Here is a 57,671-nt window from a genome sequence, read left to right as displayed (position 1 = left end):
GAAGAAGAGAACAAAAAGTAGGTGAAAACTGTAACAAAAGTGAGATTACCGTTCGTCTAAAGGCACAGGTTTATTTGTTCGAGTCTTCTAAGCCTTTGACCAGCGCTCCCGACCGAGTCTGATTTGCTTTTTGATAGGCATCAAAGCCATCTTCGCGTTTACCTCCGAACAAACAAAGAAACGAGTTGATGACGAATGAAAAAAATGAGATGACGACAACAAAGAGAGGAAATAGCCCCGACACCCCGGCATCTAAGGCAAGAACGCCAACAGCGAAGGACAACATCGACACCAATGTATATAGTTTAGATCTACTCACATGACTCATGAACAACACTCCTTGTATTCATTCAATGTTTAGATTAGACAAATTATCTTGCACACAATTTGAACTCATCGACAATATCAATAGATCAGGAAAAGTTATCCTTAATAAGGTTCATTAATATTTCAAACTCGGTTTCTGTATCCCTAAGAACACGAGTCCGCCTATTCAGCTGCCTTGTCCATCTTCAACTATCTTTTCCATCACGTAATTGGTCAGCTTTACGCCACGCATTTCGACTTCCTGTTCATTTACTACCTTAAAGCCAAGGTGCTCATAAAAAGGCCTTGCGGTAATACTTACTTCAGAGAAATATCTCGATATACCACGAACTCGACCCACAGTGAAAACATGTTCCATCAACGCTTTCCCTACCCCCTTCCCTTGATATTCGTGGTGACAGAAAAAGTGATCAATCAAGCCACTTGGTTGCAGGTCAGTATAGCCAACTACGCAACCATCGAGTTCAGCCACAAAGGGTTGTAACCCATTCATACGCTTTTGCCATAACGCAAAGTCAAAGCTACTGGGTGCCCAAGCTTCGACTTGCTGTTGAGAATAATCTCGAACATTCACGTTACGTACGGTATGAAAGAAGATCTCCCACAGTGCTTTGTCATCATTCGCTTGATAGTTTCGAATTCTAATCACAACATACTCCTTTTTGTCTTAAGTCCTTTCTGAGGTGAAAATAAACAGCTGAATCAGCAAGCTTTATAACCTAACAGCCTCAGCTTTAGAGCAAGATATCAACGATAAAACACAGCGAGCCAGATCGTCACCGCATCTTTATCCGTCCTCAGCACCTTGTGTTTTTCACCTGCGGAAATATTGAGATAATCCCCTTTAGACAAGGTAACAATGCGACCATCTTCAAACTCAATCACCCCTTGCCCATCGATCACCATTACCCATTCATTCTCATCTTGATCATACCAACCCTCGTCTGGTGAACTGTGACCATATGAGAGTATTCTCTCGATTCGAATGTTGTCGTTGGCAATCAGGTCATTGAATATTTCATTGGGTATTGATGAAGGAACATCATTGTAAATGTTTGGCATCAAGCTCTCCTAGCTAGCATTGAATTGATTAACAACTTGGGCCTTAGCTGTACTGTAAACCTAAGCAGCGGCACTCTTTTTGAAGTAAAAACGGTAATAGCCCACCAAGTTACTGCAGATAAACAGCGCCTCCATAACAACCGCTGTTGGCGAACCAACTAAATAATTGTGAACCAACCAAAAGCTGGTTCCGATGATCATCAATTCTCTTAATCGACGGTCATCTTTATTGAAGGCTGCAAAGGTCTGAAATACGGAGGCAAAGCAACTCAATATGCTGGTCAGCCCTGAGTAAGTCACTGCGGTTGCGACCACCGACATCGAACAGAACAAATATTTAAACTTAGACGAGGTAGAAAATACGCTCGTCAAATAGCGAATCGTGGCAATCGTCATTAAGCTCGCCGCTGTCCATTGTTCAAGAAGGATAAAGTGACTCGAAATAAGAACGCCAGCAAAGAACAGACAAGTGACGATTTTCTTCCTTTCCTTGAATTGGAATGACAGAAGATCAAAACAAATGGCTATCGCGACTAATACTTGGGAAAGATAAAAGGCAGACACGGTGATTCCTTCAATAATAACATTCCGCCCTAGCCGCCTCTTTTAACTGTGAACAGTCGAATAAAACGTACTAGGCGGTTCCAACAAAACAAAGCAAACAGCGCTCTAAAGCTTCTATAGATACCTAAAGCTTCAACACGCCAGCAATCACAGTGGTCGCAGAGCCGATTAACTTTATTCGCCCATTAGCCAATAATTCAGTCGACATATAGCCACCACGACGAGACGCCTGATAAGCACTGAAACTGCTTTTGTTGAGCTTTTCTGCCCAGTGTTGCGTCAATGCGCAATGTGCCGAGCCAGTCACAGGATCTTCATTAACCCCAACCCAAGGTGCAAAGTAGCGAGAAACAAAATCAAGTTCCGTATTTGCTGCCAATGCTGTCACCACTACACCTCGCCCTTGAATACCTTTTAACGCATCAAAGTTTGGTGAAAGCTCCAATAACACTTGTTCGTTGGAAACTTCGATTAACTGCTTAGAGTCAAATTCTCTGAATGAAACTACTTGATGCGGATCTAAACCTAGGTGTTCAAGCAGCGTGAGGTTGGGTTCAGAACGCAATGATAGCTGTGTACTAGGAAAATCAAGCTCGATAGACGATTCACAAACGGCGGCAGATAATTCCCCAGATAAGGTGTTAAACACGACCTTATCACCTGTCTCAAGCAGTCCTTGTTCTTTCATCACATGAACCGTTGCCAGTGTGCCATGTCCACACAGCTTCACTTCGACTTCGGGAGTGAACCATTTAAGCGTCATAGTGTTAAGCGCGAGAAAAGCCGTTTCAGATACCGCCATCTCTTCAGCGATTGAAAACATTAACGACTCATCCAACGGCTCTTTGGAGATACAGACCCCGGCAGGGTTCCCTTTAAACGCTTGAGTTGTAAACGAATCTACTTGATATATCTCTAAATCCACAATGGCTCCTAAATGCACAACATTTCCCAAACCGGCAATCATGGCTCGTTGGGACATAACCTAGATATTGCTGCCCACAATAAGCACAATCACCTTGTGCTACAAGTCTTTAGCAACAACTTTATCGATACTTATTGAGAAACGAAACAAATGATAAACAAAACGTTATAGAAGTGTTTTTAGGGATAAAAGAACATTGAACATAAGAGTAAATCGCGATGGCAAAACAAAGGAATAACGACGATTAATACGAGCGAAAACCCGAAAAAGGTAATCACCGCATCATTATTTAATGCTTAATATTTGCATAATAACTTGTAAGAATGGATATTATGATGAATATTAATTTAAATAATCCATTCACGGACAATAAACTGGAATACGTACTTGTGTTGAATACGATACGACGGAGTCATCCTTGCCTCACACGATAAAGGTTCGGTATCAAGTAGGAGTAGCAAGTTGCTATTTGCATGAAATGCATGAAGTTGAATTGCAAGAAATGCATGAAGTTGAAGTTAAATTAAGTGCCTAAATTTGAATCATATCGCAAATTTTGGGCTACGATTTAGTTATCACGTACGAAAGGGAATCCGTCAGTGAAAGCGTTTTGCGTATCAATACTTGCGTCAACATCCTTTTTGGCTAGCCCTGTATTTGGCCAGCAGCATGATATTTATCTCTACAATTGGGATGAATTTTTATCTGACAGCGTCGTTACCCAGTTGAGTGATACCTACGGCATCTCACTAAAGCAGCAATATTTTTCTGACGAGTCCATTCGTGATGAAGTGCTATTGAGTGAACGACGAGGTGCGTTTGAATTGGTTGTCATTGAAAGTATGAAACTGAAAGCGCTGGCTAAACAGAACTTATTCCACAACCTGAGCGACTTGCAGCAATCCCTTTCAAGCAACTTTGACTCAAGATGGGTGGATGGGTGTGGCGAATATGGAATCCCCTACGCTTGGGGGACATCCGGCATCTTATACCGAAGCGGAAAAGTTGAGACTCCCAAGTCTTGGGGCGCTCTTCTAGACCCTGAAACCAAAACCAGCGGCCGAATCAGCATGTATTATGAGCCTACGGATTTGGTGAGTGCTGCGCTTCTGATGAATCAATTTGAGCCGTTTACCAACAACGAACAAGAACTTCGAGTCGCTTACAAAACGCTACAAGCACAGAAGCCTCACCTTGAAAGTAATGAATACGTTGTCGATTATATTCGTCATCCCGAACACTTAGCCAACATCGACCTCGCCTACGGATACTCAGGTGACAGCTATGTGCTTAATGATGCCGAACCTGAGGCATCTTGGGCCTACACAGTGCCTCTAGAAGGAACAACCTTATGGTTAGAGTGTATGGCTGCAATTAACAACGGAGAGCGATCTCCACAGGCAACCACGATTCTCTCCTTCTTATCGCAACCCGAAATCGCCGCTCAAAACGCAATGGATTCATGGTTTGCAACGCCAAGTTCAAAAGCAAAAGCACTCACTTCTCAGGAGTATCAAAACGATCCCGAGCTTTTCCCGAATAAAGAAGTATTAGATCGCAGCTACCTTTATCAGCCGTTAGAACCGAGTAGCATTCAAATTCGCAATCGTATTGTCGACAGTTTGAGATAACTCATGCCAGTATTGAAGAAGCTCTATTTTGTACTTTTACCAACGCTGACATTTGTGCTCCTGATAGCAGGAATCGTGATGTACAACTTCGCATCAAATCATGCTAAGCACATGTATTTGGACAAGGTGCAATCTGATGTGAACACCGCTTTAGTCGCGGCGGAATACGAGCAGCTCGGCTTGTCCTTACTAGTTAAAGATATCGGTTCTTCGTTGCAGTTCCTCCGCTACATTCAAAATCCTGGCGACTACACGACTCTATCGCTATTGGAAAAACGAGTACTCCGAGTCTTAAGCCAGAATCACGTCAATCAATTTGGGCAACGCAATGTTTATATCGTGGACCCTAAGTTCAAATTAACGCTTTCGACTCTCAGAGCCGATCCTTTCGAGGGGCTAAAGATCCCTGACAAGATTTACGAAAGAGTCTTCGATATATACACCTCGTTAATAAGCAAAAATGAACTCTCCTACGAAGGCTTCTCTTATATCTCGATCAGTGGAGAGCTCAGATACTCGTATGTTGCAGCAATTGACCCTTACCTCCTTCCTCAAGACAAACGTGCAAGTAACAGTTTAAATCGCTACATCTTGATTGCTGACGGGCCTCTGATGCAACTCTCTAGCCTGCTAATCAAATACAATGACGATGACAATATTCAGTTCTTAATCGAGCCATCCTCAGACGCTGCCAACATTGAAAATACCCAATTCGTTATCAAATCAATTGAGCAAACCCAAGATAATATCAATGTGCAGATGACCAGCCGACATCTCATCGCGCAAGTAAATATTCGAGAACAAAAGTTCAACCATGAGAAAGCCATCATCGCTAAACAAACCTTGTTAGGTGGCTTTGGTACTCTCTTTACGATCATGTTGATCGTACATTTAGTGGTACGTTACCAACTCGTGCGACCGCTTAAAGACTTACTTCAAGAGATATCGATCGGCGGGCTCAAACTTAGATACTTCAAACGCTCATCAGGGCAAAGTGAAATTGATGGTTTAAAGAACGCGTACATAGACTCATTAACAGAGTTGAAGTTCGAAGCCGAATTCGACCAACTCACCAAGCTAGCTAACCGACGCTCTTTCATCAGACACCTTGATGTACGACTAAAAAGCTCGATGAGCCCACACTGCTATGTGGTTTGTTGGGACATCATCGATTTTCGTAAAATTAACGATCTCTACGGGGCAAAAGTTGGTGATAATGTACTGATAAGCTTAGCTAAAGCACTGAAAGAGACACTACAAAACCAACAAGCCTCTTTGGGCTTTAGTTGCAGTGATTACTCTTTAGCCAGACTGGGAGGGAATCAGTTTATCGCGATCTTGGAGATGGGTAAGAACCAAGTGATAAACGAAGAAATTGAGAACATCAACAATACGCTGACCGGCACCACCTTCCTTGACTACTATGGGTTTCGATTATCACTCGCAACAGGTGTTTTACCGCTCGACACGCCAAAGTTCGATGAGATTTGGCACCGATGCATCGATGAAATGTTAGCTAATGCGAAGTCTCATAGTGATGGCGAAAGTCGTATTGTTTATGGCGAAGAGTTGTTACATACCTTGGAACGCCATGACGTTGTAGAGAAAAGACTCTTAGAGTGCTGCGAAAGTGACAACTTTGAACTTCGCTTTATGCCTATTTTTAACGCCAAGACACTTCAGATAGATGGCGCGGAGTGCCTGATTCGTTGCCCAGCCTTATTCGATATCGATGCGGGACCAGAAGAATTTATCCCAGTTGCAGAAAAGAGTAACCTTATTGCCAGGCTCGACATGTGGGTCATTGGCACCGCGATCAAAAGCTATAAAGAGCTTTCAGAACTTCATAAATACAAGGGCACTCTGTCAATTAATATCTCGGCGATGGAGCTCTACAACCGTAATTTTGCCGACAACATCCGTAAAGTACTCGAACGTTATCAAGTGCCACCTGGCAACATTATTATAGAGATTACCGAGACCAGTTACGTGAAAAGTACCAAGCTTACGGTGCAGACTATCGAGAGCCTCAGAAGCTTAGGTTTAAAGGTCTCCCTTGACGATTTTGGTACGGGCTACACAGCGTTTAACCAACTTCTCCACTACCCTGTGGATGAGCTCAAAATTGATAAGAGCTTTATCGATAACATGGTAGACGACAAGGCCGACCGCAAGATGGTCGAATCTATGGTTAACTTAGGCCACTCTTGTGACACGCTAGTCGTCGGAGAAGGTGTTGAGTCGATAGAACAGTATCATTACCTCAGAAAAGCCAACTGTAACCTAATACAAGGCTACTTCTTCAGTCAGCCACTCACTTATCTGGAATTCATCGAGTTTGTTCGAAACCATAACCCGCAAGCAATTTTAAACCCGCAGTCTGTTAGCAGTTCGAGATCTAACGAGCGAATCGTTGCACTCACTCAAAAGCAGTAACCTTAAACCTAAACCTAAACCTCAAAGCCTCTCTTCCTATTCAAGCGCGGAAAGCCACTATAGCTATAACTAGTAGTAGAACTATCTTCATCAGAGCAGGAGCTCTCTATTGGCTGCACATTGAATGAGGAGGCAAATAAAGAATGGCAAAAGCCATGATAGTGAAGCGGGAGAATGGTGAGCGTACAGTCAACAAAACCTAATGATCTAACTTATCGCTGATGCGGGGATTAACTCTGCATCGTCGTTAGTAGCTCCATCATATCTTTAGAGCTGATGTTCTTCTTATGCCTGACTACAGCGTCAATCATCAATTCTAAATTCCCCGCAGAGATATAATCCTTAAGCACGTCATTGAATTTTTCCTGTATCTCATCACTTGTGTACAATTGCTCAGGAATGAAGAATAGAAACTGACTGCCACTACTACGAAACGAGATAGTACTTTCCGGTACCTTTGCCGTCAGGGACTTAGCAGCTGAACTCACCACCAAGTCTCCATATTCAAGTCCATACTTTTGGTTTATCTCACTAAGGTTTCTGATTCTTACAAAGTAAAGGTCGAAATTACCGTTTGTTGGATAGCTGTTCTTAACAAACTGCATGAGCGAGACTCGATTGCGAAAGCCAGTAATGAAGTCGGTAGAATGAAGTTTTCGTTTGATTGCAAAGTCGACGTAAAAAATCGCTCCTGTCACAAGCAGTAGCAACACCAGAAATACGCTGCTTATCTGATGCATCATCACCAACTTGTCGACCATTGTGGTGTTTTCTTCAATAACCGGGCTTTGAAGTCGAAACTTTTCGTTAATAAATTCGACCAGCGTGTTGTAACAAATATCAATTTTCTTCTGCAGTGATTCCTTAGGCAAAGCGCCTTGATTCACCAACTTAATTGAGGATTCTAACGACTTAAACTTTTCAAACTCTGCGGTAAAGTACGGTTTAAAGTTTGCTGAGCGAATAAAATTGGACGATTCAGTGCTGTTGATCAGAATATCAAAACGACTCCAAGTAATGTCATATGCCAACCAAAGTTCATCATAATCGATCGTCTTTGCGTGGCTAACCATCAAGAAGTTTGCATACTCTTTGACGAGTTGAAAAACAAACCAAGTGGCCTCATTTTGGCGGTTAGAAAAGCTCTTGTTGATGTCATTAATTCGAGTGACACTGTAGATATTGACGGATAGAACAACCACGGCCAAAGACAAAACAACGACTTTGATTGCGGCCATAGACAACAGCTTCTTCATAATTAGCCTCTACAGGTGAATATCACGAATCTGCCAAATCATCTTGGCATGGAAATCAGGGGTATTGGTTTCAGGGTTCGCAGAGATTGGGTAAATCAACCAAAACGGGCCTTTCTCTCTCACAGACATAAACTCCCCATTCTTTTTAATCGCAATGATGGGTTCATAGGTATCAAAATCTTCTTTGGGCACCGCAATTTTATAGTCATTCAATGCTACGAAAGTGACTTGTGATGATATCGGTAGATCCATATTTTCAAGCACCGTTTGTAACGTCACACCACTATAAACGGTCAGACCCTCGACCCAAGGCAAGGTGGTAGTAATTTCTTTTTGAGGAAGTGACAGGAGTTGCTCTCTACTAAAACCATGCTTTTGCCCGGAGTGGTCGAAAACCGTTAACTCTGAGGCTGCAAAAATCGAAAACGAGCAAAGCCAAAGCATCAACAAGAATACAGTTCTCATTCTAAACTCCATTTAAAAAGGTCACTAATTTGAGTCTAGTATAAATTGACCATTTAACTTGTACCGATACCACTCAGATTGATTGGTATCGCTTTATCCCTAATGCCCCTACACCTCGCTGTTTTTCAATAACTTCGCCGTTTCTCTGTCTCTTCCATCACCGCTCTCGTTCAGCACTCCCTACCCGCTTGACGTATTCCTTCTCAACCGTCTAGTAACAAAAACTCGTATTTTACTCTGCGTAAGTAAACCAATAAGCCCTATGAATACGTATGAAACAACAAAATTAACAATAAATATGAGCAAGTCAGTAGCGAGAATGCTGGTTGCTGCATAACCTTTAATCGAACGTAAGCAGCTTTAAGAGACTTAATAACGAGTTCCAGTCGTTTCTACTTCACCAGTTGATCTCGTGTATTGATCTTAGAAAGCTTACTCATTTCATAATCAAGGGAATCGAGAATGAGTTTGAATATAAAAAAATTTAACCCCATGGCGACACTTTCTACCCTAGTAATGACGCTGGTCATGTTTCCTGTTTCTGCTGAAGTTAATCAAGAACAATTCGAATTAGGTAAACAAAAAGCTAAAGTGTGTATGACCTGTCATGGCGCTGATGGCATCTCAACACAAGATCCCTACCCGAACCTTCGCGGTCAAAAAGTGGGTTATCTCATCTCTTCATTGAAAGATTACCAGACTCGAGAAAGAACCAGTGGCTTAGCGATTCTCATGCAACAACAAGCCGACACGCTCTCAGACCAAGACATCCGTGACATTTCCTATTTCTATTCTGTGCTCGGCAACGAAGCAGGCTCGCTCAGCGATTCAAATTAAGTCAGCGATTCAAAACCTCTAGGCAAGGAGCCTTGTTATGGAACAAGTGACAACGCAATACAGCATTAAGGTCGTGAAGTACTTCATCATTGCATCCTTAGTGTGGGCGATTGTAGGTATGATCATCGGCGTGATTCTCGCCGCGCAATTATATTGGCCAGTCTTAAACTTTGATTCTCAGTATTTCCAATTTGGTCGACTGCGTCCGCTACATACCTCTGGAGTAATTTACGGCTTCGTCGTGAATATCTTGATGGGGACGTCTTTGTACATTGCCCAGCGAACAGGCCATTGTGACTTGTTCAACAAAAGCCTTTCATGGATGGTATTTTGGGGCTGGCAATTCATCCTGTTACTTGCGGTCATTTCCTTACCCGCAGGCCACACGACCTCAAAAGAGTATGCGGAGCTTGAATGGCCAATCGACTTGATGATTGTGTTGGTTTGGGTGCTGTACGCGGTGTTGTTCTTTGGCACCCTTGCTAAACGAAAGGTCAGCCATATCTTTGTGGCTAACTGGTTCTTTGCTGCATTCATTATCGTCGTTGCAATGATTTTCATCGTGAACAACCTCGCGATGCCTGTGTTGGCGATGAAGTCCTACTCTGTGTTTGCAGGCGCTCAAGATGCGATTGTTCAATGGTGGTGGGGACATAATGCCGTCGGTTTCTTGCTGACCGCTGGTGTGATTGGTATGAACTACTATTTCATACCCAAAGCGGCGGATCGACCTATCTACTCGTACCGTTTGTCTGTGATCCATTTCTGGGGCTTGGTCGGCTTTTACACGTGGGCCGGAACGCACCATTTGGTTTATTCTTCTGTTCCCATCTGGATTCAGAACATCGGCATCGTTATGTCTTTGATCCTGTGGCTCCCTTCTTGGGCAGGCGCGTTCAATAGCGCAATGACCCTCCTACAAAATAAAGAAAAGCTGAAGTCCGACTACATTCTTTTATTCTTTTTCTCAGCGATTCTTTACTACTGCTTGGCAACATTCGAAGGTCCGCTACTCGCTATTCGCTGGTTCAACATGGTGGCACACAACACCGAATGGATCATCGGGCACGTACATTCCGCGGCTCTCGGATGGGTTGGGATGTCAGGGATAGCGGTTTTTTACTACTTCATTCCACGCTTATGGGGCCAAACCGATCTATGGTCACGACGACTGATTAAATGGCACTTTTGGCTTGCTCATGCTGGCGTCGCCATCTATGCAATAGCACTTTGGATCGCAGGCATCGGCGAGGGATATATGTGGCTCGCTCAAAATGAAAATGGCGAACTGATTTACAGTTTTGTAGAAGCTATGGACTTTAAAGCACCTTGGCTATTCATGCGTTTCTTTGGTGGCGCGCTGTTTGTACTTGGATTGTTCTTAATGGCTTTCAACTTGTACAAAACGGTTCGTATGCCCGTAACAAATGATGCTAAACACACTGTTAATGAAGGAGCTTAAATGATGAGTAAAGACTTTACACATTCAATCGTCATTTTAATTTTGACCACTGTTGTCGTGGCCTCCTTCTCTTTATTGGTCTGGGTAGTGCCAAGCATTGTCCGTGGCGATGATATTGCCAAAGGCAGCTTAGCGATGCCTCTCACACCGATTGAGTTAGCAGGCCGAGACATATACATCAGTGAAGGCTGCCATGTTTGTCACACACAAATGGTTCGCCCTCTAGAGCCAGAAGTGAAGCGTAATGGTCGCCCGAACCAAGAAGCAGACGATATCTATGAGTTTCCTAACTTGTGGGGCTCTAAACGTACTGGTCCTGACCTCACTAACTTAGGTAGAAAGTATTCTGACCAATGGCATGCTATTCACTTAATTGACCCTCGAAAAGTCGTACCGACCTCGATCATGCCCTCTTACCCGTGGCTATTTGAGCAGACTCTGACTGGCGATGATATTAGCGCCAAAATGGAAGTGTTACGTACCTTAGGTGTGCCTTATACCGATAAAGAAATTGGTGATGCCCGTTTGCAAGTTAGAGGCAAAACCAAAGGTGAAGCTCTGATTCGCTATTTACAAAGCCTGGGTAAAGATACGTCACAGGAGGTATTACAATGAGCACATTCTGGAATCTATGGGCGGTACTCTTAACCTTAATATTCTTTGTTCTGATGGTGTCTGTTGTCGTTAAATACTGGCGTAGCAATCACAAGGCCGATCACGACCACACCATTGGCACCTTTGATGGTATTGAAGAGAAAGATGCGCCTCCACCTAAGCTGTTATTTATCAGTTATGCAGTGGCATTTCTTTTGTCTGCGGGTTATTTGGTGCTCTACCCCGGGCTTGGAGAATGGGAAGGCTTAGTCGATTGGGAACAAAGCGACGATAAGCTCAGTTCACCATCCACCACTCTCAATGAGCAATTTGCACAAACCAGCGAAACCACGTTAGAGGGATTAGCTGCTGTCCCAGAGATCGTGAACAGCGGTAGGATTCTATTCCAAACTCACTGTGCCGCTTGTCACCGAGATAATGCACAAGGTCAGAAACACTTCCCTAATCTTATCGACCAAGAATGGTTATACGGCGGCAGTGATGAAGCTGTGATCCATTCGATTGCCAAAGGGCGAAATGGAGCGATGCCGGGTTGGAGTGAAATCATGCGCCCAGACGAGGTGGCAAAAGTCTCCTACTATCTAGCCTCCCTCAACCAACGTCATACCGATGTGCCGGAGATTAAAGTCGAGCTCGGTAAAACCTTGTTCGTCCAATACTGTTCGTCTTGTCATGCCGATGGTGCTGTCGCTAACCCAGCGATTGGCGTACCTGATCTTTCCGATGATATCTGGCTTCACGGAGGGAGTATTGAAGAGATTCAGCACACCATCAATTACGGTTTGAACAACCTAATGCCTGCGTTTGATGAGCAGCTCAGTGAGAACGAGATACTCGCGCTTGGGGCTTATATCCGACACGCTGGTGACGTAGAGCAACAACGGCTCGCGAGTTTGAAAGCATCATCTGTTGAGCGCGGAGAATATCTCGCTTATGCCGGTGACTGTGTGGCTTGTCATAGTGCAGAAGGTGGCGAACCCTTTGCTGGCGGCCTACCCTTTGTCACCCCCTTCGGCACCGTGTATTCAACCAACATAACGCCACACACTACCGAAGGTATTGGGACTTATGACTTCGATGATTTCCGAGCGGCGTTAGTCGCAGGTAAAGGCAAGAATGGTTACCTGTACCCTGCAATGCCTTACACCTCCTATCAATACCTCACCGACCAAGACATGGTGGATTTATGGGAATACATGCAGTCAATCACCGCCGTGCCGCGACGCAATGATGACAACAGCATGATGTTTCCATCCAATATTCGCTTAGGTTTGCTTGGCTGGAACATCGTATTCATGGATACCGACCCTATTGATTATGAAGTGCCAGAGGAACTCAAAGGAGAAATTGAGAATGTCGATAAGTGGCAACAAGGCAAATATTGGGTCGCAGGACTTGGTCACTGTTCGGAGTGCCATACACCTCGAAATATTGCCCAAGCACTGATACCAGAACGTATTTTCCAAGGTAACTTGATCGACGGTTGGAACGCGCCTGATATTACAGCCAATGAGCTCTATATCGATGGTTGGGATGAAGCAACACTCACAGACTTTTTACACACAGGACATTCAGACAAAGGCACCGCTTTTGCGGGTATGGCTGATGTAGTGAAAAACAGCCTAAGCTTGATGACGCGTGAAGATATTGAGTCGATGTCCTATTACCTACTCAGTGGGGACATCAACAACACCATTGCCAGTGATGCCGTTCAGTTACAGCCTAAAGGGTTTGATGAAGCTGCGTATGCCAGTGAAATCTACACCACGTATCGTCAAACCTGTGGGGCCTGTCATGGTGACGATGGTAAAGGTCGCGATCCAATCGCCCCTACTCTGTTGAACAACGGTATTATCATGCACAGCGACCCATTCAATACCATTGCGGTAACGGTGCGCGGCTTGCAACCCACCTATCTCGACAAAGACAGAAATTTCATGCCAATGGCAAGTTTTGAGGATGTACTGTCGGATCAACGCTTAGCTGAGTTAATCACGTTTGTGCGTTTAAACCTTGGCGACAGAAATGAACCGGTCACGGCTGAGCATGTTCGAGAGGTAAGAGAAACACTTGAAGCAGCAGGCTATGCAGGTGGATTACACACCACACCTGAAATGTACGAAAATCGAGATAAGAACATTAACATACGATAGGCGCTGTAGCTGTGCGTAGCCGATTGGCTCAATAAACAGCGAACAGCACGTAACTTTTATCTTTGCTAACAAGCCAAAAGGAGACCACTGTGTCTCCTTTTCTTTTGCCCAAACCCGAGTTCCGACACTTTGCCGTACAACACAATTGTAACTAACTGATTACACAATTAAGCAGAGCTGCACATAATGCGATCAATCTCGCAGAACAAAGATGATACCAAGTGCATAATATGCAAAATTTTCTAAAGATGTACTAAGGACAGTTATGGATACAACTACACTCATCTACGATACGTTGGAAGGCCTATCGAGCGCAAAGCCACAGCAACACGCTCAAATCCGCCAAAATCTATATAACCAATTAGATTTATCATTTGAGAAGCAGTTGGCTTTGTATTCATCAGTTCTTGGTCCAGCAAGTGCTGGTAGATTGACCGATTTGGATAGTGCAGTGATGTCTGCACGCAAGATTGTTGGCTTAGAAAACAGCTAAGCAACCTTTAACCTATCTCAACTTTAACGCTGCCATTGTGCAGCGTTTTTTTATGGACGCTATTTACGATAAGTAAGGTTGGTTACAATAAATGCTGTTAGTTGCGATAAATACGGTTAGTTGCGATAAACGCGGTTAAGAAGATAAGTGCAGTTAGGTCTGTTTTTCAAGTTACACGCATTCTCATTTGGTTAATCTTATGTTCCATTTTTAACAGGTGTGTAACCACAATAATGGCGCTAATGTTAGTAGCACGTTAACCACACATCGGATGGAAGAATCATGAGAGTACTTATTGAATATACACAAACAGGCAAATACCGTGATCATGCGTGGGAAGCATTAACGATTCGTTCAAAAGGCGAAATTCAAGCTGTAACTCCCTCTTATGCGGCTCAGCTTATCGAACAGAACCGCGCCAGCTTATTGACCACTGAAAATCAAGATATCGTCATCCAACCTTAATGGCTTCAAGGGCTACCCCTCCTAGTTCCTTAAATCGAATAGTTCGATGACATAAAAAAACGCTGCATGGGTGCAGCGTTTTCTTGTTTCTGGCGTATCGTATTTCTAACGTAGATAGTTTCTAAAGTAGAAAGCTTCTAACGCATCTTGTTTCTAGTGCAAATAGCTTGATTACTTTGGCAGATTTTCTAACGCTTCAACCATCGTCATCAATTTATCGACAATCCTTTCGCCGTCTACTCGCAAGCCATTGTGTTCATATTCATTGGTGATCCACGCTTTCGAGTTAGGAATGTTCGCCAATGTTTCACGGCTGTAATCCAACTCAACGTACATGTCATCGGCGTAAACGGCACACGCCATTGGCACTGTATTCTTGCTCAACTGCTCTGCGTTGTACAAAGTGCCCCAGTCCGACTTTTCAGCCAACATGTTCGCGGCTTCACGCAGTGGCTTCAGCGTTTCAAGTTGGTCGAACATCCATGGGTACACCATTTCACCAGTAAACCAGAACTCACTGCCCGATTGGTAGTTGAAGTGTGGGTACTGCTCACGAACACGATGTGCAGACCAGTTAGACGCTGTACCTTGACAGTAAATCGATTCATGCAAGATTGCGTAAATTGGGTTAGTTAAGTAACCCTGCTCTTGCTGCATTTGATTTAGGAAGCTGTAGCTCAGCTGTCTGTTACCGTTCACTTCAACAAACGCACTCTCCAGTGTGAAATACATTGGAAGGTTTGCTTCGCCGCCACCAAGATTAATACCTATTAGCTGGAACTGTTCAACTGTGAACACCTGACCGTTTGGCAGTCTCACATCGTTGTTGAGCAGGTAATCAGAGATCTCGCGACACATAGCTTGTGCTTGTGGGAACTGAGCAAAGAAAGCTCTGTTTTTGTCTTCTACACGCTTGTAAGTCGCACGATAAACATCGTCAGCTTCTCGTTCAATAGAAGGAATGCCGCCCGTCACATAACAACGCTGCAAGCTCTGTGGGAACAGTGACAAATAGCTCAGTGTACAGAAGCCACCAAAGCTTTGACCAATCGTCGACCATTGCTTAATACCAAACTGTTCACGAATCGCTTCAGCGTCACGAACGATGTTATCCGCTCTGAAATGCGTTAAGTATTCGACTTGTTGTTCTGGAGACAAATGCGCCAAAGTTTCATGGCTGATAACCGTGCTGTTGCCAGTACCACGTTGGTCTAGAAGCAGAACACGGTAGTTTTGTAATGCACGCTTTAGCCAACCCGATTGACCACTCACCCGTGGAGAAGGAAAACCTGGGCCGCCTTGAAAGTAGATCAACCACGGCAGCTCTTGCTCATCTTTAGCGAGATCAACCAGCTCACGTGCGAAGACTTGGATCTGTTGTCCATCTTTGGCTTGATAATCAAGTGGCAACTCGAAAGAGTGCTGACGGTACAGGGTGGTTCCATCAATAAAGTTAGCTTGCACGCTTCATTCCTTTTTATCTGATTCTAAAGTCATTGGTACGAATAAAAATGGCACCCTTTGGCACCGTAGTTAGCAAGATACGCATACTAGCTTGTAAATGAAACCGTTTGTTGAACCTGAATGTGAAGGTACTTCATTAAATCGCCAAATTAACTTTATACGCGTAACAACTTGTGTCAAAACAGAGAGTTTAAGATGTGATCTATTGAGAAGAAGAACAAAAGTGGGACACAAATAAAAAGAGCTTAACGAGGTGAGGATACGTTAAGCTCTTTGGTTTTATCTGTTGTAAATGAGGTTTTTAGGTTGAACAAGCTCAGGCTTTATAGGTTTAGTTTCTATAAGCCAAAGATCTATAAACTGAGCTTCTGTAACTTATAGCTCTATAAAACAAAGCTAAGAAGCCTCGAGCTCACCTGCACCTTGAATTGAACGTTGGCTGTTTTCAACAAGGATAGCCGTCGCCGTTTCTTTCAACGCGCCCCACTCTCCATCGTCAACTTCAATGCCCTCGTTCCACGCCTTCTCTTGAGTTTTAAAAAGCGCTTCCGATTCAATGTGTGTTTGGTAGCCATCTGACAAACGTTCGATATCGAAATCCTGGACGGAAAGCTCGATGGTCATATTGTGGATATGATCGTCCGATGCCAGAGGCAAATCTGATAAAAACAGTTCTGGTGCAACGCAACCACGGTTAAGCACATACAAGGTGCTCTTAGGATTTGAGCCATTATCCCAACGTGCGGTACATGCGATGCCTTTCGCTGCCAGTTTTACAAGCTCACTGTACGCTAACCAACGGTTATGACAGTTGTTTAGCTCGATTTTCAGCGTCTTTTTACCGACCATTTTTTCAATGGCGTAATCCATCACCACAGGAAGATGACACGCTAAGCTCGCCTTGTGCAGGTCCACTTCAACTGTGTTGTCGCTTGTCACTTGGATGTCTACAGGGCAATCGTCTTCTAGCCCCATAAAGTTGCTCGCATTGTTAAAATGACGAACACCATCCAAGCCAACCATTTGTAAATCTGCCACCATGTTCGCTATCACATCGGCTTCACCACATGTACGACGCATACCCAGAAAGGCTTTATTAACGGCCGCTACCAGTTCATTGTGAGAAACGATCATAACGATTTACCTCCATGTTGGCCGTTGATATGTGTAGGAACTTTATTTGAGTCAGCGATCTCCGCTTCACTTGGTAAGATTGGGAACACCCATTCGTCCTGATGAATTTCATCAAGCAACGGTGCGCCTTGGAAGAAGGTCACGCGAACCCAACGATCTGAGCGAGGATCAAACTTAGTCGCTCCAAACATCGCTAGCTTACAACGCAGCAAATGCATTGGTGGCGAGTCTTGGTGCAGCACGTTCATTTGAATGTCGCCCATCGCCTTGTTACCTAACGTCCACACACGGCGCGCAATGGCACGATGCTGCGGTTGTTTAACAAGGAATTCAGCCAATGAAAGCTCTGGCGCGAATTGCAATAAAGCATGGTACAGACGGTAAGCTTGACGGCCGATATCCAACGGCAGTTCGCGCTCTTCGCCGAGTTCCTCGCCTCGAACACCGAGCCTTGGCTCTTCTTTGTCCTGAGAGCGATACCAGAACCAGTAGTTATTTTCTGCTTTCGTAAAGTCAGTCGTGATCGCCCAACGGTACTTTTCTTCTAACACAACCAATAGGTCTTGGATCTTTTTGCCACTAGGAAGCGAGAGTGTTTCGCTACAATTCATTTGCTCTTGATGGGCGTCCACTAATTCTGGGTACAATTCCATCAAGCATGAGATAAGGATTTCTTGGGCTTCCATACTCATGTGCTTAGATTGTTCAACTAACTGCGCCCATGTATCGCAATGGTTTACAGAAGCTTCTAGTGACTGTTCTGCGTGTTTCAACTCATCAACAGCGGTTTTGTTCAACTCTTGCTGATTTTCATTGATGGTAACAACTTGTTCTAAATGACAAATCGCTTTTTTAACTAATGTACGTAGTGGCTCAATCAACTCCGTATCCGTGTGACTAACTAACACGTCAGCTAATGCATGCTCACGTGTTGTCATCCACTGATCGACAATACTCGGGTGGTTAATAAGGTATGGCGCCATGCCTAAACCAGTCGCATTACCAACACCAAGGTAACGCTGTAATCCTCTATGCAAGGTAATCGCTTGTTCACCGCCCTGTTGCTCGGCTAGGTAATGAACCCAATCTAGGCTGAACTCACGCAGCATATAAACCGCACACATTTGCGCACTAAACGACTGATTAAAATCTGGATTCTTTTCCAAGATTTTAAAGTCAGCAATACCAAACTTACCATTACCATAAACCGCTGTGGTTCGTAGGATGTAGCCAACTTCCGCTAGCTCTTTTGGCGTTGGTTGAACACCTTTAGCCAAGTGACTAACAATATGTTCAAACACTCGTACACTTTTGTTGGCACGCGCTAAAACAAGCACATTGTTAGGGTTACGGCCTGCTTCTTGTAGCGGTACATTCGCACGAAGTCTCTCAAGTAGGGTGACATCAACATCACCAAGAACCAGAGCAAACGTTACGTCCCACTTTTCAGCAATTACACGGTCATTTCGTTCGTCGTCTGCAATCTCATCGCAGAAAACAACCAAATGATAAACATGATTTGGCGTCGCAAGCTTATAGATAACATGACCAAAGCCCTGAGCGTCTAATTGCCATTCATGTTTGGTCACTTTCCATTCTTGCTGCGCCATTTTACGAATCAGAGTTCTAACGAAGCTGATACGTGTTTGGTGCATTGCACCTAGCCTTTCCGGTGCCATGACGACAGTCGCGTCACGTAGTGCTGATTCAGTGTAGGTAGAACGATGTGCATCCATTTTGCTCACCACCTTATAGTTATAGGATTTTGCTAGCCATTCAGAACCGATCGTTGCTGTCTTTTGAAGCATATATAGCGACAGTATGTTGGTTAGCTTTCACGTTTTTAATCGTTATTGATATTATCGAGGCAAGCGAACTCGCCACTTATTATTTGTCCTGACTAGATCGATTGACCTAAATACGTGCCGCCCGGTGTATCTTCACCAGTACGGTTTTTATCTTCCTTCCGGAATCTTGTATCAGCCTTCTTTCAAAGGCTCACACCTTGTTTATCTTCAGTTTTTAGAGAGCTTTATCTCTACATTTTCTTCTTTATACCGGCATTGATGTTTTATAAGCCTTGATCTTTCGCCATCTTGATTGCGATTTGAGGCGCATTCCAAAGTGATGGCAACAAGATTAAGGACACCGGTACCGCGGTGATAACAATGAAGGATTGCAGCGCTGAAATACCGCCAGAGCCTAGGGAAATCAGAATTAACGCTGTTACCCCCATCATCACACCCCAGAAGGTACGAATAATTGCATTCGGTTCTGTCTCACCACTGATCACCACACTGATGGTGTAAGTCATTGAGTCACCGGTCGTTACGATGAAGATCGTGGTTAAGATCAAGAACAGAATTGAGATAAGCATTGGCATTGGTAGCTGCTGAGTTACCGCCAGTAGCGCACCTGGTAAGTTAAAACCTTCAAACGCCTTACTTACGCTGCCTGGGTCTGCAATTTCAAACGCAAGGCCAGAACCGCCAACAATGGTGAACCAGAAACATGTTACGAACGGTGCAATAAGACTGATGGTTGATACCAATTGGCGAATACTACGACCGCGTGAAATACGTGCGATGAAGATTGCCATCATTGGGCCGTAACCTAAGAACCAACCCCAGAAGAATACTGTCCACCAGCTCAACCAACCTTCGTCACCACGGTATGTTGCCATTGGGATGAAGTTGTCTATCATGCTGCCTACACCTTGGATGTAGCCATTGAAAATGAAGTTTGTTGGGCCGAAGATCAGAATGTAGACCATCAATGACATTGCTAAAATTACGTTGTAACGGCTTAGCATTTGCATTCCGCGGTTAAGACCACTTAATGCCGACAATGTGTATAGAACGATAGCGAACAGGATGATGATAAGCTGCGTCGTGAAGCCATCAGGAATATCAAACAGTGCGTTCAGTGCGTAGCTCACTTGCAAGCCTAAGAAGCCGATAGGACCAATGGTGCCCGCCGCTACTGCGACAATACAACATGCATCAATCAATGCGCCGGTGTGACCTTTCAATGCTCGCTCGCCTAAAACTGGGTAAAGCAAAATACGAGGTTTAAGCGGTAAGCCTTTGTCGTAGTGAAGGTGCATCACCACAATAGACGTTAAGCTACCGACAATGGCCCATGCTAGAAAACCCCAGTGCATGAAGGATTGCGATAAAGCATTCACCGCGCCTTGCTGTGCGTTTTCTTGTGCGCCGTACAATGGTGGTGGGCTAACGTAGTGAGCGATAGGCTCTGCTGCTGCCCAAAATACACCGCCACCTGCCAGTAGCGTACAGAAGATGATCGCCATCCAACGGAAGCCGTCCATTTCAGGTTTAGCGATGCCGCCTAGGATAACCTTGCCTGTTCGCCCTGCCGCCAGGCCAAGACCAATAAGAAAAGTCAGAAGAAGAAGCATTTGCCAGTAAGGACCGAATACTTTTACAGACCATGCAAAGCCCGTATTTACTAGGCTTGATAACAGCTCGCCATCAAATAGAGCAAGTGCCACGAACAGAGCGATAAAACCGCCGCTGTACCAAAGTGCTGGGTTGGATAGGCCTAATTTGTCTGACGTAGACTCAGACTCGTTTGTGTTGCTTTTTGCATTAATTGTTGTGTGTGCTTGACCCGCATTTAAGCTTGAAGATTTCACGCTATTGGTTAAATCAGACATACTCTGACTCCAGAGGTTTCTTTGCAGCTGTCATTTGAATGATGACTACAAGGGTGTATTTAACACCTGCCCTATTGTTTTTTGTGTTGGGCAGGCTAATCCATGTTTGGGTTACCGCGTTGCGAAATAGACCGTTGTTCCTTTTGAATAGTGAAATTGGTTTAAGCAGCACTTGCTTATTGAACGTTTGTTAGAAGGCTGCTAATTCGATGATGGCTCGCGAGAAACCGTTAACCCTTGGTTTGAGGCTCTAGGCCATCTTTCAAGAAGTTAAACCAGTTTTCTCCCAAGACTTGCCCAGCTTCAGACTCGCTGAAACCATGACGCATCAATCCGTTATATATGTTTTCCATACCCGCACTACCACAGAACCAAGGCAACGCATCTGGCCAACCTGAGTTGTTCGCAGAGCCTTCGCCGTAGTCCATTGCTTTAGACCAACGACCATTTCTCATCCATTCAAGAACGGCTTGAGGTTGGTTTAAGCATAGGTCACTGCCAATACCGAGGTGCTCTACGCCGACCATGTCAGCCGTAGTCGCAACCATCTGGCAGAAATCTTCCAAGGTACATTGGCTGCCGTTTGGTAGGTGGAATGGGTACAAGCTGAATCCGATTAAGCCGCCGCGTGCGGTTAGAGCTTTAATTACATCGTTTGATTTATTTCGTAGTGCATCATGAGCAAACGTCGGGTTCGCATGGCTGATACAAATAGGACGAGAAGACAAGTCGATAGCTTCAAGTGTTGAGCGCTCTGCACTGTGAGACATATCTATGATCATGCCCACTCGGTTCATCTCTTCGATGGCTTGTTTACCAAAGCGAGTAATACCTGTGTCGTTCTTCTCGTAGCAACCCGTCGCCAATAAGCTCTGGTTGTTGTACGTCAGTTGCATGATCAAAAGACCTTGCTTACGCATCACTTCGATAAGACCGATCTCATCGTCGATTGGAGAACAGTTTTGAGCACCAAGGAAAATGCCGACTTTGCCAGTCGCTTTTGCAGTCTCGACATCAGCCATTGAGTGAATCGGCATGATAAGGTCTGCGTTCTGCTCGAATCTTAAATTCCATTCTGCAAAGCGAGATAAGGTTTCACGAGCCGTCTCGTGGTAAACCGCGGTAGCGTGAACTGCTGTAATGCCGCTCGCCTTTAGTGTTTGGAAATATTCTCTGTTCCAATTGCAGTATTGCAATCCATCTATAACAATCCGTTGCTGGTACATAACCACTCCTATTGAAAGCTCAGTGTTCTAGCTCGGTTTTGAAAACACGCTCAAATAACATGTTTTCAAAAATGGGTTAAATCACTTGTCTAAGTTCGTTTGCTGCTTTGGTTTGAATGTTGGCCTGACTCTGTGAATCAGGCCAATTCGATAGCTGGATAGCTAGGAAGTTAATTCAGCTATCCAATTCTTATTTAGAAAGTGGATTAGTAAGGACGTTGGTAAGCCGTCTTAACCACTGTGTAGAACTCTTTCGCGTATTGACCTTGCTCACGAGGACCGAAGCTAGACTCTTTACGACCACCAAACGGTACGTGGTAATCCGTGCCTGCTGTTGGTAGGTTGACCATCACACAACCGGTCTGCGCTTGTTGCTTGAACATTGCGCTAGTACGTAGGCTCTGAGTAATGATGCCGCCTGTTAGACCGAAGCGAGTGTCGTTGGTTGTCGCAATCGCTTCTTCTAGGTCAGCGACACGAATCACACTTGCCATTGGTGCGAACACTTCTTCTTGGTTCACTTCCCAATCGTTCTTAGTGTTCAAGAACAGCGTTGGAGACATGTAGAAACCTTCGTGCTTCATACTCAAGCGTTCGCCACCAAATGCCAGCTCACCGCCGCTTTGACGTGCTTTCTCAACCCAACCTAGGTTTGCTTCAAGTTGGTTGCCATCAACGACAGGGCCCATGAACACACCCTCTTCCAGTGCGTGACCCACTTTCAGCTCGCTCATACGTTTAATCAGTGCTTCAACGTATTGGTCGTGAATGCTATCCATAACCACAAGGCGAGAAGACGCGGTACATTTTTGGCCTGCGCCAGAGAAAGAACCTGCAATCGTTGCATCAACCGCAGTTTGGATATCAGCATCGTCAGCAATAACAAGTGCGTTCTTACTGCCCATTTCTAGTTGGCATCGAACGAAGTTTGGCGCTGTAGCCGCTGCCACTTTACGACCCGTATCAACAGAACCGGTAAAGCTCACACCGTTCACTTCTTTAGAGTTGATCAGTGCATCACCTACTGTTGAACCGCTACCCAGTACAAGGTTAAACGTACCTGCAGGGATACCTTGGCGGTGGATGATCTCTGTAAGCGCGACCGCACTTGCTGGTGTTAGGTTTGCTGGTTTCCAAATAACGCTGTTACCGAAAGCCAATGCTGGAGCAATTTTCCAAGCTGCTGTTGCTGTCGGGAAGTTCCAAGGAGAGATAATGCCGATAACGCCCACCGCTTCGCGAGTCACTTCAACAGAAACACCCGGGCGTACAGAATCTGCGTTGTCACCAATTTGGCGAAGCACTTCAGCCGCAAAGTATTGGAAGAACTGACCTGCACGGTAAATCTCACCGCGACCTTCAGCAAAAGGCTTACCTTCTTCACGAGATAGCAAAGTGCCCAGCTCATCACAACGGGCAATCAGCTCATCACCAATCGCTTGAAGCACCGCTTGCTTGCGTTCAATCGGCGTTTTTTCCCACTCTGGTTGAGCGTGTTTCGCCGCTGAAATCGCTTGTTGAACTTGTTCAGCACTTGCTTGTGCAAAGTTGCCAATATTTTCAGAAATATCTGATGGGTTAATGTTCGCTACGGTGCTTACACCCGCTTGCCATTCGCCGCCAATGTAAAGTGCGTTTTCTGCTTGAACATTCTGTAAGTGAGTCATCATTCTGTCCTTGTAACGTTAGGTTGCGGTTGAGTCTGGCAACCATCGGATTAATTAATAAATTGTTAATTCATATAGAGAATAAGTATTAATTTTGTATCTAGACGTAAAACTATTCGCTTGTATTAGTAAAGATCTGCGTAGACAAACAGCTTTGATTGGCAAATTGCCTCAGTTCACAGTCCATTTATTCAGGTTGAGACGCCGATGCATAAACCACGAACTCAACCAACATCTCTTCTCTAGCTAGCCCTGCAACAACGACTGCTGCACGATTTGGATAAGGTGCGTTGAAGTATTCTCCGTATACGCTGTTTACCGTTTTCAGGTATTCACGGTCAGTCACGTAAATCAGAACCTGCAGCACAGAATCCATCGATTCACCTGCACACTCTAAGGTATGAACAAGGTTGTTAAAAGTCTGACGCGTTTGCGCTTCAATACCGCCTTCTACTACTGCGCCCGTTTCATCGATTGGAATCTGCGCAGTGTATAGAGTGCCGTTATTAACGATTGCCCACTCTAGTGGTGCTTTTGAAGCGAAAAGAGCGGTTTTTACTGGGTGTTTTTTAGTTTGTGCGTTCACGATTCCATCCAACTTTGTAACAACTATGTTTCAAGATGGTTAAATACTGCACCTTGACGCCTGATAAATCTAACGGTAAATTTTGTGCATTTGATAAATAAAATCTATCACCTTTCAAAAAGTAAGGTATAGCAAGGGCTAGAGAAGGATCGGAGTCATGAGTATTAAGCTACAACAGTTAAAACATTTTGTTTTAGTGGTCGAAGAAGGTGGATTTCGTGCCGCCTCTCACCGAGCAAATCGATCTCAAGCGGCACTGTCTACTTCAATAAAAGAGCTTGAGAAAATACTTGGTCAGCCACTGTTTGAAACAGGCAACAAATCTACGCTTACACCTTTTGGTGAAATATGCCTACCGAAAATCATTCAATTCTTGAATGTTTACAAAGCATTAGACAACGACTTACGTGCAGCGGCGGCTGGGCAACAAGGAAGAGTTCGAATAGCGAGCGTGCCTTCGGTGGCAGCCAAATTGATCCCTAGCGTGTTAGGGGCGTTTTGTGAGCAATACCCGAATGTAGAAGTGAGTTTGATTGATGATAATGCGGCAGGTGTAGAAGCACGATTACTCTCTGGAGAAGTAGATGTCGCCCTAGGCAACACCTCCCATTTAGAAGAAGAGAGTATCGACTTCACCCCACTTCTTTCCGATCCTATCGGTGTGGTCTGCTTAAAGGACAACCCTATCGCCGCTCAACCTGAAGGGATCGAATGGCAAACTCTGTTAAAACAGCCCTTCATTCGTAACGGTACTTGCACCCTACTCGATCCAACACCTGCACGTATGCTCAGCGAACAAGCCCTATATTCCGTAGAAAACATTACTTCTCTGTTTTCTGTATTGGAATTAGGCATTGGGGTAACCACGCTGCCTAAGCTTGCTTTTCCAACCAATGAAACGCGTTTAGTGTGGATTCCTTTGATCGACCCGCCGTTACAGAGACAAATTGGAATATTCCGACTGTCTGACCGTACTATCTCACCCCAAGCGCAAGCTTTTCATGACTTGTGTATTCAATATCTGAGCTATGAAGCTTCATAAACAAGGTTTAGCAAATGGCAGTGCTGCACTGCCATTTGTTGCTTTAAAATACGCTTTATCTGGCCGCATCAACCACTATCAACAAGCTCTTAAGTGGAGTTTGAACTTCATAAAAACGGCTTTAACACTCTCAATTCTTCTTCTCACCTTCCAATATAACCGGCCATAAATACCTCGATGAGTAACAAAAATGCGGATAACCATTGATGTGACACAGTTTTTCCACGCTTCATGAGTAATAGATAAAAAATATATATTCCCGCGTTAATAAACGCACGCTGCTCGCTATAAATAACCAAATAGTGATGAATTAACACATCTAGAGTCCGACTCTAACTCTGATGAAAAGTTAATTTAAGTGCCTGAAAAATATAAATTGATTGCCGTCAAAACACTTGGCTTGACCCTGATTTATTCGAGCAGTTATCAATACTTCAAGTTATCAGTAAATCATCTGAAATATTCATGATTATAGTGACAGAATTATTACTTTCATAAATGGAAAACACCCATTTCAAAAATGGAATTATTGATGTCGATATTTGTCGTTTTGATCACATAATTTTAGGCGTAGTTTATATTTTGTCGAAACGAGAGCGAATTAGTTTATATCGTTCTATTTCGTCAGGAGATATAAAACCAGCAAGATTATCTCTTTGTTAACAAGCAAAGTTTTATTAACAAGTAAATGCGAGTAGCAAGACATATTCAAACTGTGTTTTATATGAGCTTACACTGTTAAATATAAGGTTTTATTATGAGGCTTAATGGGATAAGTGGTGACATTCTTGTTGCTGCTAAAAGAGTTGTTCTCTGCCAAGTAGTATTAGCCGTCGGTGTAGTTTTATATGAAGTGTTTTTTGGTAATAAAGTAGATATGGAATCGTCGGCTTTGGGTATCGTTATTGCGATGCTACCTCCGCTGTTTGGTTTTATATATGCAAGCCTAAAGGTGCACAAGAATCCTAATTATAGTTTACGTGACTTAATGCAAATGAGTCGTGTCGTGAAAATAACTTATACGTTCTTAATGTTTATCTTGGCGTTCCAGTTTTTCAAATTGGATAACCCAGTAATATTGTACGCATATATTCTCACTATGGTTGGGTACTTCTTAACACCATTTATTACTGCCTCTACAAGATCGGAGTACGTGTAGTATGGATCAAGTAACTACCGCTCACGAATACATAGAGCATCACTTAACCTTCTTAACTACAGGTGATGGTTTCTGGGCGTTCAACATCGACTCGATGTTGGTATCTTGGATTACGGGTTTACTGTTTATTGGAGCGTTTCGATACGTAGTGACCAAAGGCACCAGCGGTGTTCCAGGTCGATTTCAATGTTTTATCGAACTGATATTTGATTTTGTAAACAACCTAGTAAAAGAGATTTTTCAAGCGGAGGATAAATTAATAGGGCCACTGGCATTAACCACTTTTGTTTGGGTGTTGTTAATGAACGCGGTCGATTTATTACCAATAGATTTCATACCAGCATTAAGTCGTGCAATGGGTCTAGAACACTTTAGAGATCTACCAACGGCGGACGTAAATATACCAATGTCGATGGCACTCGGTGTATTTATCTTACTGTTGACTTATACATTTAAAAATAAAGGATTGAAAGGCTTTATCAAAGAGCTTACTACGCAGCCATTTGATAACCCTCTTTTATACCCTGTTAACTTAGTTCTTGAATTAATAACATTAATTTCAAAACCTATATCACTAGGCTTACGATTATTTGGAAACATGTATGCAGGTGAGATGATATTTATTCTGATCGCATTAATGCCATGGTGGATGCAATGGGCACTGAGTGTTCCTTGGGCACTATTCCACATATTAATCGTATTCTTGCAAGCATTTATATTTATGGTACTGACCGTTGTTTATTTAGGTATGGCAACAGAAGAACACCACTAATTAATAACTAAAAAATTTAACTAACAAATTATTTATCGGAGATACAAATGGATATCGTAAGCGCAGTTTTATATGTAGCAGGTGCATTACTGATCGGTTTAGGTGCAGCAGGTGCAGCATCTGGTATTGGTAACTTAGCAGGTAAATACCTTGAAGGTGTTGCGCGTCAACCAGACCTTACTCCAATGCTTCGTACTCAATTCTTCATCATGATGGGTCTTGTGGATGCAGTACCGATGATCGGTGTTGGTATCGGTCTATACATCATCTTCGCCGTGGCTTAATCAAACCGCTTTGAAAGATCGATTTGTAAATAATCAAGATTTAGTGAGGAAGGTATGAACTTAAATGCAAGCATGTTTGGACAAGCAATCTCATTCGTGATTTTTGTTTGGCTCTGCATGAAATATGTATGGCCCCCTCTCACCGCGATGTTAGACGAGCGCCAAAAAGAAATCGCTGATGGTTTACGCCACTCAGAGAACGCTGCGAAAGAGCTAGAACTAGCAAAATCAAATGGCGCGCAACTCATCGAAGATGCAAGAAAAGATGTGACTGAACTGGTTGAACAGGGCCGAAAACGCCGCAATGAAATCATCAGCTTAGCGCAACAAGAAGCCGAGCAAGAAAAGGCACGCATCTTAGAACAAGGTAGAGCTGAGCTAGAAGGCGAACGCCAAAAGATACGCCGTGAACTTCAGGCAGATATGGCAGACGCAGTAATTCAAAGTGCACAGAAACTGATTAGCAAAAACCTAGATTCCGCAACGAACCGAGCGCTAGTTGACCAAATGATTAGCGAACTCTAAGGAGAGGCAATATGTCAGATTACACCAATATTGCTCATCCCTACGCCAAAGCATCGTTTGAATTTGCTTTAGGTGAAAACCAGTTACAAGAGTGGCACTCAATGCTGTCCATTCTTGTGGCTGTCGCGGAAGAAGAAACGATCGCTAGTCAGATTTCTTCAGCAGAAGGTGCTTCTACACACCAAACAGAAGAGCTGGCAAACCTCATCATTCATATTTGCCAAGGACTCGTTGATGACCACGTCATTAATCTTATTCGAGTCTTGGCCGAGAACGGCCGCCTTTCTGTTGTAAGAGACCTGTTTGAATTGTACTGCGAGCTAAAGGACGAACATGAACGTGTAGTGCCTGTCACTGTCACCAGTTCAGAAATGCTGACACAAGATCAAGTTACGTCACTAACAGCTGCACTTGAGAAGAAATTAGAGCGTCAGGTTGAAATGAAGCAGGTTATTGATGACACGTTAGTAGGTGGAATGGTCATCAAGGCGGGTGAAACCGTTATCGATGGTTCTTTAAACACATCAATTGACCGATTGGCTCATCAACTTCACGCGAGATAGGTAACAATTATGCAATTAAATTCAAATGAAATCAGCGATCTAATCAAAGAACGCATCTCGAAATTTAATGTGAGCACCGAGGCTCGCAATGAAGGCACTATCGTATCGGTTCGTGATGGCATCATCACAATCAATGGCCTTGCTGATGTTATGCAAGGCGAGATGATTGAGCTACCAGGTGGCAAATACGCACTCGCACTTAACCTCGATACGCACTCAGTAGGTGCGGTGGTTATGGGCCCCTACACTGACCTATCTGAAGGTATGAAAGTGAAAGGTACAGGTCGTATCTTGGAAGTCCCCGTCGGTAACGGTCTTCTTGGCCGTGTTGTGAACACATTAGGCGAGCCAATCGATGGCAAAGGCCCAGTAAGTTGTGACCGACTCGACCCTGTAGAAGTGATTGCACCCGGTGTAATCGAACGTAAGTCTGTTGATCAGCCAATTCAAACTGGCTATAAAGCGGTTGATACCATGGTGCCAATCGGTCGTGGTCAACGTGAACTTATCATCGGTGACCGTCAGACGGGTAAAACAGCGTTAGCTATCGATGCGATCATCAATCAGAAAGATTCTGGCATCAAATGTGTGTATGTAGCGATTGGCCAAAAAGCCTCCACTATCGCTAACGTGGTTCGTAAACTCGAAGACCACGATGCGCTTAAAAACACCATCGTAGTCGTGGCATCAGCATCAGAGTCTGCAGCGCTTCAATACCTAGCCCCTTATGCGGGTTGCACCATGGGTGAATACTTCCGTGACCGCGGTGAAGATGCACTGATCATCTATGATGACCTATCAAAACAAGCCGTTGCTTACCGTCAAATCTCGTTGCTATTGAAACGCCCACCGGGTCGTGAAGCCTTCCCTGGCGACGTATTCTACCTTCACTCACGCCTTCTAGAACGTGCAGCACGAGTGAATGCAGAGTATGTAGAGAAGTTCACTAACGGTGAAGTGAAAGGTCAAACTGGCTCATTAACGGCGCTTCCGATCATTGAAACTCAAGCGGGTGACGTATCAGCGTTTGTACCAACCAACGTAATCTCAATCACCGATGGTCAGGTTTTCCTTCAAACCCAATTGTTTAACTCAGGCTTACGTCCTGCAGTAGACCCAGGTATCTCGGTATCTCGTGTGGGTGGTGCGGCGCAATGCAAGATCATCAAGAAACTGTCTGGTGGTATCCGTACTTCATTAGCTCAATATCGCGAGCTGGCGGCCTTTGCTCAGTTCTCTTCTGACTTAGATGAGATGACGCGCAAACAGCTAGACCATGGTGAGCGTGTTACCGAATTAATGAAGCAAAAACAATACTCTCCAATGTCAGTCGCTGAGCAAGCAACGGTTATCTACGCAGCAGAGAAAGGCTACTTGGTCGGTGTTGAGCTAAACAACATTGCCCGTTTTGAAGAAGAGCTGATTGCTTATGCCAAAGGTCAGAACCCTGCGTTGTTCGAAAAAATCAACGCGACAGGCGATTACAATGACGAAATCGACGGTGCTCTTAAAGAGATCCTAGAAGGTTTTGTTGGGATGAAAGCTTGGTAAGTGCTCCGGTTTGTTAGCTGGAAATCAAAACAAATAGGAGCAGATTATGGCAAGTACTAAAGAAATTCGCACCAAGATAGCCAGTGTTAGTAACACTCAGAAAATCACTAGCGCAATGGAAATGGTTGCAGCAAGTAAGATGCGCAAGGTTCAAGACAACATGACGCTAACTCGCCCCTACGCCGAGAACATGCGAAAAGTTATCTCTCATGTTGCATCGGGTTCCCTGGAGTACCAGCACCCTTACCTGCAACAGCGTGAACCTAAGCGTGTCGCTTACATCATTATCTCGTCCGATCGCGGCTTGTGTGGTGGCTTGAACTCAAACTTGTTCAAGAAAGTGTTAGAAGAAATGGAGCAATGGCGCACCAAGGGAGTCGAGGTAGAAACAACCTTAGTGGGATCTAAGGCTATCTCGTTCTTCCAACGCGGCGGCAACGTTATTGCACAAACGTCAGGTCTTGGCGATACACCTAAGTTAGAAGACATCTTAGGTACGGTGAATGCCATGCTCGGGCATTACGACGAAGGTAAAATCGATAGCTTGTATCTCGTTTACAACCAGTTCGTCAACACCATGGTTCAAGCGCCAACGACCTTGCAGTTGCTCCCCCACCCTTCGGATTCTGAGGAAGGTGGTGAGCCTAAAAAAGCGCGTCGTTGGGACTACATCTATGAGCAAGCACCCAAAGACATACTCTCAGAACTGTTACATCGATACATCGAATCGCAAGTGTATCAAGGCATTGTTGAGAGCATTGCCTGTGAGCAAGCAGCCCGAATGGTCGCTATGAAAGCGGCGACTGATAACGCAGGCCAACTCATTGATGACTTGCAGTTGGTCTACAACAAGGCGCGTCAGGCTGCCATTACCCAAGAGCTGAGTGAAATAGTCTCAGGTGCCCAAGCTGTCTAGGGCTAGAAAAGACTGGGTCAAGAACAGAATTTGAGGATTTAAGAATGAGTGTTGGAAAAATAGTTAAAGTAATCGGCGCGGTGGTTGACGTCGAGTTCAGCGGCGGCAACAGCCCACGCGTTTATGATGCATTGAAAGTGACTAGCGACGAAGCAAGCTCGTTAGTATTGGAAGTACAACAACAACTGGGTAGCAATATCGTTCGTTGTATTGCAATGGGTACGTCAGATGGCTTACGTCGTGGCCTAACGGTTGAAAACACAGGCTCTCCAATCACGGTTCCTGTCGGCGAAGAAACGCTAGGCCGTATCATGAACGTGCTTGGTCAACCTATCGATGAGTGTGGTGAAATCGGTCAGAAAGAAAACTACGAGATTCACCGTGAAGCCCCTTCTTATGAAGAACAAGCAAACAGCACTGAGCTTCTAGAAACAGGCGTTAAGGTTATCGACCTTATCTGTCCATTCGCTAAGGGTGGTAAAATTGGTCTGTTCGGTGGTGCTGGTGTAGGTAAAACCGTCAACATGATGGAGCTTATCAACAACATCGCCAAAGCCCACTCAGGTCTTTCTGTGTTTACCGGTGTAGGTGAGCGTACTCGTGAAGGTAACGACTTCTACTACGAGATGAAAGAAGCAGGTGTACTAGACAAAGTAGCCATGGTTTACGGTCAAATGAACGAGCCACCGGGAAACCGTCTACGTGTAGCACTTACAGGCCTAACTATGGCTGAGCGCTTCCGTGATGAAGGTCGTGACGTACTGTTGTTCATTGATAACATTTACCGTTACACGCTTGCCGGGACTGAGGTATCAGCTCTGCTAGGTCGTATGCCTTCAGCAGTAGGTTACCAACCAACACTGGCTGAAGAGATGGGTGTGCTTCAAGAGCGTATCACGTCAACAAAACAAGGCTCTATCACCTCTATCCAAGCAGTATACGTACCTGCGGATGACTTGACTGACCCATCGCCAGCAACAACCTTTGCTCACTTAGATGCGACCGTTGTACTGTCTCGTAACATCGCGGCACTGGGTCTATACCCTGCGATTGACCCGTTAGATTCAACGTCACGTCAGTTAGATCCGCTGATCGTAGGCCAAGAGCACTACGACATTGCACAAAAAGTACAAACAACGCTGCAACGCTACAAAGAGCTAAAAGACATCATCGCGATTCTTGGTATGGATGAGCTGTCTACTGAAGACAAACAGACCGTATCTCGCGCTCGTAAGATTGAACGTTTCTTAACGCAGCCTTACCACGTAGCCGAAGTGTTTACCGGTCAGAAAGGTGTCTTTGTACCGCTAAGCGAAACACTAAGAGGCTTTAAAGGTCTATTGAGCGGTGAATATGACGATATCCCAGAGCAAGCGTTCTTGTACTGTGGCTCTATCGACGAAGTGCTTAACAAAGCAAAATCACTCTAAGAGGTAGGTGCACCATGGCTATCGGAATTACAGATAATACATTTCAACTTAATATTGTAAGTGCGGAAGGTACGCTGTTTTCAGGTCCAGCGTATGCCCTAGCCGTTTCTGGCGCTGACGGTGAACTGGGGATCCGCCCCGGTCACTCCCCGCTTCTCAGTAAGATCAAACCGGGCGTAACCGTGTTTGTTACAGACCCTAAATCAGAAGGCCAAGTGCTGTATGTCTCTGGTGGGATGCTGGAAGTTCAGCCGGATGTGGTTACGTTATTAGCCGACACGGCCTTGCATGGTAAAGACATTGACCGCGCTCGCGCAGAAGAAGCGAAATATGCCGCTCTAGAGAACATCAACAAGGGCAACATAGACATTAACTTTGCACAAGCTCAACTGGAACTGGCGAAAGCTGTCGCTCAGCTTCGTGCATCAGAATTAACGTCTTCTCGCACACGTCACTGAGAATAGAGCTTAGATTTTTGTTGATTCTAAATGCAGAAAGGCTCACTAAATAGTGAGCCTTTTGATATCTGCTTAACGCAAACCGAGTTCTAACGTTGATTAACGTCTTAAAAGAATAATGTTAGAAGAATTCAATCGAATTACGGCCGCTTTTATCGTCACGTGTTGGCTTAGGCGTATCCGCTTTCTTTTTCGGTTTCTTCTCTTTTTTCTCTTTCTTTGGTTCAGCCTTTGCGCTTAGCATTTCAGCTTTGCTTTTCTTAGATTCCTTCTTCTTAGAATCCTTTTTAGACTGACCTTTCTTCGCCTTGTTATCTTTTTTAGGCGCTTCTTTCTTTTTCGGCTTGTCTGATTCTTCTTGTACTGGCTGATCACACACCACTACATAGTACTCTTGGTTGAACTCGAAGAAGTCACCATCGTACATTTTGCGACGCTTACGCGTTTCTAGCTCACCATTTACCGCTACGTAGCCTTCAGAGATGATGTGCTTAGCTTCACCGCCACCACTCACTAGGTTAGCAATTTTAAACACTTTGTAGAGCTCGATTGGCTGTGATGAAACATCAATACCAATTGCTTCAATTTCAATCTCTTCGCCTTCTTCGCCCAGCTCTTGGCCTTCGTAATCAGCGTCTTCGTAATGTTCTTGGTCCATGGTGACCTCTACCTAAATATGTACTTCTGAAATATTGGGCGCAGTGTAATCTTAAAACAACGAAATGACCATGTTGAATTCAACCAGAGCCCATTTGTTTTAAACAAACCCTCTGCGTTATAAAACACCACCAACATTCGAAAGACTCACCAACTGCTTAGTATATTCATGCTGCGGATTACCAAACAAAGTCTCAGTGTCGCCCTTCTCTATTACCTCGCCAGCTTTCATGACGATGGTGTAATGACACAAGGATTTCACGACATTCAGATCATGACTGATAAACAAATAGGTCAGGCCATACTTTTCTTGAAGTGACTTCAGCAAATCCAATACTTGAGCTTGAACGGTTCTGTCCAATGACGATGTTGGTTCATCGAGCAGGATAAACTCTGGCTTTAAAATCAAAGCACGAGCAATCGCAATACGCTGCCTTTGACCGCCAGAAAACTCATTTGGGTAACGGTGACGCGTTTCAGGATCGAGGTCAACCTCTTTCATTACGTCACAGATGCGTTGGTCGAGTTCGTGCTCATCCAATTGTTGATGCACTAACAAACCTTCGCCAATCACCTGAGCGACCGACATTCTCGGGTTTAGCGCAGAAAACGGGTCTTGAAAGACTACTTGCATACGGCTTCTAAACGGAAGCATCTGTTTTCGATCTAAACCTTGAAGCTGTTCACTCGAGTAGGTGATTGACCCTTCACTATCTACCAGCTTAAGTATCGCCATACCGGTCGTCGATTTACCAGAACCACTTTCGCCAACCAAACCGATTGAGTGCCCTTTCTTCAAAGTGAACTCCATGTCGGTCACAGCTTTAACATGAGAAATGGTGCGCTTGAATAAACCGCCCGTGATCGGGAACCAAACACGAAGTTGATTTACATCGAGTAGCGGTTTGCTTTCGGGTGACACAGGAACGGGCAAACCTTTCGGATCAGAGTTAATAAGTTTTTGAGTGTAAGGGTGAGCAGGCGCGTTAAACAGGGTATGACAGTCGTTACTTTCGACCAAGCGACCATCTTTCATTACTGCTACTCTGTCGGCAATCTTACGAACGATACTCAAGTCATGAGTAATGAAAAGCATTGCCATACCCAGCTCTTGCTGCAGGTCTTTTAGAAGGTCGAGGATCTGCGCTTGCACCGATACATCCAAAGCCGTTGTCGGCTCATCAGCAATAAGCAGCTCTGGTTCATTGATCAGTGCCATCGCGATCATCACGCGCTGGCGTTCTCCACCAGATAGCTCGTGCGGATAGGCTGAAATCTTTTGCTCAGGATAGCGAATGCCAACCTTTGAAAGCCACTCTATCGCCAAGGCTTGTGCTTTGTTGGTTCGCATACCACGATGAATTGCTAAGGTTTCAACAAGCTGTTTTCCAATTCGATGAAGCGGATTTAGGGAAACCATAGGCTCTTGGAAGATCATTCCAATACGACCACCACGAATCCCGCGCAACTGTCTTTCTGAACAGCTCAGGATATCGGTACCAGAGAAATTGATCTTACCGTTTAAGTAATGAGACGAGCCTTTAGGTAACAGTTTTAAAATCGAGTTAGCCGTGACCGACTTACCTGATCCACTCTCTCCGACTAGTGCTAGCGTTTCACCTTTGTAGATCTCTAGACAAACATCTTGCGTCACTTGTTCTATCGAATCTTTTCGGCCGAAACCGACAGACAGTTTATCTATGGTCAGAACTGGAGATGCATTAGAAGCCTCTGCTGTTGACCCTGAAGTAGGAACTGTATTTGAAGTCATAACCTATCCTTACTTCTGTTGATGTGGGTCGAAAGCATCACGCACCGCTTCACCAACGAAGACAAGTAACGTCAACATCAGAGAAAGCACGACGAAAGCAGAGATACCAAGCCAAGGCGCTTGCAAGTTCGCTTTACCTTGCGCCAATAGCTCGCCCAATGAAGGTGAACCCGCAGGAAGACCAAAGCCTAAGAAATCTAATGAGGTTAACGTAGTGACCGAGCCTGAAAGGATAAACGGCATCATGGTTAACGAAGCCACCATCGCGTTGGGTAGCATGTGACGAAGCATAATGCGTTTATCATCGACACCCATGGCTTGCGCGGCTCTTACATAATCAAAGTTTCGACAGCGTAGGAATTCAGCTCGAACAATCCCCACCAAACTCATCCAACTGAAGAGCACCATTATTCCGAGCAGCCACCAGAAGTTCGGCTCAATAAAACTCGATAGAATGATCAGCAAGAACAAGGTCGGCATACCAGACCAGACTTCAATAAAGCGCTGCCCAAACAAGTCGACCCAGCCACCGTAGTAGCCTTGTGTTGCGCCAACCACGACACCAATCACGCTCGATACAATGGTCAGAATAAAACCAAATAGAACGGAAATACGGAAGCCATAAATGATACGAGCTAATACATCTCGCCCCTTATCATCAGTCCCTAACCAGTTCACCGAATCGGGCTCCGATGGCACCGCACCTGAAATATCGAAGTTTATTGTGTCGTAGCTAAACGGAATGATTGGCCACACGATGTAACCGTTGTCTTCAATGAGCTCGATAACATACGGGTCTTTGTAGTCGGCCTCGGTTTCAAACTCACCACCAAACTCCGTCTCGGCATATTCATTGATAACAGGCACAAACCACTGATTATCATAAGAAACCAAGAGTGGTTTATCATTGGCAATGATCTCAGCGAACAGGCTCAAGCCAAACAAGATGGTAAATATCCAAAGGGAGATAAAACCACGCTTGTTTGCTTTAAAACGTAACCAACGAGCTTCAGCTAAAGGGTTGTTAAACATTTATTATCAATACCTTGTTATTCGTTCGCCATTAACGCGCTTCAAAATCAATTCGAGGATCAACCCAGGTATACGTCAGGTCGGAGATAATGCTCAGCACCAAGCCAAGCAAGGTCATGATATAGAGAGAGCTGAACACCACGGGATAGTCACGTTGAATGGTTGATTCAAAGCCAAGCAGACCAATTCCTTCGAGTGAAAACATCACTTCAATCAACATAGAACCCGTGAAGAAAATACTAATAAATGCGCTTGGGAAACCCGCAATAATGATCAGCATGGCGTTACGGAAAACGTGCTTATAAAGAATACTGCTCTCGTCCAAGCCTTTCGCTCTCGCAGTCACTACATATTGCTTATTGATTTCATCAAGGAAGGAGTTTTTGGTCAGCATGCTGAGCGTGGCGAATCCACCGATAACCATGGCGAAAATGGGCAACGCCAAGTGCCAGAAGTAGTCGCCAATTTGCTGATACCAGTTGAGCTGGTCGAAGTTACTCGACACAAGCCCTCGCAATGGGAACCAACTGAAGTAGTTACCGCTTGCAAACAAGATAATCAGAATAATCGCAAACAAGAAGCCCGGCACCGCGTAGCCGACAATCACCACCGCGCTCGACCAAATATCAAAGCGAGAGCCGTGATGTATCGCCTTCATAATGCCTAAGGGTATCGAAATCACATAGATGATTAACGTACTCCACAACCCTAAGGAAATGGAGACAGGTAAACGCTCGATGATTAAATCAATCACGTTACCACCCTTAAACAGGCTTTCACCAAAGTTAAAGGTCGCGTAGTTTTTCAACATATCGAAGTAGCGAACGTGAATCGGTTTATCAAACCCAAACTGCTTTTTGATCTCTTCAACCACTTCAGGATCAAGCCCGCGTGAGCCTTTATAGCCACTGGCAGACGCTTGATCACTTTCACTTAAATCAACTTCTTGTCCACCACCAGAAAAACGCTCCATAATGCCAGAGTTATGCCCTTCTAATTGAGCAACAGCTTGCTCTACCGGGCCTCCAGGCGCTATCTGGATGATGAAAAAGTTGATGGTGATGATCGCCCACAGCGTGGGGATCACCAACAATAAACGTCGAAATATATACGCGGCCATGCTAACTAACTCCTAGCGACGTTTTTCAGGAAGCAAAGCCGCCTTCTCTTCTGAAATCCACCATGTATCGATACCTAAATCGTATTTAGGCAATACATCTGGACGCTCAAACTTGTCCCACATTGCTACGCGATACTCGCCAACGTGCCATTGCGGGATGTTGTAGAAATTCCACTGCAATACTCGGTCTAGTGAACGACCTAGTGTAAGAAGCTTTTCAGGGTGCTGTTGGTTACGCGCAATTTCTTCTGTTAATGCGTCAACCACTGGATCCATCACACCTGCAGTATTGTAAGTAGAATCAATGTAGTTAGAGTTCCAAACAATCATTAAGTTCGGGCTAGGATAAGGGTTTGCGGAAAATGAAGACGACACCATGTCGAAATCACGATCACGCAAGCGCTTGATGTACTGAGTGGTATCGATGGTACGGATCTTCATCTCGATACCCATGCGTTTCAGGTTTTTTTGAACCGGTGTTGCGATACGCTCGGTGGTTGGGCTGTAAATCAGCAACTCAAATGACATCGGCTTGCCGGTCTTTTCGTTGGTCATCACTTTGTCTTTCAGCACCCAACCCGCTTCTTTCAGCAATTTGAAAGCTGTGCGCATTTGGCTACGAATACGGCCACTGCCATCGGTGACTGATGGCTGGAATTCTTCAGTAAAAACTCTCGGTGGAATTTGGTCTTTGTATTGAGACAACAACTCAACTTCAGCTTCGCTTGGTAAGCCTTTCGCTTCATAGTCAGTGTTTTGGAAGTAACTACGAGTCCGTTTGTACTGACCATAAAACATGTTCTTGTTCATCCACTCAAAGTCCATCGCGTACGTTAACGCTTCACGAACTTTAGGATCAGAGAACACTGGAGATTGAATATTGAAGACAAAACCTTGAGTCGTTTCAGGCTTCTCATGGTTGATCTCTTCTTTAATGATGTAGCCTTTATCGAAGTTTGCGCCCGTGTAAGAGTTGGCCCAGAACTTAGCCGAGTTCTCGGTTCGAAGATCGAACTCCCCTGCTTTGAAGGCTTCGAGCATTACGGTGTCATCGCGATAGTAATCGTACTGCACTTGCTTGAAGTTATTGCGACCAACATTGACTGGTAGGTCTGCTGCCCAGTAGTTTTCATCTAGGCCGTAGGTAACACTTTGCCCAGATTTATAGCTGATGATCTTATAGGGACCACTACCTACTGGTGGTTCGCTTAGAGGCTCAGACAGTTTTCTGTCTTTCCAGAAATGTTTCGGCAATACACGAGTGCTTTGCGCGAAGCTAAACAGTTTTTCGCGGTTTGGACTGTTCATTTCAATACGAACAACCAAATCAGAGACCGCTTTTACTGACTTAATCTCTTTGTAATACACACGATACTGAGGCACGCCCTCGGTTGAGAACTTGTCAAAAGTAAAGGCAACATCATGCGCAGTGATAGGCTCGCCATCTTGGAATTTAGCATTTGGGTTGATGTCGATTTCCATCCAAGTGAAATCACTGGAGTAGCGAACCTTTGAAGCGATCAATGGATAGTACGCATCAATCTCGTCACTCGGAGAAAACATCAAGGTATCGTAAATCTCTCCGGTATAACTTGCAGCAACGCCGCGGGAACCGAATCGATTAAAGCTATCGTACGTACCTATGCTGCCATAGGTCACTTTGCCCTGCTTTGGCGCATCAGGATTAACGTAATCGAAGTGAGTGAAATCGGCTGGATATTTTGCTTCACCAAAACCAACCAGTTGTGTGGTTTCAATAACGGTGACAGCAGGAGTTGATTGAGTTTCAGAAGCGTAAGTAACGGAGGGTTGTAAAGCAATAAGCGGCAACATGATTGCACATGACTTCAATTTAAACCTGAAAAACTGAGTGCGTTGCGAGGCTTTGCGTCGAAAAACTGTTCCCATTTGACTCTCCCTTCAAATGTCATGAATTCTATATTCAAGTTGATTTATCGGCTTTGAATGCATGCCGTTAAATCAAGTATAGGTTCAAATCTAACATCATGTAATAACTAATAAAACCATCAGCACTCTATCTCTGACGGTTTATTTACAATTAACTCGTCACAGCTCGAAGTTATTGGATGCAGTGAGCTTTGATTGAGTTGATTAGCTTGGTGGCGTTGGAAAGCTCGGGGGAAGGCAGAAGCACTAAGATTGCTTAGCGTGAATGACACAAACCTCCACGGCTTAGATTCCTTTGGTTGGCTTCTAAAGTGAAATTTAGGCTCTAAATAATCAACAAACTATACTTTTACTGGAGTATCCTTGCAGCCTAGGTCTAAATGGAATGACACTTTGAACAAACCAAACCAAATAACATTCGCAACGTTCAATCTTCTGAACTATCTCGAGCCACCGAATGCTTATTATGATTTTGAGAACATCTACAGCTTTGAAGAATGGCAGAAGAAGCAACATTGGATGGCTGAAGCGATTCGTTCGTTAGATTGCGATGTGATTGGCTTCCAAGAGATATTTAGCCCGCAGTCTTTAGAGCAATTGATGAACGAGTTAGGGTATCCATACTTTGCAGTGGTCGATAGCGCACACGTTGAAGATGATTACCTATACACCTCACCTGTCGTTGGGATCGCTTCCCGTTACCCGATTGAAAACGTACAGCCTGTTGCGCCAGATTCGAAGTTACTGACAGCATTCAACCTTGACGACAAATTCTCATTCAACAGAACGCCTGTTCACGCGACGATTACGTTACCCCATTTAGGTTCAACCGACTGTTATGTGGTGCACTTCAAATCACAACGTCCGACAGAACCAAAGGTAGAATCTGGTGATGCGAACAACACTCAGCAAGGTGCAAAACCACAAAGTGACACGCTCACTCGTTTTCACCAAGAACAGCTTGGTTCTTGGCTATCGAGTGTCCAACGCGGTCTAGAAGCTCAGATGCTGCACCAATACATCACCCATCAACGCTACCAGACCGACCAGCCAGTTGTGTTAATGGGTGACTTTAATAAGCCACTGTTTAATGATGAGTTTAAAGGGCTGTTGAGTTACTCAATCAACCGAGACGAAAACAGCAAGCATTGGCTATCCCACTTTCAATTGAAAGACAGCTGGGATCTTTATCATCAACTGCATGAAGAAGACTTGCTTGAACAGCGTAAGCCAACCCATTACTACGGCGCTTCTGGGTCTGTACTGGACTACATTTTGATGTCGAACGAGTTTGATTGTCAGAACTCTTCAAGCTTAATGGAGATCTCTAGCTACACAGTGTTAGACCATCACCTGATTAATCCAAGCTTCGAGCATGACCAATTCAGTACCGACCATGCCATCGTGTCTGTCACCGCTCATATTCGTGAAGCCTAGAGTTAAACATAAAAAAGCCGCAGTCAAAAACTGCGGCCTTCCACTTTAGTTAAACGGGTTGAGCCAACCGACGCCCCATTTAGAAACCGATTTACCGTTCAACAAAGTGTGAAACTTAGAATGTGTACATTGCGCCTAAGTAGAAAGAATCCAGAACAACAGTATCTTCTGTCTTGTGTCCGTTTTCGTAATCTTCGATATCAAAAGCATCGGCTTCGTATGCTAAGCGAAAGCTCAACGAAGACATTGTAGGTGGCGTATATCCAACACCAACACCAACACCCATACGGATGCCATCTCCCGAATCATCAAAACCATCTCCTGAAGGGCGAGAGCCACCAGCAAGCTTCATGTCTAGATCAATAGTCGACAGACCGATAGTGCCAAATGGACGAATGCCATTATCAAACGTGTAACCGAGGTTCGCCGTTACCGAAAAGATTTGAGGTGTCCAAGTGAAAACCTTATTACCAGATTTCGTTTTCAGGGCGATATCACCAAAATCTGTGTATTGAGCTTCAACCGAAACAATGCGGTTAAATTTGTAACCAGCAATTAATCGGTAAGTATTGTCTTCGGCTTTAAAAGTAATAGGCTCACTGATCGTGTCAGTTAACCCGCCCACTTCGACCATTAGCACACTTAAATAGTTACCCGCTCGAACAGCAGACCAGTTTTGCTCAATCTCCACAATTCAGAATAAGACGAACAGAAAACACGATGAACCACACAATAGACCTCAACGGCTTAATCATTGATATCGACGCTCGAACGATTACCAATCAGCAAGGAAACAAAATCACTTTGCGCCCTCACCTATTAGCAGTGCTCTGCTTATTATTGGAAAATGTGGGAAGACCGATTTCAAGAGAGCATATTGTTGATGTGTGTTGGGACGGGCAACTCTCGTCACCGCATGTTCTTGCTAACGTCGTCTATAACCTACGCAATGTCTTCGCGCGATTAAGAGCACAAAACGTCCATATCATTACCATCAGTAAGTTTGGATATGCGCTATCGATTGAACCCACATAAAGGATTTATGCAATCAATGGCGGTGACTAAGATCACCAAAAAACGCCCCATCGAAACGTTTCGATGATCATTATCACACTCTAAAACAATCAAACGTGCAAATGATAAATCAGACACTATTATCACTATCGAAACGTTTCGATGGCTTTTCTTGAGTTGTTCTCAACCCATCAAGCGTTATTTTTCGATAGGTCGTGATATGAAAAAAAGTACTCTAATAAACTCTGAACTCTCTTACCTAGTGGCGACTCTTGGCCACACAGATGAAATCACGATTTGTGACGCGGGCCTGCCAATTCCAGACCACGTAACTCGTATTGATCTTGCTTTAACTCACGGTGTCCCTAGCTTTCAGCAAACGGTAAAAACCATGCTGGATGAATCTCAAATCGAAGGCGTTGTGATTGCAGAAGAGTTTGCGAAAGTAAGCCCAGAGCACCACGCAGCGCTGATTGATTTGATCAAGACAGAAGAAGCACGTTGTGGCAAATCGCTTTCTATTACTTACATCACTCATGAAGAATTCAAACAGCGAACGCATGAAAGCCGTGCAGTGATTCGCACCGGTGAATGCACACCCTACGCAAATGTTATTTTCCAAGCTGGCGTAACCTTTTAGCTCAAGCAAAACGCAACGACAGCTCAGTGTCATCACTGAACCAAAAGAATACATAGACAGAACAATCAAATACAACTGGCCCCGAGTAAAGGAACCGACATGACTCAAGCCATTTTAGAACTTAGCTCAATTGAGAAAGCCTTCCCTGGTGTTAAAGCACTGGATAAGGCAAGCCTCAACGTTTATCCAGGACGCGTAATGGCGTTAATGGGTGAAAACGGTGCGGGTAAATCAACGCTCATGAAAGTGCTTACGGGTATCTATCACTTGGACGGCGGCACTATCGCCTACCAAGGAAAACCTGCTGCATTTAAAGGGCCACGTGATTCTCAACAAGCAGGCATTAGCATCATTCACCAAGAACTGAATCTAATTCCTGAGTTGACCATCGCCGAGAACATCTTCTTAGGTCGTGAAATCACGGGCACCATGGGTCGTATCTTGTGGAACGAGATGTACCAAGAAGCCGACAAGCTACTTAAACGCCTTAACGTGAAACACAGCTCGAAAACACCTTTAGGCCAGTTGAGCCTTGGTGAGCAACAAATGGTAGAGATCGCAAAAGCCCTATCGTTTGAATCTAAGGTCATCATCATGGATGAACCAACTGATGCGCTTACCGATACCGAAACCGAGTCGCTATTTAAGGTAATTAACGAGCTACGTTCTGAAGGCTGCGGCATTGTTTACATCTCTCACCGCTTGAAAGAGATCTTTGAGATTTGTGACGACATCACGGTACTTCGTGACGGTAAGTTTATTGGTCAGTGTGAAGTTAAAGACACCGACGAAGATGGCTTAATCGAAATGATGGTTGGCCGTAAGCTAGACGAACAATACCCACGTATCGGGCAGAGCCACGGTGAAACCTGTCTTGAAGTGATTGGCCTGACGGGTTCTGGTGTTCATGACGTGAGCTTTACTCTAAAGCGCGGCGAAATCCTGGGTGTATCTGGCCTTATGGGTGCAGGCCGAACTGAACTGATGAAAGTGATTTACGGTGCCCTTCCAAGTGAACGCGGCGTCATCAACCTAGAAAATAAAACCATCAACCCTGTAAGCCCGAAAGACGGCTTGGCCAATGGCATTGCTTACATTTCTGAAGACCGTAAAGGCGATGGCTTAGTTCTAGGGCTTTCTGTTAAAGAAAACATGTCGTTATGTTCACTTGACCTACTAACAAAGAGCGGTCAAATCCAACATAAAGACGAAGTGATTGCAGTAGATGACTTCATCAAGCTATTCAACATCAAAACCCCGACGCGCGAACAGATTATTGGCAACCTTTCTGGTGGTAACCAACAGAAAGTGGCTATCGCTAAGGGCTTGATGACCAAACCAAAAGTACTGATTCTCGACGAGCCAACGCGCGGTGTCGATGTCGGTGCTAAGAAAGAGATTTACCAACTCATTAATAAATTTAAAGCCGACGGCATGAGCATCATTTTAGTCTCATCTGAAATGCCAGAAGTGTTAGGAATGAGTGACCGCATCATGGTGATGCATGAAGGCCGTGTAAGCGGTGAATTTGATGCTAAAGAAGCAAACCAAGAATTATTACTGGCGTGTGCGGTCGGTAAAAAGATCAACGAGGACGCAGCATGAGTACTAAAACCATGAGCAAAACAACTGAAGCTCCAAAGAAAAAACCGTTAATCAGCAAAGAGTGGCTGATTGATCAAAAGTCATTGATTGCTTTGCTCTTCCTGATTGTTGTCGTTTCTTTCTTAAACCCGAACTTCTTTACTGTCGACAACATCCTAAACATTCTGCGCCAAACCTCGGTTAACGCAATTATCGCTGTAGGTATGACGCTGGTTATCTTAACCGCGGGTATCGACTTGAGTGTTGGTTCTGTACTGGCGCTTTGTGGTGCGTTCGCAGCCAGCATGATTGGCATGGAAATCCCTGTGATGATCGCAGTACCAACCGCTCTTGTAGCAGGTGCAGCATTAGGTGCGATTAGTGGTGTGATTATCGCTAAGGGTAAGGTTCAAGCCTTCATCGCAACGCTTGTCACCATGACACTACTTCGCGGCGTAACCATGGTTTACACAGATGGTCGTCCTATTTCAACAGGCTTCACAGACACAGCAGACGCATTCGCTTGGTTCGGTACTGGCTACGCAATGGGTGTACCGGTTCCAGTATGGATCATGGTCGTGGTATTCGCAGCAGTATGGTACCTACTTAACCACACACGCTTTGGTCGCTACGTTTACGCACTGGGTGGCAACGAATCAGCAACTCGCCTATCAGGCATCGACGTAGACAAAGTAAAAATCGGTGTTTACGCAATCTGTGGTCTGCTAGCTGCAGTGGCAGGCATCATCGTGGCATCGCGTTTGTCATCTGCTCAACCAACCGCAGGTATGGGTTATGAGCTAGACGCTATCGCAGCCGTAGTTCTTGGCGGGACAAGCTTAGCTGGCGGTCGTGGCCGTATCATGGGCACATTGATTGGTGCTCTGATTATCGGCTTCCTAAACAACGCCCTAAACCTACTAGACGTATCTTCTTACTACCAGATGATTGCAAAAGCAGTGGTTATTCTTCTGGCAGTATTGGTCGACAACAAAAACAAATAAAACCTATTCACACTCTAGGTTAATACAAGTAACACCCTGTTTTACCTTAAAATATTAGAATCTATAAATAATGTAACAACGAGCTAGGACTCACCTCTTAGCTCCCCCTACACAAAGGACTTACACCATGAAAAAATTAGCGACTCTTATTTCTGCTGCTCTTCTTTCTACAACAGTATCTGTGTCTGCACAGGTGCAAGATACAATGGCAATCGTTCTGTCTACATTGAACAACCCATTCTTTGTAACCATGAAAGATGGCGCAGAAGCGAAAGCTGAAGAGCTAGGCTACAAGCTTATCGTTCTGGATTCTCAAAACGACCCAAGCAAAGAGCTGTCGAACATTGAAGATCTAACCATTCGTGGTGTTAAGGCAATCCTGATCAACCCAACAGATTCAGACGCCGTGTCTAACGCAATTCGCATGGCTAACCGTTCAAACATCCCAGTACTAACACTAGACCGTGGTGCAAGCCGTGGTGACGTAGTAAGCCACATCGCTTCTGATAACGTAATCGGTGGTGAAATGGCAGGTCACTTCATCATGGAAAAAGTGGGCGAAAAAGCGAAAGTAATCCAACTTGAAGGTATTGCTGGTACTTCTGCAGCTCGTGAACGTGGTGAAGGCTTCATGAATGCAGTAAACGGCAGCGACCTTGAGCTTCTTGCAAGCCAACCTGCTGATTTCGACCGTACTAAAGGTCTGAACGTAATGGAAAACTTGCTTGCTGCTAACCCAGATGTACAAGCAGTATTTGCTCAAAACGATGAAATGGCACTAGGTGCACTTCGCGCAGTTCAAGCGTCAGGTAAAGACGTAATGATCGTTGGCTTTGATGGCACTGAAGACGGCATCGCTGCTGTTAACCGTGGCCTACTTGGCGCAACGGTTGCACAACAGCCTGATCTAATCGGTTCTCTAGGTATCGAAATGGCAGACAAAGTACTGAAAGGCGAAACAGTAGACGAGTACGTACCAGTACCTCTAAAAATCATCGCTAAGTAATAGTTACTAGGTAACGCGATATAAAGCAGGGGTCCCCTATCCCCTGCTTTGCTTAACTCATCAGCCCATTAGATCACTGACTTAACATAAAAACTAAACCCGACAGTGCATCGCTGTTTCTCATAAGCCGCTAACAAGGCGAGTAATCAACACCATGAGAAAGACCCATGCATTTTCAAATACGATATATCATAAGGCTCGTATCATGACTCAACTGATTGTTTTAGGTAGCGTTAACGCTGACCACGTACTGCAAGTTCCTTCGTTCCCTCGTCCGGGTGAAACCTTGATTGGCGGTAACTATCAGGTCATCCCTGGCGGTAAAGGCGCAAACCAAGCAGTCGCTGCTGCGCGATTAAACGCAGATATCGGCTTCATCGCCTGTGTCGGTGACGACCCATTCGGCATCAACATTCGTCAAGACTTCGCTAAAGACGGCATCAACATCGACGGTGTTATCGTGGCAGACAACACGCCAACTGGCATCGCGATGATCCAAGTATCCGCAACGGGTGAAAACAGCATCTGTCTTTCTGCAGAAGCTAATGACAAGCTGACTTGCGACCAAATCGAACCACATCTAGAGAAGATTCGCGGCGCTAAATACTTGCTGACTCAGCTTGAAACGCCAATTGAAGGCATTGAATACGCTGCGAAAGTAGCAAAAGAGAGTGGCACGCAAGTCATTCTAAACCCGGCTCCTGCTCGTCCATTATCGGATTCACTGCTTGCTTGTGTTGACGTGATTACACCGAACGAAACTGAAGCAGAAGTGCTGACAGGCATTACCGTGACGGACAACGCGTCTGCTCATCAGGCTGCGTTGGCTCTGCATGCTAAAGGCATCGAAACGGTAATGATCACGCTAGGCGCGAAAGGCGTTTGGGTGAGTCATCGTGGTCAAGGTAATGAAGCTAGCGAAGGTGAATTAATCGCAGGCTTCCGCGTTGAAGCTACGGACACAACCGCTGCTGGTGATACTTTCAATGGCGCATTAGTCACAGGCTTGCTTGAAGACATGCCATTAGAACGCGCGATTAAGTTTGCTCACGCTGCCGCTGCCATTTCAGTGACTCGCTTTGGCGCTCAAACGTCGATTCCAAGCCGTGCTGAAACCGATGCGTTTTTGGCAGAACAACTGTCGGCTTAGCTTGATACCTATTTGAAGGGTTAACTCCTGAGCTAAACCGTAGTTAACGGATGTAAGCCTTCAAATTCGGCAACAACAAATATCAAGCATAAGCCCCTGTTTTCAGGCAGAATATCGCCCAACGTGGAAAAGTGATTCCCACAAGGATTTTATATGGCAACAATGAAAGACATCGCTCGGGTTGCAAAGGTTTCAACGTCTACCGTGAGCCACGTGATCAACAAGTCACGTTTTGTCAGTGAAGAGATTGCTGAGCGTGTTAACAGTGCGGCTAAAGAACTCAACTATGCGCCGTCTGCATTAGCTCGCAGCTTGAAAATGAAGCAAACCAAAACCTTGGGAATGCTAGTGACCACATCCACCAACCCATTCTTTGGCGAAGTGGTAAAAGGTGTGGAACGTCGTTGCTACGAAAAAGGCTACAACCTTATCTTGTGTAACACCGAAGGCGATAGCGAACGCATGAAATCCTCTATCGATACCTTGCTGCAAAAGCGAGTCGATGGCCTGATGCTAATGTGTTCTACCCTTGAAGGCGAACATATCGATGTATTCGAGCGCTACCCAGAACTGCCTGTTGTAGTCATGGATTGGGGCCCTATGTTGTTTGCGAGCGATAAGATCCAAGACAACTCGCACCAAGGTGGCTACATGGCAACTAAGCACTTGATAGATAACGGTCATTCTCAAATTGGTTGTATCACTGGCCCACTGCACCGTAATCAAGCTTCGTCTCGTTATCAAGGCTTCAAGCAAGCAATGGAAGAAGCCAATTTAGAGATCAACCCTAAGTGGATTGTTGAATCCAACTTTGAATGTGACGGTGGTTTTGACTCTTATCAGACATTGAAAACTCGTGGTCAAATGCCGTCTGCCTTGTTCGTCAGTAACGATATGATGGCGATGGGCGTGATTCACGCTGCGGCGCAAGATGGCACATCGATTCCGAATGATCTGTCTATCATTGGCTACGATGACATCCACCTGTCGAAGTACATGACACCCGCGTTAAGCACTGTCCACCAGCCAAAACATCGTTTAGGTAAAACCGCAGTGGATACGCTTTTGAGTAGATTACAAACTCCAGATGCTTATCCGCAAGTCGTTGAACTTGAACCTACTCTTGTTGAACGAAGCAGCGTAAAAGCGCTTTAATACTCGCCACACTCATCACACCGTTGAAAGCTAGCTTATTGAGCTAGCTTATTGAGCTAGCTTTTTTGTCTTTGAAACATAATAACGCCGCTTAATCGCCCCTAAAATGCCGTTAATATGCGAAACTTACACGCTAAAGTATGTATTTACGCACTCAGCAACTATTTGCGCACTTAACGACTAATGATCATCTACACTAACAGTGAATAACAACGACATGGAGAGCGCTGTTTTATGATCGCGGGTTGGTTTGACAATATATCCCTACAGAAAAAGCTATTAGTCAGCTTTTTGATTCCTATCGCTTTGATGCTTATCGTGGCTTTTTCTGTCCATGAAAACACCCGAACGGTTGTAAAAGACAATAATTGGGTTGTACACACACATAAAGCCATCGCTCGGGCTCAAGAACTTCTCAGCTTAACAGTCGACATAGAAACGGCTGAACGTGGTTACTTGATCACGGGTGATCCTGTTTTTTTAGAACCCTACCATTTAGCTCTTGATGTATGGCCTCAAAAACTCCAAACCCTTGCGAATCAAGTGAGTGATAACCCACCTCAAGTAGAACGCCTATATAGAATCGATGATATTCATAAAACATGGCTGAAACAGTCTGGAGAGAAAGAGATCAATCAACGCAGCCTTGTCAATAAAGGCGAAGCTGAAATACAAAGTGTCATCGACCTCACTCAGCAGCAAACCGGAAAAAAATTGATTGATGAGATTCGCCAAGAGATTGCTCAATTCATTGAAATTGAACAACAACTTATTATTACCAGGGTCGAAAAATCGGAGAACTCAGCCAATCAAACCAGCTACATATTAATCCTCGGAACACTGTTTTCCGTGTTCATATCACTCCTTGTTGCTGCGTGGGCGTCAAAGCGTATTAATCGAAGATTACACACCCTACTTGAGGCCACTAACCAAGTTGCCGCTGGCCATTTGGATCAAGGTGCTGCAACTCTGGAATTGAGTTCGAATATAAACACCCAAGACGAAATCGCTCATCTCAAACAAAGCTTTCAAAAAATGACAGACAATTTGATCAGTAATGACAGTGAAATGAGAGCGAAAACTCGGGAGCTAATCGCCGAACGAACCAAAGCTGAAGCCGCAGTAAAAGCTAAGGGCGATTTTCTGTCTACCATGAGCCACGAGATCAGAACGCCAATGAACGGCGTTCTTGGAATATCTCAAATCATTGCAAGCCAGACCCAAGAACCCGAAACAAAAGAGAACATCAACATCATTCTCGATTCTGGTCACCACTTGATGACAATACTCAACGACGTTCTCGACTTCTCAAAAGTCGAAGAAAACAAGCTTGAGCTAGATGTGGCACCCTTTAATTTTGTTCAAGTCATGCAGCCTGTATGCAGCGCTCTAAAACCCTTAGCCGATGAAAAAGGCATTCGCCTGTTGATCGAAAATAACATACCGAAAAACATCCAACTCGTCGGAGACTGTGCAAGGCTACGTCAAATCATGTTCAACTTGGGCGGCAATGCGACCAAATTCACCAAAGAGGGTCATGTGTCCATTCAAGCTGACCTCAATCGCCCCAACAATCAACTGATTCTGACCGTGACAGACACCGGAGTTGGTATCCCGAAAGATAAGCACGAACAGGTATTCAATTCGTTCGAACAAGCAGACACTTCCACAACAAGGAAGTTTGGCGGAACAGGGCTTGGCCTCGCAATCGTCAAGAACCTAGTCAACCTCATGAATGGAGAAATCACATTAACCAGTGCTGTTGGGCTTGGCACAAAATTCCAAGTCTCTCTGCCTATCACATGGCAAGAAAGCAAAGCGAAAGACATCGCAACCCATACAGTCGATGCAGAAACTCTCAGTTATGACTCGTTAAGTATCCTGTTGGTGGAAGATAACCGTATTAATGCCATTGTTGCACAGGGCTTTTGTGAAAAGCTCGGCCATCATGTCGATCATGCAGAGAACGGAAAACTAGCAATTGAACGCCTCAAAACCACTCAATATGACCTTATCTTGATGGACAATCATATGCCTGAAATGAACGGGGTCGAGACAACAAATTACATCCGCGAAAAGCTGAAACTCGATACCTTGATATTCGCTTATACGGCCGATGTATTCCGTGAGGCGCATGACAACTTCATTCAAGCCGGTGTCGACCATATTCTGACCAAGCCTCTGCAGCAAGAGAGTTTCTTCGACGCCCTACAACAGTTCTCAAGTCGATTACCGAAACAAACCGCAGCCGAAGGTTCGAGTGAGAATGAAAATATTGTCGAGCTTCATCGTAAGCCTATTGAAACGCTGAGGTTAACGGAAGAAGAGATCAGCCACTCAGAAGTGATACACATACTGAAAGACGACACGGAAGGGTTCAGCTTACTCATCGACTCAACCATTATTGAGTTCGAACAGTCGGTTGACCGTGTCATCGAATACTATTTAGCGAAGGAGTTGGAGCCACTTTGTCGCACCCTGCACTCCATTAAAGGCATGTCACTAAACTTAGGCCTTAACATGCTTTCTAAGCAGGCATTGGAACTAGAAGTCGAAGCCAAAAATCAACAATTGCCGGATATTGAACGACTGCAAAAGCTGCTCAATCGCCTTATGGTCAATATCCATCAAGCTCAGCGGATGAAAAACGCCCATTCAGTCGAGCATCTGAATCAAATGAACGATCAAGCTTAAGAACGCTTCGCTCCCAAGCTAAAACGCAAGGCTTAATCACCTTGCGTTTTTCGATCTTATACCGCGCTAGTCTCTGTTCTAGCGATTTAACGGTCTATCGGTTTAGCGGTTTAACAGATCGGTGATTTGCTGCATCTCATCTTCAACATCAACGCCATTGTATTGCGGCGCAATCGAGAGATCTTGAATACTCACGGTTTCTACCGATTGCTTGTCGTTAAGTTTAGTCACTAACTCCCCTTTGGGTGAGTAGGCTCGGCTTCCACCACAATAAGTCGCGGTAAACGCATTAACCACATCTTGCCCGAGGCGATTACAAGTAACCATGTGACACCCTTCCTCCAAGGCTCTCGCTTGAGCAATGGCAAAACTATGATGCCCACCGAAGTTGGCAGGGTGAAGAATAACGTCGACCGACTGATACCCTCTCATGATCTCCGGGAACCAAATATCAAAGCAAATCGCGACACCAAACTTTAAGCCTTTGTGCTCAAACGAGAGGCGTTCCTCCCCTCTCGAGAAATACTGCTTATCGAATTTGGTTTGACTGATTTTTCTATATTTGTGTCGTAAACCGGAAGCATCCACAACCACGACGCTGTTGTAATATTGGCCGCTATCTTTCTCGGCAATACCAGCAACAATCAAGGTGTGATGCTTCGCTGCAAGCTGCGTTAATGAATCAATAGTACTGCTGTCGGCGAAGTCTTCAGCCAATTCATGAATTTCTTCAGCCTCATTAAAAATATACCCAGTCGTGAACAGTTCAGGCAGTAAAGTAATATCGCCAACTGACGGCTCCGCTTGCAAAAGATCAGAGACCGAATCTATATTCTTTTGTTTGTTTTTGTATTCAACTTCAAGCTGAATAAGCGTGATACTGACATTATTCAAAATCGAATCCTTGCTAGGTAAAACTTCAAGCTGTAATGCTTCAAGCTAGAGACTAAGAACTAAGAACTAAGAACGAAAGAGTAAGGCAATCCCCTATCGCTTTCTTATTCGCCCGCCAAAGGTTGAAGCAGGTGCACAGTCCTGTACGTATTTTAAACCTGCCTACGGCGCTAATTAAGGCTCTGGTAAAACGGGAGGCGTGCTGTCCATATAGGTTAAGAAATTCACCCACACCTCATGCGTGCGCTGCTTGGTTAACGTCATCTTGCAGGAAAGCGCCATAACCCCTCGAATAGAACCTTCACGCCATTGGGTGTACACAGAATCACAATGTGCTGTCATGTACGCCTGCCAGCTCTCCTGAGCCTTCTTAATTGACGCCACCAGCTCAGCATCGTAAGCATTGTGCTCAAAGCTGACCGCAAGGTATTTATCCAGTTCCGCTTGTGCAGATTCCAACTCAATTGCCGCACAGTGATTGATCTCGATGGTATTCATCGCATTCTCGCAATCAACAACACCTTCGTAGGCCAACGCAGAGAATGAGAAGCACACCGCTATGAGTGCCGATATCAGTTTTGTCATAATCATCCTTTATGCTGCCACCACCAAAACGAATCGTGTCGTGACTTTATTTATTTAAACGTGGCTCAATATTCAGCTCATTCAGCTCATTCAGCTCATTCAGCTCATTCAGCCAGAGCAAATAACAATAAAATTTATCAGGATATAAGCATTTGTTATCCGCATAAATCATCAAAAATGACGCCTCGCCAACTCAAATAAATGAGATAACGCTCAGATTTTGCTGGTAAAACTAGAAAACATATTATTTATATCAATAATTCGTGCCTGCATTCACACTATTAATTATTTATATTGCTACCTAAACGCTAACTTTATAAATTAAATCGAATGCTCACATAAATCGGTAACGCTTCTCCAACTATGGATATCAAGTACCAAAACATTGCCAAGACTTCATTTTACTTTGCCATCTCTTTCTTTTTTTCCATGGCAATGCTCATTCCTTTTACACCGTCTCACTACCAGAATTTAACGGAAGACACATCGAGGCTTGTCGAAACAAGGCTTGAGAGCATTCAATCAAGGTTTGACCTTTTTCTATCAAGCATCACACCGGACCACACTTGCGACTCGATGGTTAGGCAACTTCGCCAAAACGTTTTTGATGCCGATTGGGTAAAAGAAGCGGCGGTATTCAATAAAGACGATCGTTTTTACTGCTCGACTACCGATGGCGAAGTCTCATTTCGCCTGTACAGCACCATCAGGCAGCGACTCAATGACGCCCCGAATTTAACAACCCTGTCGTATTCCAACTCGGCCATCACGCAAGTTCAGTCCATCATGCTCATTTTCTCGAACAAAGAAGATGCCGGAGTGAGCCTGATGATTCCGCCACACTTCATCTATGACCTTGTTGAAACAAACCTCAGCAGCCATGGAATACAGGCCAAAGTTGAAGTGATCAAAAGAGATATCCACCCTACCGATATTGACTCATCAATCGCCAAGGTGCGGATACAATCAAACACCTACCCATTGACCATCACCTCATACATTGGGTATCAGTTTTATCTTCACTTCATGTTGAGTTATTTATGGTTTGGCTTTTTGATGGCCGGAATCACCACCATTATTCTCCTTTCCATCAAGCATAAAAAGCAGAGCCAACGCAGCTTAGAATATTCGCTTTCAAGTGCACTCAAAAACAAACACTTACATGTTCACATGCAGCCTATCGTCAACCAAAACACAACTGAAATTGTAGGCTGCGAGTCGCTGCTCAGGTGGAATGATCCTATTGAAGGCAATGTATCCCCTGCTATTTTCATTCCGCTTGCTGAAAGCTTAGGGTTGATTGAGGAGCTCACCTACTTCGTGCTACGCAAAGTATTAGTGACGTTGAAAAGCAATCAAGACGTGTTCGAATCAAAATACATCAGCGTCAACATCAGCCGCAACGTTGTGTCCAACAGTAACTTTTCTAACAAGGTGATCAGCATCTTTAAAAGACACCCTGAGATTCTCAAACAGGTGGTTTTTGAAGTAACCGAAGATGGTGAATGTTCTGATGCCGACATGGTCAAAATCAGAGGCAACCTAACCAAACTATCGAATATGGGCGTAAGAGTTGCGATTGATGATTTTGGTACGGGCTATGCGGGCTTAGACTTTGTGAGACAATTCCCGTTCAGCATTCTCAAAATCGATCGCGTGTTTGTGAAAAACATATCAGACGAATCAAGCCTTGGTATCCCTTTGCTGGAGTCCATGCTTCAGTTGTCCCGCACCTTAGGTATGCAAGTGATCGTCGAAGGGGTTGAGTACGAATCCCAAGTGAACATCTTGTCTAAACTGGGCGTCGACTATATCCAAGGCTTCTATTTTTATAAACCGATGCCGATAAACCTGACTGTCAGCTTACTCAGGCAGCAGCATTTTGAGTCCGATAACGTTGAGGAACAAACCAACCAGACATTTCCTGTTACATAAGCCACTGAAAAACTGCGAAAGAAAACGCGAAGGCTATGGGTCTCCTTTGATGAACATTTAAATCATCGCATCATTGAATGCATCACAAGGGATATCATGGAAAAGACACTTCAAACCAAACTGGCGACTAGCCTACTACTGCTGAGAATCGGCATTTTTATCGTCTTCTTATTCTGGGGCTTGGATAAGATCCTTGTCCCTGAGCACGCGACAAAAGTACTGTCTGGCTTTTACGGCATCGACATCTCGAACAATGCGATGATGGCTCTGGGTGTCGCGCAGCTCGGATTTTTAGGCGCATTCGTTGTAGGCATGTGGAAAAAGTACACCTACGGAGCCATTTTAGTCCTTCATGCAGGCTCAACCTTTTCCTCTTTTGGAAAATACATGGACCCGTTCAACAACCTACTGTTCTTCGCCTCTTGGCCAATGCTCGCAGCCTGTATCGCAATCTTCTTACTTCGCAATTACGACACTTACAGCGTGTCCAACTAACACAAAGGGCGCCGTTATTGGCGCCCTGTTTGGTTGGGTTGATTCTTATCAACCTAAAATACTCTGTTAGCTGTATGACCCTATTTTACATTTCTATAAGTTACTAGAAACCCTGTCAAACCTATTGAGAGAGCAGCAATACATACTCCCCTCAGTATTGCATCATTGAGATAAGCTGAGTAGAAAAGCATTGCAATAAATGCACTACATGACACCAAAAAAGGTGCAATTGAACGATGGGTAAAACGTGAAGTATCAACCACACTATAACGATCTAGAACCAAATCCAAGAGCAAGAGCATGTGCATAACAAACAAAACATTTAGTACTGGAAGTACCCAGTAAAACCAACTATCTACAGGAAAGCTAAATAGTTGAACAAAGGTAAGGTGAGCCAATATAGAAAACAAAATACTTTTCCAACCATTCGAGCTACTTTGTACTCTAATGCGGTATGTTCGTCGGGCGACAGAAGCAAGTGGTTTGGCTGAAGAAACCCAAATAGCCAACCAAACTATAAGTAATACCATGGTTCAAGAGCCTCTAAATTAAGGTTTACGCAGCTATTCTGAATTAGATATCTAGAACTATTATCCCAAGATATCGACACTTTACGCCTTGCTAAGGTGTGAGCAAACCAATACCTTAGCCTCCGCATAATACCTTAAACACATAAACCAACGCATAGTAAAAATGCCACGTGTTGCGAATCACTCTTAAGCAACTTGTTATACCGCTTGATTGAGGCTAAAATGACCAAAATAAAGACCACTTAAGAGACCTATTAAATGACCACTAGAATTTTAGCCGATGTTGCTGCAAGCATTACTGAGTTGAAAGCTAACCCTATGAAAGTTGCAACTAGTGCTTACGGTGAACCTGTTGCTGTACTGAACCGAAATGAGCCAGCATTTTATTGCGTACCAGCCGAAGCGTACGAAATGATGATGGACAGACTCGAAGATCTTGAACTACTAACTATTGCGAAAGAGCGTGAATCTGAAGAGAGTATTTCGGTAAATATTGATGACCTATAAACTCGACTTTAAAAAGAGTGCACTCAAAGAGTGGAAAAAGCTTGGCTCAACGCTTCAACAACAATTTAAGAAAAAGCTAATCGAGCGTTTAGATAACCCGCATGTTCCGGCTTCAAAACTCTCTGGAGCTGACAACATGTATAAGATTAAGCTGCGCCAATCGGGCTACCGTCTCGTCTACAAAGTTGAAGACGATGTCATCATTGTAACCGTCTTAGCAGTCGGAAAACGCGAACGTAGCGATGTTTACCGTAAAGCTATGAAAAGGTTAGATGATTGATTGCGGTATCAACGAATGACATGGATTCCCCCTACCGAGGATCTGCCACACTTATGTGGTACTTAAATGCATCGGAGGCACCATGTCTGATTATTCTTATTTCTGCGGTATCGACCTAGCTAAAAACCACTTTAGTCTTCATGCCGTAGACCAAAATGGTAAGGTCATACTTCATAAGTCAGTAACTCGCTCTAAACTACTGACTACAATAGCAAATATGCCACTCATGCGTATAGGCGTTGAAGCGTGTGGTGGTGCACATTATTGGGTAAGAACACTCAATAAACTTGGGCATGACGCCCGCATCATGGCCGTTAAATACGTGGTTCCTTATCGAACTAAAGGGAAGAACGACCTTAATGATGCAGTAGCTATCTGCGAAGCTGTTCAGCGACCATCCACTCGCTTTGTGCCCGTAAAATCACCAGAGCAACAAGCCATCCTATCGGTACATAGAATGAGAGAGCATTGGGTTCGTGAACGTACCGCGCTTATGAATCGCATGCGCGCCCTACTTTCTGAGTTCGGGTTGATCATTCCCGTTGGTCGCTCTTCATTGATGAAACAGATTCCCTTAATGCTTGAAGATGCAGAAAATGAACTGCCACATCTCGCAAGAACGGTGATTGCCGATGCTTATCACCACCTTGGAGAGTTGAATCAACGTATCGCCGATACTGAACAAGTCTTCGACTCTTTTGCTAAGGTCAGCGCTAATGTTCAACGAGTGATGAAAGTTCGAGGTATTGGGCCGCAAACCGCTACTGCGATACTTGCTTCGATAGGCAATGGTTCTCAATTTGATAAAAGCCGTGATTTCTCTGCTTGGCTAGGACTCGTACCAAAGCAATATTCCACAGGAGGAAAACCTCGCTTAGGCCGAATAACCAAACACGGTGATAAATACTTACGAACACTATTAGTTCATGGCGCAAGGACCGTGATTGCCAACCTTGGCGACAAGCAAGATAAGTTAAGTCAGTGGTGTCGCGGCGTTCTAGAACGAAGAGGAATGAACCGAGCGATAGTGGCACTTGCCGCGAAGAACGCACGAATTATATGGTCGCTTTTACACAATCAAACCGAATATGAAAACTATGCTGCTTACATAGACAGAACCTTAAGC

The 57,671-nt window shown here is 44.6% G+C and carries 54 protein-coding genes; 32 read left to right on the top strand and 22 right to left on the bottom strand.

Features of this window, described 5'->3' with window-relative positions; all coding sequences use genetic code 11:
• Positions 1–70 precede the first annotated feature (70 nt).
• The 5 genes from AB4482_RS05600 to AB4482_RS05580 form a co-directional block, all read right to left on the bottom strand.
• Entirely contained in the window at positions 71–328 is a 258-nt protein-coding gene (locus AB4482_RS05600) for a hypothetical protein (protein ID WP_019825025.1), read from the bottom strand.
• A gap of 165 nt (positions 329–493) precedes the next feature.
• The gene (locus AB4482_RS05595; protein WP_372127153.1) at positions 494–976 is read right to left on the bottom strand and encodes a GNAT family N-acetyltransferase; all 483 of its coding nucleotides are present in this window, start codon (positions 974–976) and stop codon (positions 494–496) included.
• Between the two features lie 98 nt (positions 977–1,074).
• Positions 1,075–1,389 (bottom strand): cupin domain-containing protein, encoded by a 315-nt coding sequence (locus tag AB4482_RS05590; protein WP_065584628.1) that lies wholly within the window; start codon positions 1,387–1,389, stop codon positions 1,075–1,077.
• Positions 1,390–1,449: 60 nt separating this feature from the next.
• Positions 1,450–1,953 carry a YgjV family protein gene (locus AB4482_RS05585; RefSeq protein WP_050653643.1) on the bottom strand — a complete coding sequence of 168 codons (504 nt, stop codon included), beginning with the start codon at positions 1,951–1,953 and terminating at the stop codon, positions 1,450–1,452.
• A 124-nt stretch (positions 1,954–2,077) separates the two neighbouring features.
• A complete protein-coding gene (locus AB4482_RS05580) occupies positions 2,078–2,878 on the bottom strand; it encodes a PhzF family phenazine biosynthesis protein (protein ID WP_372180636.1) in 801 nt (266 codons plus the stop codon).
• Between the two features lie 599 nt (positions 2,879–3,477).
• Here AB4482_RS05580 and AB4482_RS05575 point away from each other — a divergent pair.
• Positions 3,478–4,509 carry a PotD/PotF family extracellular solute-binding protein gene (locus AB4482_RS05575; RefSeq protein ID WP_017060025.1) on the top strand — a complete coding sequence of 344 codons (1,032 nt, stop codon included), beginning with the start codon at positions 3,478–3,480 and terminating at the stop codon, positions 4,507–4,509.
• Between the two features lie 3 nt (positions 4,510–4,512).
• The gene (locus AB4482_RS05570; RefSeq protein ID WP_029235424.1) at positions 4,513–6,945 is read left to right on the top strand and encodes a bifunctional diguanylate cyclase/phosphodiesterase; all 2,433 of its coding nucleotides are present in this window, start codon (positions 4,513–4,515) and stop codon (positions 6,943–6,945) included.
• 230 nt (positions 6,946–7,175) lie between these two features.
• Here the strand turns inward: AB4482_RS05570 and AB4482_RS05565 are convergent, their stop codons facing one another.
• Entirely contained in the window at positions 7,176–8,201 is a 1,026-nt protein-coding gene (locus AB4482_RS05565) for a GGDEF domain-containing protein (RefSeq protein WP_017069848.1), read from the bottom strand.
• A 9-nt stretch (positions 8,202–8,210) separates the two neighbouring features.
• Positions 8,211–8,666 carry a hypothetical protein gene (locus AB4482_RS05560; protein WP_017069847.1) on the bottom strand — a complete coding sequence of 152 codons (456 nt, stop codon included), beginning with the start codon at positions 8,664–8,666 and terminating at the stop codon, positions 8,211–8,213.
• Positions 8,667–9,128: 462 nt separating this feature from the next.
• Between AB4482_RS05560 and AB4482_RS05555 the strand changes: the two genes are divergently transcribed.
• From AB4482_RS05555 to AB4482_RS05530, 6 genes are all read left to right on the top strand, one after another.
• Entirely contained in the window at positions 9,129–9,503 is a 375-nt protein-coding gene (locus AB4482_RS05555; RefSeq protein ID WP_029235248.1) for a cytochrome c, read from the top strand.
• A 37-nt stretch (positions 9,504–9,540) separates the two neighbouring features.
• Complete coding sequence (gene ccoN / locus AB4482_RS05550) at positions 9,541–10,965, top strand: cytochrome-c oxidase, cbb3-type subunit I (RefSeq protein WP_017069846.1); 1,425 nt, start codon at positions 9,541–9,543, stop codon at positions 10,963–10,965.
• A complete protein-coding gene (locus AB4482_RS05545) occupies positions 10,966–11,580 on the top strand; it encodes a cbb3-type cytochrome c oxidase subunit II (RefSeq protein WP_372175109.1) in 615 nt (204 codons plus the stop codon).
• A complete protein-coding gene (locus AB4482_RS05540; RefSeq protein WP_102393760.1) occupies positions 11,577–13,733 on the top strand; it encodes a cytochrome c in 2,157 nt (718 codons plus the stop codon). The genes AB4482_RS05545 and AB4482_RS05540 overlap by 4 nt, the downstream gene beginning before the upstream one ends.
• A gap of 265 nt (positions 13,734–13,998) precedes the next feature.
• Positions 13,999–14,226 (top strand): PAS factor family protein, encoded by a 228-nt coding sequence (locus AB4482_RS05535; protein ID WP_004730426.1) that lies wholly within the window; start codon positions 13,999–14,001, stop codon positions 14,224–14,226.
• 282 nt (positions 14,227–14,508) lie between these two features.
• Positions 14,509–14,691, top strand: coding sequence for a hypothetical protein (locus AB4482_RS05530; RefSeq protein ID WP_372131852.1), 183 nt, complete (start codon positions 14,509–14,511; stop codon positions 14,689–14,691).
• Between the two features lie 171 nt (positions 14,692–14,862).
• Here AB4482_RS05530 and AB4482_RS05525 read toward each other — a convergent pair whose 3' ends face one another.
• From AB4482_RS05525 to AB4482_RS05495, 7 genes are all read right to left on the bottom strand, one after another.
• Positions 14,863–16,155, bottom strand: a complete 1,293-nt coding sequence (locus AB4482_RS05525; protein WP_017064721.1) for an alpha/beta fold hydrolase — start codon at positions 16,153–16,155, stop codon at positions 14,863–14,865.
• A 396-nt stretch (positions 16,156–16,551) separates the two neighbouring features.
• Positions 16,552–17,289: a DUF3726 domain-containing protein gene (locus AB4482_RS05520; RefSeq protein ID WP_017064722.1), complete on the bottom strand. Its 738-nt coding sequence runs from the start codon at positions 17,287–17,289 to the stop codon at positions 16,552–16,554.
• Entirely contained in the window at positions 17,286–19,097 is a 1,812-nt protein-coding gene (locus tag AB4482_RS05515; RefSeq protein ID WP_372175108.1) for a hypothetical protein, read from the bottom strand. Before AB4482_RS05515 ends, AB4482_RS05520 begins: the two co-directional genes overlap by 4 nt.
• Positions 19,098–19,360: 263 nt before the next feature.
• Entirely contained in the window at positions 19,361–20,968 is a 1,608-nt protein-coding gene (locus AB4482_RS05510) for a BCCT family transporter (RefSeq protein ID WP_372073224.1), read from the bottom strand.
• Between the two features lie 230 nt (positions 20,969–21,198).
• Positions 21,199–22,194, bottom strand: coding sequence for a membrane dipeptidase (locus AB4482_RS05505; RefSeq protein ID WP_017060833.1), 996 nt, complete (start codon positions 22,192–22,194; stop codon positions 21,199–21,201).
• Positions 22,195–22,400: 206 nt separating this feature from the next.
• Positions 22,401–23,861: an aldehyde dehydrogenase family protein gene (locus tag AB4482_RS05500; RefSeq protein ID WP_017060834.1), complete on the bottom strand. Its 1,461-nt coding sequence runs from the start codon at positions 23,859–23,861 to the stop codon at positions 22,401–22,403.
• A 187-nt stretch (positions 23,862–24,048) separates the two neighbouring features.
• On the bottom strand, positions 24,049–24,447 hold the full coding sequence (locus tag AB4482_RS05495; protein ID WP_004741170.1) for a RidA family protein: 399 nt from the start codon (positions 24,445–24,447) through the stop codon (positions 24,049–24,051).
• Between the two features lie 157 nt (positions 24,448–24,604).
• Here AB4482_RS05495 and AB4482_RS05490 point away from each other — a divergent pair, with 157 nt between their 5' ends.
• From AB4482_RS05490 to AB4482_RS05445, 10 genes are all read left to right on the top strand, one after another.
• The gene (locus AB4482_RS05490) at positions 24,605–25,489 is read left to right on the top strand and encodes a LysR family transcriptional regulator (RefSeq protein WP_105058091.1); all 885 of its coding nucleotides are present in this window, start codon (positions 24,605–24,607) and stop codon (positions 25,487–25,489) included.
• Positions 25,490–26,246: 757 nt separating this feature from the next.
• Entirely contained in the window at positions 26,247–26,648 is a 402-nt protein-coding gene (locus tag AB4482_RS05485) for an ATP synthase subunit I (RefSeq protein WP_372073222.1), read from the top strand.
• A gap of 1 nt (position 26,649) precedes the next feature.
• Positions 26,650–27,420 (top strand): F0F1 ATP synthase subunit A, encoded by a 771-nt coding sequence (gene atpB / locus AB4482_RS05480; RefSeq protein ID WP_017060838.1) that lies wholly within the window; start codon positions 26,650–26,652, stop codon positions 27,418–27,420.
• A 47-nt stretch (positions 27,421–27,467) separates the two neighbouring features.
• Positions 27,468–27,704 carry a F0F1 ATP synthase subunit C gene (gene atpE / locus AB4482_RS05475; RefSeq protein ID WP_004730405.1) on the top strand — a complete coding sequence of 79 codons (237 nt, stop codon included), beginning with the start codon at positions 27,468–27,470 and terminating at the stop codon, positions 27,702–27,704.
• Positions 27,705–27,758: 54 nt separating this feature from the next.
• Entirely contained in the window at positions 27,759–28,229 is a 471-nt protein-coding gene (locus AB4482_RS05470; protein ID WP_017060839.1) for a F0F1 ATP synthase subunit B, read from the top strand.
• Between the two features lie 11 nt (positions 28,230–28,240).
• Complete coding sequence (locus AB4482_RS05465; protein ID WP_017060840.1) at positions 28,241–28,792, top strand: F0F1 ATP synthase subunit delta; 552 nt, start codon at positions 28,241–28,243, stop codon at positions 28,790–28,792.
• Between the two features lie 9 nt (positions 28,793–28,801).
• The gene (gene atpA, locus AB4482_RS05460; RefSeq protein WP_017060841.1) at positions 28,802–30,343 is read left to right on the top strand and encodes a F0F1 ATP synthase subunit alpha; all 1,542 of its coding nucleotides are present in this window, start codon (positions 28,802–28,804) and stop codon (positions 30,341–30,343) included.
• 46 nt (positions 30,344–30,389) lie between these two features.
• A complete protein-coding gene (atpG, locus tag AB4482_RS05455; protein WP_017064727.1) occupies positions 30,390–31,259 on the top strand; it encodes a F0F1 ATP synthase subunit gamma in 870 nt (289 codons plus the stop codon).
• Between the two features lie 44 nt (positions 31,260–31,303).
• The gene (atpD, locus tag AB4482_RS05450; protein ID WP_017060843.1) at positions 31,304–32,689 is read left to right on the top strand and encodes a F0F1 ATP synthase subunit beta; all 1,386 of its coding nucleotides are present in this window, start codon (positions 31,304–31,306) and stop codon (positions 32,687–32,689) included.
• Between the two features lie 14 nt (positions 32,690–32,703).
• Complete coding sequence (locus AB4482_RS05445) at positions 32,704–33,147, top strand: F0F1 ATP synthase subunit epsilon (RefSeq protein ID WP_019820614.1); 444 nt, start codon at positions 32,704–32,706, stop codon at positions 33,145–33,147.
• Between the two features lie 121 nt (positions 33,148–33,268).
• Here the strand turns inward: AB4482_RS05445 and AB4482_RS05440 are convergent, their stop codons facing one another.
• The 5 genes from AB4482_RS05440 to AB4482_RS05420 form a co-directional block, all read right to left on the bottom strand.
• On the bottom strand, positions 33,269–33,805 hold the full coding sequence (locus tag AB4482_RS05440; RefSeq protein WP_102431246.1) for an RNA-binding S4 domain-containing protein: 537 nt from the start codon (positions 33,803–33,805) through the stop codon (positions 33,269–33,271).
• A 117-nt stretch (positions 33,806–33,922) separates the two neighbouring features.
• On the bottom strand, positions 33,923–35,575 hold the full coding sequence (gene yejF / locus AB4482_RS05435) for a microcin C ABC transporter ATP-binding protein YejF (protein ID WP_372180635.1): 1,653 nt from the start codon (positions 35,573–35,575) through the stop codon (positions 33,923–33,925).
• A gap of 9 nt (positions 35,576–35,584) precedes the next feature.
• Complete coding sequence (locus tag AB4482_RS05430; protein WP_017060847.1) at positions 35,585–36,607, bottom strand: ABC transporter permease; 1,023 nt, start codon at positions 36,605–36,607, stop codon at positions 35,585–35,587.
• A gap of 31 nt (positions 36,608–36,638) precedes the next feature.
• Positions 36,639–37,727 (bottom strand): microcin C ABC transporter permease YejB, encoded by a 1,089-nt coding sequence (locus AB4482_RS05425; RefSeq protein ID WP_004730359.1) that lies wholly within the window; start codon positions 37,725–37,727, stop codon positions 36,639–36,641.
• Between the two features lie 12 nt (positions 37,728–37,739).
• The gene (locus AB4482_RS05420) at positions 37,740–39,635 is read right to left on the bottom strand and encodes an extracellular solute-binding protein (RefSeq protein WP_108208165.1); all 1,896 of its coding nucleotides are present in this window, start codon (positions 39,633–39,635) and stop codon (positions 37,740–37,742) included.
• A 393-nt stretch (positions 39,636–40,028) separates the two neighbouring features.
• On the opposite strand from AB4482_RS05420, the gene AB4482_RS05415 reads away from it, so the two are divergent.
• Positions 40,029–41,072 carry an endonuclease/exonuclease/phosphatase family protein gene (locus AB4482_RS05415; RefSeq protein ID WP_108149531.1) on the top strand — a complete coding sequence of 348 codons (1,044 nt, stop codon included), beginning with the start codon at positions 40,029–40,031 and terminating at the stop codon, positions 41,070–41,072.
• Between the two features lie 115 nt (positions 41,073–41,187).
• On the opposite strand, the gene AB4482_RS05410 is transcribed toward AB4482_RS05415, so the two are convergent.
• Entirely contained in the window at positions 41,188–41,706 is a 519-nt protein-coding gene (locus tag AB4482_RS05410; RefSeq protein ID WP_372175110.1) for an outer membrane beta-barrel protein, read from the bottom strand.
• Between the two features lie 86 nt (positions 41,707–41,792).
• Between AB4482_RS05410 and AB4482_RS05405 the strand changes: the two genes are divergently transcribed.
• From AB4482_RS05405 to AB4482_RS05370, 8 genes are all read left to right on the top strand, one after another.
• Positions 41,793–42,107, top strand: a complete 315-nt coding sequence (locus AB4482_RS05405; RefSeq protein WP_172379169.1) for a winged helix-turn-helix domain-containing protein — start codon at positions 41,793–41,795, stop codon at positions 42,105–42,107.
• Between the two features lie 199 nt (positions 42,108–42,306).
• Positions 42,307–42,726: a D-ribose pyranase gene (gene rbsD / locus AB4482_RS05400; RefSeq protein ID WP_017060853.1), complete on the top strand. Its 420-nt coding sequence runs from the start codon at positions 42,307–42,309 to the stop codon at positions 42,724–42,726.
• 99 nt (positions 42,727–42,825) lie between these two features.
• Positions 42,826–44,331, top strand: a complete 1,506-nt coding sequence (rbsA, locus tag AB4482_RS05395; protein WP_372175105.1) for a ribose ABC transporter ATP-binding protein RbsA — start codon at positions 42,826–42,828, stop codon at positions 44,329–44,331.
• The gene (gene rbsC / locus AB4482_RS05390; RefSeq protein WP_017060855.1) at positions 44,328–45,314 is read left to right on the top strand and encodes a ribose ABC transporter permease; all 987 of its coding nucleotides are present in this window, start codon (positions 44,328–44,330) and stop codon (positions 45,312–45,314) included. The genes rbsA and rbsC overlap by 4 nt, the downstream gene beginning before the upstream one ends.
• Before the next feature lie 127 nt (positions 45,315–45,441).
• Complete coding sequence (gene rbsB / locus AB4482_RS05385) at positions 45,442–46,320, top strand: ribose ABC transporter substrate-binding protein RbsB (protein ID WP_372175104.1); 879 nt, start codon at positions 45,442–45,444, stop codon at positions 46,318–46,320.
• 205 nt (positions 46,321–46,525) lie between these two features.
• A complete protein-coding gene (gene rbsK, locus AB4482_RS05380) occupies positions 46,526–47,470 on the top strand; it encodes a ribokinase (RefSeq protein ID WP_017064747.1) in 945 nt (314 codons plus the stop codon).
• Positions 47,471–47,623: 153 nt separating this feature from the next.
• Positions 47,624–48,625, top strand: coding sequence for a substrate-binding domain-containing protein (locus tag AB4482_RS05375; protein WP_372133071.1), 1,002 nt, complete (start codon positions 47,624–47,626; stop codon positions 48,623–48,625).
• 234 nt (positions 48,626–48,859) lie between these two features.
• Positions 48,860–51,319, top strand: a complete 2,460-nt coding sequence (locus AB4482_RS05370) for a CHASE3 domain-containing protein (protein ID WP_372133074.1) — start codon at positions 48,860–48,862, stop codon at positions 51,317–51,319.
• 102 nt (positions 51,320–51,421) lie between these two features.
• On the opposite strand, the gene AB4482_RS05365 is transcribed toward AB4482_RS05370, so the two are convergent.
• Both AB4482_RS05365 and AB4482_RS05360 read right to left on the bottom strand, forming a co-directional pair.
• Positions 51,422–52,213 carry a carbon-nitrogen hydrolase family protein gene (locus tag AB4482_RS05365; RefSeq protein ID WP_372133077.1) on the bottom strand — a complete coding sequence of 264 codons (792 nt, stop codon included), beginning with the start codon at positions 52,211–52,213 and terminating at the stop codon, positions 51,422–51,424.
• Positions 52,214–52,387: 174 nt separating this feature from the next.
• The gene (locus tag AB4482_RS05360) at positions 52,388–52,798 is read right to left on the bottom strand and encodes a lysozyme inhibitor LprI family protein (RefSeq protein ID WP_372180633.1); all 411 of its coding nucleotides are present in this window, start codon (positions 52,796–52,798) and stop codon (positions 52,388–52,390) included.
• Between the two features lie 363 nt (positions 52,799–53,161).
• Here AB4482_RS05360 and AB4482_RS05355 point away from each other — a divergent pair, with 363 nt between their 5' ends.
• The 5 genes from AB4482_RS05355 to AB4482_RS05335 all read left to right on the top strand — a co-directional run.
• A complete protein-coding gene (locus AB4482_RS05355) occupies positions 53,162–54,733 on the top strand; it encodes an EAL domain-containing protein (RefSeq protein WP_372180631.1) in 1,572 nt (523 codons plus the stop codon).
• 96 nt (positions 54,734–54,829) lie between these two features.
• The gene (locus tag AB4482_RS05350) at positions 54,830–55,228 is read left to right on the top strand and encodes a hypothetical protein (protein WP_017064752.1); all 399 of its coding nucleotides are present in this window, start codon (positions 54,830–54,832) and stop codon (positions 55,226–55,228) included.
• 788 nt (positions 55,229–56,016) lie between these two features.
• A complete protein-coding gene (locus AB4482_RS05345; protein WP_004730320.1) occupies positions 56,017–56,265 on the top strand; it encodes a type II toxin-antitoxin system Phd/YefM family antitoxin in 249 nt (82 codons plus the stop codon).
• Positions 56,255–56,545, top strand: coding sequence for a type II toxin-antitoxin system RelE/ParE family toxin (locus AB4482_RS05340; RefSeq protein ID WP_005377002.1), 291 nt, complete (start codon positions 56,255–56,257; stop codon positions 56,543–56,545). Before AB4482_RS05345 ends, AB4482_RS05340 begins: the two co-directional genes overlap by 11 nt.
• Before the next feature lie 82 nt (positions 56,546–56,627).
• Positions 56,628–57,671: IS110 family transposase (locus tag AB4482_RS05335; protein ID WP_372131825.1), on the top strand; the 1,044-nt coding region annotated here is incomplete at its 3' end.

Source organism: Vibrio sp. 10N.222.55.C7 (assembly GCF_041473335.1).
GTDB classification, from domain to species: domain Bacteria; phylum Pseudomonadota; class Gammaproteobacteria; order Enterobacterales; family Vibrionaceae; genus Vibrio; species Vibrio crassostreae_C.
Note: the sequence above shows the minus strand (reverse complement) of the source record. Positions and strands in the feature narration are given on the sequence as shown.

Excerpts from the sequence above, each read along its gene's own strand:
- AB4482_RS05600 (WP_019825025.1), bottom strand. The coding sequence starts at position 328 with ATGAGTCATGTGAGTAGATCTAAACTATATACATTGGTGTCGATGTTG.
- AB4482_RS05590 (WP_065584628.1), bottom strand. The coding sequence starts at position 1,389 with ATGCCAAACATTTACAATGATGTTCCTTCATCAATACCCAATGAAATA.
- AB4482_RS05570 (WP_029235424.1), top strand. The coding sequence starts at position 4,513 with ATGCCAGTATTGAAGAAGCTCTATTTTGTACTTTTACCAACGCTGACA.
- AB4482_RS05565 (WP_017069848.1), bottom strand. The coding sequence starts at position 8,201 with ATGAAGAAGCTGTTGTCTATGGCCGCAATCAAAGTCGTTGTTTTGTCT.
- AB4482_RS05560 (WP_017069847.1), bottom strand. The coding sequence starts at position 8,666 with ATGAGAACTGTATTCTTGTTGATGCTTTGGCTTTGCTCGTTTTCGATT.
- AB4482_RS05555 (WP_029235248.1), top strand. The coding sequence starts at position 9,129 with ATGAGTTTGAATATAAAAAAATTTAACCCCATGGCGACACTTTCTACC.
- ccoN (WP_017069846.1), top strand. The coding sequence starts at position 9,541 with ATGGAACAAGTGACAACGCAATACAGCATTAAGGTCGTGAAGTACTTC.
- AB4482_RS05545 (WP_372175109.1), top strand. The coding sequence starts at position 10,966 with ATGATGAGTAAAGACTTTACACATTCAATCGTCATTTTAATTTTGACC.
- AB4482_RS05540 (WP_102393760.1), top strand. The coding sequence starts at position 11,577 with ATGAGCACATTCTGGAATCTATGGGCGGTACTCTTAACCTTAATATTC.
- AB4482_RS05535 (WP_004730426.1), top strand. The coding sequence starts at position 13,999 with ATGGATACAACTACACTCATCTACGATACGTTGGAAGGCCTATCGAGC.
- AB4482_RS05530 (WP_372131852.1), top strand. The coding sequence starts at position 14,509 with ATGAGAGTACTTATTGAATATACACAAACAGGCAAATACCGTGATCAT.
- AB4482_RS05520 (WP_017064722.1), bottom strand. The coding sequence starts at position 17,289 with ATGATCGTTTCTCACAATGAACTGGTAGCGGCCGTTAATAAAGCCTTT.
- AB4482_RS05515 (WP_372175108.1), bottom strand. The coding sequence starts at position 19,097 with ATGCTTCAAAAGACAGCAACGATCGGTTCTGAATGGCTAGCAAAATCC.
- AB4482_RS05510 (WP_372073224.1), bottom strand. The coding sequence starts at position 20,968 with ATGTCTGATTTAACCAATAGCGTGAAATCTTCAAGCTTAAATGCGGGT.
- AB4482_RS05505 (WP_017060833.1), bottom strand. The coding sequence starts at position 22,194 with ATGTACCAGCAACGGATTGTTATAGATGGATTGCAATACTGCAATTGG.
- AB4482_RS05500 (WP_017060834.1), bottom strand. The coding sequence starts at position 23,861 with ATGACTCACTTACAGAATGTTCAAGCAGAAAACGCACTTTACATTGGC.
- AB4482_RS05490 (WP_105058091.1), top strand. The coding sequence starts at position 24,605 with ATGAGTATTAAGCTACAACAGTTAAAACATTTTGTTTTAGTGGTCGAA.
- AB4482_RS05485 (WP_372073222.1), top strand. The coding sequence starts at position 26,247 with ATGAGGCTTAATGGGATAAGTGGTGACATTCTTGTTGCTGCTAAAAGA.
- atpB (WP_017060838.1), top strand. The coding sequence starts at position 26,650 with ATGGATCAAGTAACTACCGCTCACGAATACATAGAGCATCACTTAACC.
- atpE (WP_004730405.1), top strand. The coding sequence starts at position 27,468 with ATGGATATCGTAAGCGCAGTTTTATATGTAGCAGGTGCATTACTGATC.
- AB4482_RS05470 (WP_017060839.1), top strand. The coding sequence starts at position 27,759 with ATGAACTTAAATGCAAGCATGTTTGGACAAGCAATCTCATTCGTGATT.
- AB4482_RS05465 (WP_017060840.1), top strand. The coding sequence starts at position 28,241 with ATGTCAGATTACACCAATATTGCTCATCCCTACGCCAAAGCATCGTTT.
- atpA (WP_017060841.1), top strand. The coding sequence starts at position 28,802 with ATGCAATTAAATTCAAATGAAATCAGCGATCTAATCAAAGAACGCATC.
- atpG (WP_017064727.1), top strand. The coding sequence starts at position 30,390 with ATGGCAAGTACTAAAGAAATTCGCACCAAGATAGCCAGTGTTAGTAAC.
- atpD (WP_017060843.1), top strand. The coding sequence starts at position 31,304 with ATGAGTGTTGGAAAAATAGTTAAAGTAATCGGCGCGGTGGTTGACGTC.
- AB4482_RS05445 (WP_019820614.1), top strand. The coding sequence starts at position 32,704 with ATGGCTATCGGAATTACAGATAATACATTTCAACTTAATATTGTAAGT.
- AB4482_RS05440 (WP_102431246.1), bottom strand. The coding sequence starts at position 33,805 with ATGGACCAAGAACATTACGAAGACGCTGATTACGAAGGCCAAGAGCTG.
- yejF (WP_372180635.1), bottom strand. The coding sequence starts at position 35,575 with ATGACTTCAAATACAGTTCCTACTTCAGGGTCAACAGCAGAGGCTTCT.
- AB4482_RS05430 (WP_017060847.1), bottom strand. The coding sequence starts at position 36,607 with ATGTTTAACAACCCTTTAGCTGAAGCTCGTTGGTTACGTTTTAAAGCA.
- AB4482_RS05425 (WP_004730359.1), bottom strand. The coding sequence starts at position 37,727 with ATGGCCGCGTATATATTTCGACGTTTATTGTTGGTGATCCCCACGCTG.
- AB4482_RS05420 (WP_108208165.1), bottom strand. The coding sequence starts at position 39,635 with ATGGGAACAGTTTTTCGACGCAAAGCCTCGCAACGCACTCAGTTTTTC.
- AB4482_RS05410 (WP_372175110.1), bottom strand. The coding sequence starts at position 41,706 with ATGGTCGAAGTGGGCGGGTTAACTGACACGATCAGTGAGCCTATTACT.
- AB4482_RS05405 (WP_172379169.1), top strand. The coding sequence starts at position 41,793 with ATGAACCACACAATAGACCTCAACGGCTTAATCATTGATATCGACGCT.
- rbsD (WP_017060853.1), top strand. The coding sequence starts at position 42,307 with ATGAAAAAAAGTACTCTAATAAACTCTGAACTCTCTTACCTAGTGGCG.
- rbsA (WP_372175105.1), top strand. The coding sequence starts at position 42,826 with ATGACTCAAGCCATTTTAGAACTTAGCTCAATTGAGAAAGCCTTCCCT.
- rbsC (WP_017060855.1), top strand. The coding sequence starts at position 44,328 with ATGAGTACTAAAACCATGAGCAAAACAACTGAAGCTCCAAAGAAAAAA.
- rbsB (WP_372175104.1), top strand. The coding sequence starts at position 45,442 with ATGAAAAAATTAGCGACTCTTATTTCTGCTGCTCTTCTTTCTACAACA.
- rbsK (WP_017064747.1), top strand. The coding sequence starts at position 46,526 with ATGACTCAACTGATTGTTTTAGGTAGCGTTAACGCTGACCACGTACTG.
- AB4482_RS05375 (WP_372133071.1), top strand. The coding sequence starts at position 47,624 with ATGGCAACAATGAAAGACATCGCTCGGGTTGCAAAGGTTTCAACGTCT.
- AB4482_RS05370 (WP_372133074.1), top strand. The coding sequence starts at position 48,860 with ATGATCGCGGGTTGGTTTGACAATATATCCCTACAGAAAAAGCTATTA.
- AB4482_RS05360 (WP_372180633.1), bottom strand. The coding sequence starts at position 52,798 with ATGACAAAACTGATATCGGCACTCATAGCGGTGTGCTTCTCATTCTCT.
- AB4482_RS05355 (WP_372180631.1), top strand. The coding sequence starts at position 53,162 with ATGGATATCAAGTACCAAAACATTGCCAAGACTTCATTTTACTTTGCC.
- AB4482_RS05350 (WP_017064752.1), top strand. The coding sequence starts at position 54,830 with ATGGAAAAGACACTTCAAACCAAACTGGCGACTAGCCTACTACTGCTG.
- AB4482_RS05345 (WP_004730320.1), top strand. The coding sequence starts at position 56,017 with ATGACCACTAGAATTTTAGCCGATGTTGCTGCAAGCATTACTGAGTTG.
- AB4482_RS05340 (WP_005377002.1), top strand. The coding sequence starts at position 56,255 with ATGACCTATAAACTCGACTTTAAAAAGAGTGCACTCAAAGAGTGGAAA.